The organism is Ruegeria sp. HKCCA0235A, from assembly GCF_013033235.1.
Taxonomy (GTDB): Bacteria; Pseudomonadota; Alphaproteobacteria; order Rhodobacterales; family Rhodobacteraceae; genus Ruegeria.
Genome location: NZ_WQDQ01000001.1, coordinates 395486 through 452544, shown reverse-complemented (window position 1 = coordinate 452544; position 57059 = coordinate 395486). Strand labels below are relative to the sequence as shown.

At 58.2% G+C, this 57059-nt stretch carries 51 protein-coding genes and 2 tRNA genes (1 of these 53 cut by a window edge); 32 read left to right on the top strand and 21 right to left on the bottom strand.

Translation table 11 applies throughout. From position 1 onward, the window contains the following. The first annotated feature begins 136 nt into the window (after positions 1-136). Complete coding sequence (locus GOW56_RS02235; RefSeq protein WP_152458073.1) at positions 137-724, top strand: HNH endonuclease; 588 nt, start codon at positions 137-139, stop codon at positions 722-724. Here the strand turns inward: GOW56_RS02235 and GOW56_RS02230 are convergent. Together GOW56_RS02230 and GOW56_RS02225 are read right to left on the bottom strand one after the other, a co-directional pair. Then, the gene (locus tag GOW56_RS02230; RefSeq protein ID WP_171204809.1) at positions 721-1191 is read right to left on the bottom strand and encodes a disulfide bond formation protein B; all 471 of its coding nucleotides are present in this window, start codon (positions 1189-1191) and stop codon (positions 721-723) included. The two genes, GOW56_RS02235 and GOW56_RS02230, sit on opposite strands and share 4 nt — an antisense overlap. Beyond that, on the bottom strand, positions 1188-1766 hold the full coding sequence (locus GOW56_RS02225) for a YqaA family protein (protein WP_152458071.1): 579 nt from the start codon (positions 1764-1766) through the stop codon (positions 1188-1190). The genes GOW56_RS02230 and GOW56_RS02225 overlap by 4 nt, the downstream gene beginning before the upstream one ends. Before the next feature lie 147 nt (positions 1767-1913). Here GOW56_RS02225 and GOW56_RS02220 point away from each other — a divergent pair. The 4 genes from GOW56_RS02220 (at position 1914) to GOW56_RS02205 (ending at position 6695) form a co-directional block, all read left to right on the top strand. Next, positions 1914-1999, top strand: a tRNA-Leu gene (locus GOW56_RS02220). 590 nt (positions 2000-2589) lie between these two features. Beyond that, a complete protein-coding gene (locus GOW56_RS02215; protein WP_171167993.1) occupies positions 2590-3558 on the top strand; it encodes a TAXI family TRAP transporter solute-binding subunit in 969 nt (322 codons plus the stop codon). Positions 3559-3657: 99 nt separating this feature from the next. Further along, entirely contained in the window at positions 3658-6267 is a 2610-nt protein-coding gene (locus GOW56_RS02210) for a TRAP transporter permease (protein ID WP_171204808.1), read from the top strand. Then, positions 6264-6695, top strand: a complete 432-nt coding sequence (locus tag GOW56_RS02205) for a universal stress protein (protein WP_171204807.1) — start codon at positions 6264-6266, stop codon at positions 6693-6695. Before GOW56_RS02210 ends, GOW56_RS02205 begins: the two co-directional genes overlap by 4 nt. Positions 6696-6773: 78 nt before the next feature. Here the strand turns inward: GOW56_RS02205 and GOW56_RS02200 are convergent, their stop codons facing one another. The 3 genes from GOW56_RS02200 to GOW56_RS02190 are packed head-to-tail and all read right to left on the bottom strand — an operon-like array spanning position 6774 to position 10862. Further along, positions 6774-7814: a lipocalin-like domain-containing protein gene (locus tag GOW56_RS02200; protein ID WP_171204806.1), complete on the bottom strand. Its 1041-nt coding sequence runs from the start codon at positions 7812-7814 to the stop codon at positions 6774-6776. Then, positions 7804-10218 carry an FtsX-like permease family protein gene (locus GOW56_RS02195; RefSeq protein ID WP_171204805.1) on the bottom strand — a complete coding sequence of 805 codons (2415 nt, stop codon included), beginning with the start codon at positions 10216-10218 and terminating at the stop codon, positions 7804-7806. Before GOW56_RS02195 ends, GOW56_RS02200 begins: the two co-directional genes overlap by 11 nt. Further along, positions 10215-10862, bottom strand: coding sequence for an ABC transporter ATP-binding protein (locus GOW56_RS02190; protein WP_170344178.1), 648 nt, complete (start codon positions 10860-10862; stop codon positions 10215-10217). Before GOW56_RS02190 ends, GOW56_RS02195 begins: the two co-directional genes overlap by 4 nt. A 173-nt stretch (positions 10863-11035) precedes the next feature. Here GOW56_RS02190 and GOW56_RS02185 point away from each other — a divergent pair, with 173 nt between their 5' ends. Continuing rightward, positions 11036-11470 (top strand): ion channel, encoded by a 435-nt coding sequence (locus tag GOW56_RS02185; RefSeq protein ID WP_171168004.1) that lies wholly within the window; start codon positions 11036-11038, stop codon positions 11468-11470. Here the strand turns inward: GOW56_RS02185 and cls are convergent. The 3 genes from cls to GOW56_RS02170 all read right to left on the bottom strand — a co-directional run bounded on the left by cls (position 11467) and on the right by GOW56_RS02170 (position 15562). After that, the gene (gene cls / locus GOW56_RS02180) at positions 11467-12879 is read right to left on the bottom strand and encodes a cardiolipin synthase (RefSeq protein WP_171204804.1); all 1413 of its coding nucleotides are present in this window, start codon (positions 12877-12879) and stop codon (positions 11467-11469) included. The two genes, GOW56_RS02185 and cls, sit on opposite strands and share 4 nt — an antisense overlap. A 23-nt stretch (positions 12880-12902) precedes the next feature. Beyond that, on the bottom strand, positions 12903-13877 hold the full coding sequence (locus GOW56_RS02175; protein ID WP_171168007.1) for an HAD family phosphatase: 975 nt from the start codon (positions 13875-13877) through the stop codon (positions 12903-12905). Positions 13878-13951: 74 nt separating this feature from the next. Then, complete coding sequence (locus GOW56_RS02170; protein ID WP_254441632.1) at positions 13952-15562, bottom strand: arylsulfatase; 1611 nt, start codon at positions 15560-15562, stop codon at positions 13952-13954. Between the two features lie 198 nt (positions 15563-15760). Here GOW56_RS02170 and GOW56_RS02165 point away from each other — a divergent pair, with 198 nt between their 5' ends. Further along, the gene (locus GOW56_RS02165; RefSeq protein ID WP_171204803.1) at positions 15761-16441 is read left to right on the top strand and encodes a Crp/Fnr family transcriptional regulator; all 681 of its coding nucleotides are present in this window, start codon (positions 15761-15763) and stop codon (positions 16439-16441) included. A gap of 3 nt (positions 16442-16444) precedes the next feature. Here GOW56_RS02165 and GOW56_RS02160 read toward each other — a convergent pair whose 3' ends face one another. The 8 genes from GOW56_RS02160 to GOW56_RS02125 form a co-directional block, all read right to left on the bottom strand. Further along, positions 16445-17674, bottom strand: a complete 1230-nt coding sequence (locus GOW56_RS02160) for a BatD family protein (protein WP_171115805.1) — start codon at positions 17672-17674, stop codon at positions 16445-16447. Further along, positions 17671-19167: a VWA domain-containing protein gene (locus tag GOW56_RS02155; RefSeq protein WP_171204802.1), complete on the bottom strand. Its 1497-nt coding sequence runs from the start codon at positions 19165-19167 to the stop codon at positions 17671-17673. The genes GOW56_RS02160 and GOW56_RS02155 overlap by 4 nt, the downstream gene beginning before the upstream one ends. Positions 19168-19169: 2 nt before the next feature. Continuing rightward, positions 19170-20153 carry a VWA domain-containing protein gene (locus GOW56_RS02150; RefSeq protein WP_171204801.1) on the bottom strand — a complete coding sequence of 328 codons (984 nt, stop codon included), beginning with the start codon at positions 20151-20153 and terminating at the stop codon, positions 19170-19172. Then, entirely contained in the window at positions 20153-20626 is a 474-nt protein-coding gene (locus GOW56_RS02145; protein WP_171204800.1) for a DUF4381 domain-containing protein, read from the bottom strand. Before GOW56_RS02145 ends, GOW56_RS02150 begins: the two co-directional genes overlap by 1 nt. After that, positions 20623-21570: a DUF58 domain-containing protein gene (locus GOW56_RS02140; protein ID WP_171204799.1), complete on the bottom strand. Its 948-nt coding sequence runs from the start codon at positions 21568-21570 to the stop codon at positions 20623-20625. Before GOW56_RS02140 ends, GOW56_RS02145 begins: the two co-directional genes overlap by 4 nt. 17 nt (positions 21571-21587) lie before the next feature. Next, on the bottom strand, positions 21588-22565 hold the full coding sequence (locus GOW56_RS02135; protein ID WP_171204798.1) for a MoxR family ATPase: 978 nt from the start codon (positions 22563-22565) through the stop codon (positions 21588-21590). 116 nt (positions 22566-22681) lie between these two features. Next, positions 22682-23794, bottom strand: a complete 1113-nt coding sequence (locus tag GOW56_RS02130) for an acetoin utilization protein AcuC (protein WP_171204797.1) — start codon at positions 23792-23794, stop codon at positions 22682-22684. Positions 23795-23797: 3 nt separating this feature from the next. After that, the gene (locus tag GOW56_RS02125) at positions 23798-24883 is read right to left on the bottom strand and encodes an AI-2E family transporter (RefSeq protein ID WP_171205024.1); all 1086 of its coding nucleotides are present in this window, start codon (positions 24881-24883) and stop codon (positions 23798-23800) included. 170 nt (positions 24884-25053) lie between these two features. Between GOW56_RS02125 and GOW56_RS02120 the strand changes: the two genes are divergently transcribed. The 3 genes from GOW56_RS02120 (at position 25054) to GOW56_RS02110 (ending at position 28097) form a co-directional block, all read left to right on the top strand. After that, positions 25054-25920 carry a YihY/virulence factor BrkB family protein gene (locus GOW56_RS02120; protein WP_170344192.1) on the top strand — a complete coding sequence of 289 codons (867 nt, stop codon included), beginning with the start codon at positions 25054-25056 and terminating at the stop codon, positions 25918-25920. Beyond that, positions 25917-27818, top strand: a complete 1902-nt coding sequence (locus tag GOW56_RS02115) for a cytochrome c3 family protein (RefSeq protein ID WP_171204796.1) — start codon at positions 25917-25919, stop codon at positions 27816-27818. Before GOW56_RS02120 ends, GOW56_RS02115 begins: the two co-directional genes overlap by 4 nt. A gap of 87 nt (positions 27819-27905) precedes the next feature. After that, positions 27906-28097, top strand: a complete 192-nt coding sequence (locus GOW56_RS02110) for a hypothetical protein (RefSeq protein ID WP_171204795.1) — start codon at positions 27906-27908, stop codon at positions 28095-28097. Here the strand turns inward: GOW56_RS02110 and GOW56_RS02105 are convergent. Further along, entirely contained in the window at positions 28094-28816 is a 723-nt protein-coding gene (locus GOW56_RS02105; protein ID WP_171204794.1) for an RlmE family RNA methyltransferase, read from the bottom strand. The two genes, GOW56_RS02110 and GOW56_RS02105, sit on opposite strands and share 4 nt — an antisense overlap. Beyond that, positions 28816-29928, bottom strand: coding sequence for a Ppx/GppA phosphatase family protein (locus GOW56_RS02100; RefSeq protein WP_171115826.1), 1113 nt, complete (start codon positions 29926-29928; stop codon positions 28816-28818). Before GOW56_RS02100 ends, GOW56_RS02105 begins: the two co-directional genes overlap by 1 nt. Before the next feature lie 180 nt (positions 29929-30108). On the opposite strand from GOW56_RS02100, the gene GOW56_RS02095 reads away from it, so the two are divergent. The 6 genes from GOW56_RS02095 (at position 30109) to GOW56_RS02070 (ending at position 35660) form a co-directional block, all read left to right on the top strand. Continuing rightward, entirely contained in the window at positions 30109-31995 is a 1887-nt protein-coding gene (locus GOW56_RS02095; protein ID WP_171204793.1) for a PhoX family phosphatase, read from the top strand. Between the two features lie 247 nt (positions 31996-32242). Continuing rightward, entirely contained in the window at positions 32243-32539 is a 297-nt protein-coding gene (locus GOW56_RS02090) for a virulence factor (RefSeq protein ID WP_117868895.1), read from the top strand. A 25-nt stretch (positions 32540-32564) separates the two neighbouring features. Further along, complete coding sequence (locus tag GOW56_RS02085; protein ID WP_171204792.1) at positions 32565-33491, top strand: methylenetetrahydrofolate reductase; 927 nt, start codon at positions 32565-32567, stop codon at positions 33489-33491. Between the two features lie 9 nt (positions 33492-33500). Next, positions 33501-34562 (top strand): methyltetrahydrofolate cobalamin methyltransferase, encoded by a 1062-nt coding sequence (locus GOW56_RS02080; protein ID WP_171204791.1) that lies wholly within the window; start codon positions 33501-33503, stop codon positions 34560-34562. Between the two features lie 126 nt (positions 34563-34688). Beyond that, positions 34689-35516, top strand: coding sequence for a polyphosphate kinase 2 family protein (locus GOW56_RS02075; RefSeq protein WP_171115832.1), 828 nt, complete (start codon positions 34689-34691; stop codon positions 35514-35516). 70 nt (positions 35517-35586) lie between these two features. Further along, positions 35587-35660: transfer RNA gene (locus tag GOW56_RS02070), tRNA-Gly, on the top strand. A gap of 126 nt (positions 35661-35786) precedes the next feature. Here GOW56_RS02070 and GOW56_RS02065 read toward each other — a convergent pair. Then, positions 35787-36809 carry a LacI family DNA-binding transcriptional regulator gene (locus GOW56_RS02065; RefSeq protein WP_171204790.1) on the bottom strand — a complete coding sequence of 341 codons (1023 nt, stop codon included), beginning with the start codon at positions 36807-36809 and terminating at the stop codon, positions 35787-35789. Between the two features lie 134 nt (positions 36810-36943). On the opposite strand from GOW56_RS02065, the gene GOW56_RS02060 reads away from it, so the two are divergent. From GOW56_RS02060 to GOW56_RS02010, 11 genes are all read left to right on the top strand, one after another. After that, positions 36944-37129 (top strand): hypothetical protein, encoded by a 186-nt coding sequence (locus GOW56_RS02060; protein ID WP_171115836.1) that lies wholly within the window; start codon positions 36944-36946, stop codon positions 37127-37129. 23 nt (positions 37130-37152) lie between these two features. Then, positions 37153-38298 (top strand): TRAP transporter substrate-binding protein, encoded by a 1146-nt coding sequence (locus GOW56_RS02055; protein ID WP_171168041.1) that lies wholly within the window; start codon positions 37153-37155, stop codon positions 38296-38298. 110 nt (positions 38299-38408) lie between these two features. Then, a complete protein-coding gene (locus GOW56_RS02050; RefSeq protein WP_171115839.1) occupies positions 38409-38921 on the top strand; it encodes a TRAP transporter small permease in 513 nt (170 codons plus the stop codon). Positions 38922-38932: 11 nt separating this feature from the next. Continuing rightward, a complete protein-coding gene (locus GOW56_RS02045) occupies positions 38933-40261 on the top strand; it encodes a TRAP transporter large permease (protein ID WP_171204789.1) in 1329 nt (442 codons plus the stop codon). A 12-nt stretch (positions 40262-40273) separates the two neighbouring features. Next, a complete protein-coding gene (gene hisD / locus GOW56_RS02040; RefSeq protein ID WP_171204788.1) occupies positions 40274-41581 on the top strand; it encodes a histidinol dehydrogenase in 1308 nt (435 codons plus the stop codon). Further along, positions 41574-42335 carry an SDR family NAD(P)-dependent oxidoreductase gene (locus tag GOW56_RS02035; protein WP_171204787.1) on the top strand — a complete coding sequence of 254 codons (762 nt, stop codon included), beginning with the start codon at positions 41574-41576 and terminating at the stop codon, positions 42333-42335. Before hisD ends, GOW56_RS02035 begins: the two co-directional genes overlap by 8 nt. Continuing rightward, entirely contained in the window at positions 42332-43312 is a 981-nt protein-coding gene (locus tag GOW56_RS02030; RefSeq protein WP_171204786.1) for a zinc-binding dehydrogenase, read from the top strand. The genes GOW56_RS02035 and GOW56_RS02030 overlap by 4 nt, the downstream gene beginning before the upstream one ends. Positions 43313-43335: 23 nt before the next feature. After that, positions 43336-43746 (top strand): universal stress protein, encoded by a 411-nt coding sequence (locus GOW56_RS02025; protein WP_171115849.1) that lies wholly within the window; start codon positions 43336-43338, stop codon positions 43744-43746. A gap of 49 nt (positions 43747-43795) precedes the next feature. Further along, positions 43796-44302: a sulfopyruvate decarboxylase subunit alpha gene (comD, locus tag GOW56_RS02020; RefSeq protein WP_152458032.1), complete on the top strand. Its 507-nt coding sequence runs from the start codon at positions 43796-43798 to the stop codon at positions 44300-44302. Continuing rightward, entirely contained in the window at positions 44299-44853 is a 555-nt protein-coding gene (gene comE, locus GOW56_RS02015) for a sulfopyruvate decarboxylase subunit beta (protein WP_171204785.1), read from the top strand. Before comD ends, comE begins: the two co-directional genes overlap by 4 nt. Then, positions 44853-45959, top strand: a complete 1107-nt coding sequence (locus GOW56_RS02010) for an alpha-hydroxy acid oxidase (RefSeq protein WP_171204784.1) — start codon at positions 44853-44855, stop codon at positions 45957-45959. The genes comE and GOW56_RS02010 overlap by 1 nt, the downstream gene beginning before the upstream one ends. Positions 45960-46011: 52 nt before the next feature. Here GOW56_RS02010 and GOW56_RS02005 read toward each other — a convergent pair whose 3' ends face one another. Continuing rightward, positions 46012-48057, bottom strand: coding sequence for an ASKHA domain-containing protein (locus tag GOW56_RS02005; RefSeq protein WP_171204783.1), 2046 nt, complete (start codon positions 48055-48057; stop codon positions 46012-46014). Positions 48058-48273: 216 nt separating this feature from the next. Here GOW56_RS02005 and guaB point away from each other — a divergent pair, with 216 nt between their 5' ends. The 3 genes from guaB to GOW56_RS01990 all read left to right on the top strand — a co-directional run bounded on the left by guaB (position 48274) and on the right by GOW56_RS01990 (position 53373). Beyond that, positions 48274-49722: an IMP dehydrogenase gene (guaB, locus tag GOW56_RS02000; protein ID WP_170344221.1), complete on the top strand. Its 1449-nt coding sequence runs from the start codon at positions 48274-48276 to the stop codon at positions 49720-49722. A 92-nt stretch (positions 49723-49814) separates the two neighbouring features. Continuing rightward, positions 49815-50972 (top strand): RsmB/NOP family class I SAM-dependent RNA methyltransferase, encoded by a 1158-nt coding sequence (locus tag GOW56_RS01995; protein ID WP_171204782.1) that lies wholly within the window; start codon positions 49815-49817, stop codon positions 50970-50972. 109 nt (positions 50973-51081) lie between these two features. After that, a complete protein-coding gene (locus GOW56_RS01990; RefSeq protein WP_171204781.1) occupies positions 51082-53373 on the top strand; it encodes an ATP-binding protein in 2292 nt (763 codons plus the stop codon). Positions 53374-53378: 5 nt separating this feature from the next. On the opposite strand, the gene GOW56_RS01985 is transcribed toward GOW56_RS01990, so the two are convergent. Beyond that, the gene (locus GOW56_RS01985; RefSeq protein WP_171204780.1) at positions 53379-53972 is read right to left on the bottom strand and encodes a sulfotransferase family 2 domain-containing protein; all 594 of its coding nucleotides are present in this window, start codon (positions 53970-53972) and stop codon (positions 53379-53381) included. A 192-nt stretch (positions 53973-54164) separates the two neighbouring features. Here GOW56_RS01985 and recA point away from each other — a divergent pair, with 192 nt between their 5' ends. Continuing rightward, positions 54165-55232, top strand: a complete 1068-nt coding sequence (gene recA / locus GOW56_RS01980; RefSeq protein WP_152458025.1) for a recombinase RecA — start codon at positions 54165-54167, stop codon at positions 55230-55232. Between the two features lie 175 nt (positions 55233-55407). Beyond that, positions 55408-57059, top strand: partial view of an alanine--tRNA ligase gene (alaS, locus tag GOW56_RS01975; RefSeq protein ID WP_171204779.1) — the 5' portion only. The gene runs 1021 nt beyond the window's last position; only the first 1652 of its 2673 coding nucleotides appear in the window; the start codon lies at positions 55408-55410; its stop codon lies beyond the right edge, outside the window.

Below are 57059 nucleotides of genomic sequence, written 5' to 3'. Positions count from 1 at the left end.
CCCCGTCTGCGACATATTGTGGAAAATCAGGGCTTGTCAGAGTTTTAACACGATATATAGTTACAAAAAGACCGGGGCGGGTGCTCCCCGCTCTGGTGTCACAAACGGGCAGCTGAGAGCGAGGAGCGATTCTGTGATGGACGGAGACTTCAGGACCGAATTTGTAAGGGAGCCGGGTGCGCTCAAACAACACCCGGCCCTGGTTTTGAACGCCGATTATCGCCCCTTATCCTATTACCCGCTGTCACTGTGGCCCTGGCAAGAAGCGATCAAGGCGGCTTGGCTGGATCGGGTCGATATCGTGGCTGAATATGACGAGGTCGTCCGCAGCCCGAGCACCGAGATCCGAATACCCTCGGTCGTTGTTTTGAAAGACTATGTAAAACCCAGAAAGCGCGTGGCCTTCACGCGCTTTAATTTATTTTTGCGGGATGAATTCCGCTGCCAGTACTGCGGCAGCCGGGACAACCTGACCTTTGACCATGTGGTGCCACGGGCCGCCGGTGGTGTGACCAGTTGGCAGAACGTGGTGGCGGCGTGCAGCCCGTGCAATCTGCGCAAAGGGTCGAAATCGCTGCGCCAGGCTCGGATGACCTTGCGCAAGCCGCCACGTCAGCCCGATGCCGAAGCGTTGCGCAATATTGGACGGAAGTTTCCGCCGAACCACCTGCATGAAAGCTGGATCGATTTCCTGTACTGGGATGCCGAGCTGGACGAGTTCTAAGCCGCGCGGGATTTCCATGCGGCCAGCCAGATCAGGACCAGCACAGCAGAAGCATTAGCGTTCCAGCCAGCCATCGAGATGCCGAACATCTCCCAAGGGATATCATCGCACCGCACCAAAGGCGCGGACATGATTTGATCGAACAGATCGTCTGCGGACAGACCGCTGATGCTGCCGGATGTGCAGCTGCTTGGGCCTTCCCACCAGCCTTGTTCAACGCCGGCGTGAAATGCACCCACCGCCGATGTCGTCGCGGCCGCCGCTGCGCCCAGCAAAGGAAGAAAGGTCAGCCTCGGTAAAGCCAGAGCCACGGCGCCGATCGCGATGGCCACTGCATGTGGATAGCGCTGCCAGATGCACATCTTGCATGGCGCAAGCCCGCCGAGATGCTGAAAGCCAAAAGCGGCCAGAAGAAGCGCCAGTGATCCAAGACTTGCCACCGCGACAAGTTGCGAACGTCTCGTCATAAGTATTTCACCACCAGGAATCCGCCAAACAGGAGGATGATGAACAAAGTGAACATTAGCCCCAGGCGCTTTTCGATGAAGTCGCGGATCGGCTCACCGAATCCCCAGAGCAGGCCTGCCACCAGGAAGAACCTCAAGGCGCGAGCCAGAATCGAGGTGGCAATGAAGGTTCCAAGCGGCATGCCGGTCCAGCCGGACATAATAGTGATGACCTTGTAAGGGAAGGGGGTCACACCAGCGGCCAGAACGGCCCAGAATCCGAAGTCGTTGAAACGGGTATTGAACTCTTCCATGGCATGGGCTTTCCCCATGGATTCTAGAATGGGCTGCCCGATGCTTTCATAGAAAAACGCACCAATCGCATAGCCCAGCATGCCCCCCAGAACCGAAGCCACCAGTGCCACGGTTGCGATCAGCCATGCGCGAGACGGGCGGGCCAGAATCATCGGAATCATCAACACATCGGGGGGAATCGGGAAGAACGAACTTTCGATGAAAGCCACGATGGCCAGCGCCCACAGCGCGTGAGGGTGTTCGGCCAGACGAATGGTCCAGTCATAAAGCGATCGTAACATAAAGCACTCAAATCCCGTTTTCGGTCTGAAGCCCAGCCAAACCATGCGCCCGACGGACCGTCAACAGTCGAGGGCGAAACAAATGGATTATTGGATGGTTTTTGCCTCTGGACCTTCGCTCGGATGGGCGCTAATCCAGTGTTCGTGGCCCAAGTGGCGGAATGGTAGACGCAGGGGATTCAAAATCCCCCGCCTTCACGGGCGTGAGAGTTCGAGTCTCTCCTTGGGCACCACAATTCCGACAAACTCAGAACACCGTCCGTCCTCTTGGCGGGGTGCCGTGATCAAGGTGATGATCCGCAACCTAGATCTTCATGTCCTGTTTGAGGTCCTCTGTAACGGGCCGTGAATGCCACAACGTTCCGGGCCTGCTTCAACGACAGATCATCAGGCCCCCGGCCGGGGGGATCTTGAACCGGGTTGGTGTTGAAGGGCCTTTGCCAGATTCGTCGGAACGTACGACCGTGACTTGCCCTGCCTCCTTATCCGAAACGCGGTTCGCTCTGTTTCACGGTGATTAGCGCCGGGAATGAGGGTAGGTTTTGGATTTGGAGTGACCGCATGAACCCAGACGGCTCGCTGTGAACTGAAGGGGAAAGTTCGGGATTTATGCTCATATATGCGAATTGGCGCAGGTCAGACCGGTGCCGGCCTTGACATTGCGGGTATCTGAATGAAACCTCGAAAGGGTTGGGAGAAATTGGGAAATTCAAAGATTTGTAGCCGTTGCGATGCGGGCCGGTTTGTATTATCGGCACGCTTCCCTGAGCAGGTGATCAAACTTGATTTCCAACTGCCAGACAAAAAAAGTGGGAGTTAACAGATGAAAAACAGCAGCAAATTGAGCGTCGGCGCCTTCGTCACCGCAGCCCTTCTGGCTCCGGCGGCATATGCCGAAGAGTTCATTACAATCGGTACCGGCGGTGTAACCGGCGTTTACTATCCGACCGGCGGCGCGATCTGTCGTCTGGTCAACAAGGGCCGGAAAGAGCACGGCGTGCGCTGCTCGGTCGAATCGACCGGTGGTTCAGTTTACAACATCAACACCATTCGCGAAGGCGAGCTGGAGTTTGGTGTGGCCCAGTCCGACTGGCAGTACCACGCCTACAACGGCACCTCGAAATTCGAAGAAGCCGGCCCGTTCGAAGGCCTGCGCGCCGTGTTCTCGGTGCACCCCGAACCCTTCACCGTTGTGGCCCGCGCCGATTCCGGCATCACCAACTTCGAAGACCTGAAGGGTAAGCGCGTCAACATCGGCAACCCGGGTTCCGGTCAGCGCGGCACCATGGAAGTCCTGCTGGGCGAAATGGGCTGGACCACCGACGATTTCGAACTGGCGACCGAGCTGAAGGCGGCCGAACAGTCGGCGGCTCTGTGCGACAACCAGATCGACGCGATGGTCTATACCGTTGGTCACCCGTCTGGTTCGATCCAGGAAGCCACCACAGCCTGTGACTCGGTTCTGGTGAACGTAAGCGGCGACGCGGTTGACAAGCTGGTCGGCGACAACTCGTTCTACCGTACCGCAACCATCCCCGGTGGCATGTACCGTGGATCTGATGAAGACACCTCGACCTTTGGTGTGGGCGCGACCTTCGTGACCTCGGCAGATGTATCGGATGATGCTGTCTATGCGGTCGTCAGTTCGGTCTTTGAAAACTTTGATGATTTCAAAAAGCTGCACCCGGCGTTTGCGAACCTGAAGCCCGAAGAGATGATTGCGGATGGCCTGTCGGCTCCGCTGCATCCGGGTGCCGAGAAGTACTACAAAGAAAAAGGCTGGATCCAGTAAACCAGACCTGACGCAGGGTGCCCACGGGCGCCCTGCACAAAACCCGTGTGAAACGGGATTTCAGAAGGCCGAACAATGGCCGCGACGGGGAGACATTTGATGAATTCCGACACTCAATCCAATCGTCCGCTTTCCGAAGAAGAGCTTCAGGATCTGGTTGCATCTTCTGACGCAGGAGGGCGCAATCCGGTCGGGAACGTGGGCGTTTTCCTTGCGGTCGTGGCCGCGACCTGGTCGATATTTCAAGTTGTTCTGGCCTCGCCCCTGGCGAATTATGTCTTGCCCGGAAGCGTCGTGAACAATGCTCGGCAATTCCATCTGGCTTTTGCTTTGTTTCTGGCCTTTGCCGCTTATCCGGCGCTCAAATCCAGCCCCCGGAACTATATTCCGGTTCAGGATTGGATCATGGGATTGGTGGGCGCGTTCGTCGCGCTGTACGGCTATTTCTTCTATGACAAGATCGTTAATGCGGGCGGTTTGGCCGACGACACCGACAAATGGGTTGCGTTGCTTGGCCTGGTGCTGTTGTTCGAGGCCGCGCGCCGTGCGCTTGGCCCGGCCATGGCAATTATCGCGACCATATTTTTGGCCTATGTCTTCTTCGGTGCCTCGGAATGGGTGCCCGAAGTTATCCGCTGGAAGGGCGCGAGCCTGAAAAAGGCGATGAGCCACATGTGGATCACGTCCGAGGGCGTGTTTGGTATCGCACTGGGTGTTTCCACGAAATTCGTCTTCCTGTTCGTGCTGTTTGGCGCATTGCTGGATAAAGCCGGGGCAGGGAACTACTTTATCAAGATGGCCTTTGGGGCCCTGGGCCACCTGCGTGGTGGTCCGGCCAAGGCGGCGGTTGTGGGCTCGGCTGCGACCGGCCTGATCTCGGGCTCGTCGATTGCCAATGTTGTCACCACCGGTACCTTCACCATCCCGCTGATGAAGCGCGTCGGGTTCAGCAGCGAACAAGCTGGCTCGGTCGAGGTCGCCAGTTCGGTCAACGGGCAGATCATGCCGCCGGTGATGGGGGCCGCTGCCTTCCTGATGGTGGAATATGTGGGCATCTCATATGTCGAGGTGATCACCCATGCCTTCCTGCCAGCAGCGATTTCCTACATCGCACTGGTTTACATCGTGCACCTCGAGGCGGTGAAGCGGAACATGCCCACGCTGGGCGACCGCGATGTGCATCTGGCGCGGACCGTAGTGGGGATGCTGGGCTTCTTCCTGGTGTTTGCAGGTCTTTGCTATGGGTCACAATTCCCGGTGGATGCCGTGACAAGCTGGGTGCCGTCGGCCGCTGGGATCGTGCTCAGCCTGATTATCTGCGCGGTTTATGTCGCACTGCTCTATCTGGCGGCACAGGTTCCGGATCTGGAACCCGACGACCCTAACGCAAAAGAGGTTACGCTTCCGGTCATCGCCGATATCTACAAAGCTGGCCTGCATTACCTACTGCCGATCATCGTTCTGGTCTATTTCCTGATGATCGAACAGAAGTCACCGGGCCTGTCCGCCTTCTGGGCCACATCGCTGCTGTTTGTCATCCTGCTGACGCAGAAGCCGCTGAAAGCGATGTTCCGGGGGCAGAGCAACCTGTACAACACTTTCATCGATGGTGTTGCCGACCTGTGGCAAGGTCTGATCGACGGGGCACGCAATATGATCGGCATCGCGCTTGCCACGGCAACCGCGGGCGTGATCGTGGGAACCGTCACGTTGACGGGTGTTGGTCAGGTGATGGCCGATCTGGTCGAGTTCCTGTCGGGCGGCAATCTGATCCTGATGCTGGTCATGGTCGGGCTGCTCAGCCTGATCCTGGGCATGGGTCTGCCGACAACCGCGAACTATATCGTTGTCAGCTCGTTGATGGCCGGGGTGGTTGTTGAGTTGGGCGCCCAAAGCGGGCTGATCGTTCCATTGATCGCTGTCCACCTGTTCGTGTTCTATTTCGGGATCATGGCCGACGTGACACCTCCGGTCGGGCTGGCCAGTTTTGCTGCTGCGGCTGTGTCGGGCGGTGATGCGATCAAAACCGGTTTCACGGCGTTCTTCTACAGCCTGCGTACCGTGGCGCTGCCCTTCGTGTTCATTTTCAACACCGATCTTCTGCTGATCGATGTGACATGGGTCGAAGGGATCATAGTGGCGATTTTTGCGACGATAGCGATCCTTGTCTTCACGGCAGGCACCATGGGGTACTTCCTGACCCACAGCCGCATCTACGAAAGTATCGCTCTGATCGCCGTTGCCTTCGCCCTGTTCAGGCCGGATTTCTTCATGGATCGCATCGCACCTCCATACACTTCGGTCGAGCCTGCGGCGTTTGTCGAAACCATCGGCCAAACTTCACCCGGAACCGAGGTTCGCATGGTGATCAGCGGGCCGGATTTTGATACCGGCAAGATGGTGGACACCACGGTTGTCGTGCCAGTCGGATCAGAAGAGGGCGGTGACGCGCGCGTCGATGCCATGGGGCTGCTGTTGCTCGAAGAGGATGGTCTTGTGAAACTAGATGAGCCGATGTTTGGATCACCGGTTGCCGATGATCTGGCCAACTTTGACTATTACGGTGACGAGGCTGTGCGCCTGAGCTCGGTCAGCCTGCCGTCCAGCCAGCCTCCGAAGCAACTGGTCTATATCCCGGCGATGATCCTTCTCGGCCTTATCGCTTTCCTGCAACGCGGTCGTGCCGCAAGACAAGGAGTGCCCGCATGACACGCTCTGTTCTGTGTGCCGTTGATATCAGCAACGGCGAGATTGATGCACCGGTTCTGAAAAAAGCAGCCGCGCTGGCGGATATGGAAGGGGCGCAACTTGACGTGGTGACGGTGCTGCCCGATTTCGGGGAAAGCTGGGTGTCGGGGTTTTTCGAATCCGGTTTTCACGACAAGGCGTTGGAGGAAGCGCAGGCCAAGCTGACGGCGCTGTGCGTATCGGCCCTGGGGGCCGAGCGCAATGAAACCATCCGCCATGTGGTTGCGACAGGAACAGCTTATCAGGAGATTTTGAAGACGGCCGAAAGTGCCGGCTCTGATTTGATCGTAATCGGAGCCCACAAGCCGGATTTGAAGGATTACCTGCTGGGCCCGAATGCGGCACGCGTGGTGCGACATTCCAACGTCTCGGTTTACGTGGTGCGCTGACTCGAAAAGCAGATGCAGTGCACAGAGGTGCCGGAGCCCCGACGGTCGCCTGCCGCCGTTCGGGCTCCCGCAGCCAGGTCAGTAGCCCGTCATCTCGAGATACCCGACGCCCTCGTGGCTGCCGGTGACCGTGACCGGACCTTCCCAATATTCAAAACGTGTCCCCATCCAGGCATCCGGCGTCAGGGCGGATACCTTGACGTCGATGCCTCGGTCCGCAAGCACGACGCGCCATTGCGTCGGGACGTCGCGCCCTGCCACCTGATCGGTCGCAAGCGGCTCAAGCCTGACGGATCCGTCGGGGATGGCATCGGTGCTGCCGTCTGAATTGATCCATGTGGCCGAAGTGAAATCGCCGCGACCACCGCGCAGGCGAAAGGCCATCAGCTTGTCCCCGCCCTCGAAGCTGAGCGAAAACCAATCCCAGCCGGTTTGATCCTCGGCCAGGGGTTGCGAAGACCATTCCCGGTCCAGCCAGCCCTGACCGGTGACGCGCATATCGCCATCCGGCAGGCGCAGTACGCCTTCGACTGAATAGAAGGGTTGCGAATAGTAATAGCTGGCTTGTCCGTCGGCGGATTTGACGGAATAGCCCGCTTGGCCATGAAACACCAACGGGCCTTGTGCGCTCAGCGCAAGATCGTACCCGAAATCAGCCCCGTTTGCCGTCAGAGTCAGGGTGTCCATATCCGGCCCGGCCATGCGCCATTCGTCGATCCAGGCCTCGAACGGTTGCACCGCAACACCTGCCTGCCCAATCCCCCCACGCGACAGGCGTTCGGCAAAATAGTGGGTGTCAGGCGTGGTGACAGCCGCATGGCCCATCCAGATCTGCGGGCTTTGCCATCCATCTGTTTCAAACGGTTTCAGGGCCGACCGGAAAAGGGTCCATTGGATGCCATAGTCACGCCCGTCCTCGCCTTTGAGGTTGGCCGTCAGATACCACCATTCGATCCGATAGGCGGGGTGAGGTCCGTGGTCTTTGGGAAAGTCGAATTCAATCCCCGCCTGCGGAACCTCGAAGCCTTCCGCCGACCCTCCAAGACCTGCAAAACCCTGCGCCCAAAGAGGCGATGGGCACAAAAACACGAGAACGGCCAAAAGGGTTTTAACGTTCATTGGCGAACACCTTTAGCAAATCGGCAGGGGGCAGACGCAACATGCGCAGCGCGGGCAGGGCCGCTGCAACCAGGGCGGCCAGCAGGGTCAGCAGGAACAGCCACAACCAATCCCAGGGAAACACGAACATCGGCAACCGCCAGCCAAAGGCCTGCACATTGATCACTGCCAACAGAACCCAGGCGAGGATCAGACCAAGCGGCAACGCCAGACACGCGGTCAGAGCCGCGAGCAGCACGCTGCGCAAAAGCTCCAGCCGCGCCAGTTGCGCCCGATTCAGTCCCAGCGCCCATACCGGAGCAATCTGAGGCAAGCGCTGGGTCCACAGGGTCAGCAGGCTGGTGAGTATGGCAAATCCCGCCACGCCGAGGGTCAGAACATTGAGCGCCGATGTCACGACAAAGGTCTTTTCGAAGATTGCCAATGATTGCGCCTTCATGGCGGCCTGCTGGACCACGGCCTGACGCGGCAGGGCAAACCGCTCGCGCAAGGCTTGCGCCATTTCAGTCGCCTGTTCGGGGTTCAAACGGACGCCAAACCGTCGGGTTTCGGCCCCTGGTGCGATCCGGTCAAGTTGGCTCATCGACACAATGGCTTGCCCGGTTGGATTTCCATAATCCGAATAAACCCCGGCGATGGTCAGCGTTCGATCCTGGGACAGCGTCAGCGTATCTCCGGGCCAGAGGTTCGCGCGCCGTGCCAGTTGTTCGTTGATCAGCACCGCGTCTCCGGCCATGACGTCGTCCCATACGGTCGAGTTTGCCGATATCAACGGCCAGTGCTGCCGATAGACCGGATCGTCAATGACCCCGTACAGAAACAGGGGGCCCGTCTCGTGCGACAGTTCCATGTTGCGAATTGGAAGGATGGCGTCGACCTGTGGCCGCAGCCAATCCGTGATCTCGCGCCTCTGTTCTTCGTCACGGACGGTCAGATATAGCTCTGAAGTCAGGCGCTGGTCGAGCCAGCCCACAAATGTCAGCCGGAAACTTGAAACCATTGTGCCCACACCGATATTTGCCGCAAGCGCAAGCAACAGGGCCATCAGGGCAAGCGACAGCCCGGGCAATTGGGCGCGCATGTCGGCCCAGACCCACTGCGCGATGGCGCCACGGGACCTGTTGCCAAAGACGGAAAGCGCAAAGGTCAGAAGCGCCGGCAACAAAAGCGCGGCACCCGTCAGCAATCCGGCCAACAGCACGAAACCGGCAACCAGACCACCGATGCCGAGATAGGCGATGACACCGCCGACGATCAGGGACAAGCCGAGCAAACCTGTCACAAGACGTGTGCCGGCATTGCCCTGCCAGGCTTGCACACCGGGCCCCGCCAGCAGGGGCATACGAGACAGTCGCCACAGCGCATGGCCACTGGCAAACAAGGTGCCGCAGACAGCCATCGCCATCCCGGCAAACACCCAATGGGGGTGCAGTGTCAGCTGTCCGGTCACGGGTGCACCATACAGGCCGCGAAGGGTTGCTGCGACATCGGGCAACAACGCTCCGGCCAGAAAGAACCCAAGAAGCAGACCCAAGGTTCCACCGATCATGGCCAGCCCCGTCAGTTCGGTCAGGATCAGGAAGACCAGCCGCCGCATCGAAACGCCCAGTGCACGCAGGGTGCGGATCATGCCTCGGCGTTGGGCGAAAGCCAGCCCGACGGTGCCGTTCACGATGAACAGGCCAACGGCAAAGGACAGCAGGCCAAAAGCCGACAGGTTCAGGTGAAAACTGTCAGTCAGCCGAGCAGTATCGACTTGCGAGGATGGGCTGGCGCGCTCCAGTTCGGGCGCGACTTCGGCCAAAGGTGGCCGATCACGCGGCTGATCCGGCAATACAATGAGGCGCGAGATGAAACCGGTTTGGTTCAGCAGGGCTTCGGCTGTGCCGATATCCGTCAGAATTACGTCCGGTGGCAGCGCCGTGGTGATTGAAAACGGCGGAAGGTTGTTCTGGTCGCGCAACAGCGGCTCCAACTCTGCCGCGATCAGAAGCCGCCCCGGAGCGGTCAGCATGTCCGCCGGCTCAGTCGGCGCGGTGCTTTGGTCGGCTTCGGTGACGGCGGGCAGGGCCGGGTAGGCGACCATGTCCACACCCATCAGGCGCAATGTGCGGCCCTGGATTCGATAGGGGCCCTCCAGGACGGCCGCCACCTGCCAGCCAGCACGACGCAGATCGACGTAACGAGAAACCGGGATCAGACCGGAAGGATCGCGCAGCTCGTCGAACTGCCCAAGGGCAAGCTGCGCGTTGGCCCGGGCATAGCTGGCGCGTGCTTCGGCATTGATGGCCTGAACCGCGGACCAGAGACCGGTGGCCAATGCGATGCCGGTCAAAAGCGTCGCCAGTTGCAACCAGTGCACCCGCCAGTGTGACGTCAAAGCCTGAATGACGGCGCGTGTCATTGGATACGACCACCGCAGAGCTGGACGGTTCGATCCAGGCGGGCCGCAATCTGTTGGGAATGCGTGACCAACAGAAGCGCTGCGCCGGTATCAGCCACCAAGGCCAACATCAGATCCAGAACCCTTGCGCTGGCGGTTTCATCCAGATTGCCCGTGGGCTCATCCGCCAGCAGCAGTTTCGGACGCGCTGCCATGGCACGACCAATCGCCACCCGCTGCTGTTGCCCGCCGGACAGGTTTTCGGGATATCGGTCCAAAAGATCGGACAGGCCCAAGCGTTCCGTCAGATGCGCGGTCCAATCGGCATCCTCGGCGTCGGCAAGGCGGGCGTGAAAGGAAAGGTTCTGCGCAACGGTCAGCGAAGGGATCAGATTGAACTGCTGAAAAACCAACGAAAGCTGACTGCGCCGCAATTCGGCCCGCCCGGAATCGTCCAGATGGGACAGGGGCGTACGGTTCAAGATGATTTCACCGCTGTCGAAACAATCAAGCGCTGCGGCAAGATTCAACAGAGTGCTTTTGCCACTGCCGCTTTCGCCGGTCAGGGCCAGTGTCCGCCCTTCATCCAACGTCAGCGACACGTCGCGCAGAACCGGGCGCCCGCCGGGATAGGTTTTCTGAACACGGTCGATGGTCAACAGCATGATCTGGCCTTTTTTCTTCCAAGGATGTGCGACGGAATTCCAAACTGTCCAGTGCGGACCGGTACCCGGTTCCATTCGCCGCAGGCTTTTGGCGCGATCGCCGGGGTTGTGCCTCGCACCTCAAAGGGCCATTCTGCCCGGACGGTCCACTGTCGTAAATCAGGATGAAAAACATGACGTTGCTGCATCAGATCGTTTGGGGCAGTACATTTCTGGCGCTCTGCTTCTTGGTCGAGATTCTTTTGTTGACCTGGTGTACCGTCACGATCATCAAGTGGGATGAAAAATGGTCGGCCAAGGGGGTGTTCTTTGGCACGGCAACACCAATCGCGGTATCTTTGGCCTTTATTGTCGCGACGCACACGATTCAGGTCTGGATTTGGGCCATCGTCTGGGTGTTGCTTGAGGTTCTGCCGGATTGGAACTCGGCCATCTATTTCTCATTGGTGACGTTCACGACCCTGGGATATGGCGATATCGTTTTGGGCGAAGGGTTGCGCATCTTTGGGTCTTTTGCCGCGGTTGCTGGTCTTCTGGCCTTTGGTCTGTCGACCGCTTATCTGGTGGCGATGATGACGCGCGTCTTTCAGGAGAAATTCTTTTCCTAGAGGATAGGCGCAAACAGTCGCGCCAAGGGGGCGCCAAACCGGATATGCGCGGGTTGCTGGGCCAGACGGCGCGTCAACTCATAGCTCGCCTCGAAATCCGCGCGCAGCATCTGATCAACAGCCAAGGCTGCGCGGGCATCGAAAAACAGGGCCATCGCCTCGAAGTTCAGCCGGAAGGACCGGTTGTCCAGATTGGTCGTGCCGACCGCGGCCAGCGTGTCGTCTACCACGAAAACCTTCTGGTGCATGAATCCATCCGTATATCGGAACACACGCACGCCGCAGTCGCGGATTTCGTCGAAATAGGCAAAAGCGGCCAGCCAGGGCAGCCGATGGTCGATCACATCCGGGACAAGGATGCGCACGTCCACCCCGCGCATCGCTGCATGTTGCAGGGCGGTCATGACGTCGATGTCGGGCACGAAATAGGGCGATGCGATCCACAGTCTTTCTTTCGCCTCGGCGATTGCCGAAAAGAACATCATGGCGCCGGTTTCGGTTTCATCTCCGGGTCCGGTGGCCACCAACAGGGCATTCATGTCTTGCTCGGCCTCGCTGCCTGCCCAGTCGAGGTCGTCAATCAGGTCTTCATCGCGGGCCCAGTGCCAGTCTTCGGTGAAGATGAGCTGCAATTGCCGGACGATGTGGCCGGTCATCTTGATATGCGTGTCGCGCCAATGGCCGAAATGCGGGTCTTCGCCCAGATATTCAACACCCACGTTGTGACCGCCGATAAAGCCTGTTTCACCGTCGATGATGACGGTTTTGCGATGGTTCCGGTAATTCAGCTGAAACCTGAAATTCGGCCCGCGTTGCTCACGCGGGTCGGCCACGTCAATTCCCGCGTCGCGCATTGTGTCCAGATAGGTGTTTGCCAATCCATAGCTGCCGACGGCATCGGTCATGAAACGGACATGCACCCCGCGTTTCGCAGCCTCTATCAGCTTGGTCTGAAGCTGTCGGCCCAAGGCATCGTCTCTGACGATGTAGAATTGGATCAGGATGTAATTCCTGGCCTCGTCTATCGCCTGGAAAATGGCGTCAAACGTTGCCTGGCCATCGATCAGAAGCTGAGCGCCATTGCCACTGGATACCGGAAGATGAGCCAGAAATTCGAATGGTCGTGGATTGACCGACATCGTGGATGGGTCAGGTCTGGAGTAGTCAGCAAAGGTCTTGATGCCTTCGACGACCCGTTCGCTTTGTTGGCGCGAGATGCGGTAGCCGCGAAACCTGTGGTGCCCCAGAAACAGGTACATCGGCACCGCAAAGATTGGCGCCGATACCAAAAAGACAACCCAGCCAACGGCTCCTTGCGGTGTGCGCGCGGTTTGTGCCGCGCGCACCGAAAACACAACTGCAGTTGCGTACAACGCAAAAACAAAGATGGATACAAGCAATGTCCACATGGGCGTTAAGTCTTTCGGGTCGTTCAGTTTCCTCCAGTGTAGACCCGCGACCAGTCTTTCGCCATATCGACGATAACCCAGCCTTTGTCCGGCCCCTGATCCAGACCGTCAACCAACCGCCCAATCGGACTTTCCCGATCATAGGCCCATTCACGTTCGGCATCCGTATGGTGGATCAGAACACCCAGCCGTGATCCGCTACCCGAGGTTGTCCAATCCAGCATTGCGAAATCGCCGTCTGAGTTTCCTCCGGCCAGAATGGGGCGTTTGCCGATCGTGCGTTCGATGTTGATGGGTTTGCCTTCCTTGTCGTCGATGAAGGCAATCCCGGGGGCCTTGATGACAGTCGGAACGCCATCGACATCTTCGAATGTCGAGTTTCCATATGTGCCCAGAACCTGTTCCGGCGGAATGCCATAGGCCTGTTCCGCGAAGACCCGCATGAAGTGAATGCCGCCGCCCGAGACAATATAGGTCTTGAACCCTTCGTCCCGAAGATAGCGCAACAGCTCGACCATGGGCTGATAGGTCATCTGGTCATAGGGCAATCCGGTGTCCGGGTGTCGGGCCTCGGCCAGCCACTGCGCAACTTGGGCTTGAAACGCCTCTACGCTGGTTCCGGAATGTGACTCGTTGACAACTTCGATCAACGCATCGTGGCCCCCTTGAAGAACCGTCGCAAGATCACCTTCGGCAGCGGCTTTCAAAGCGGGTGTGGACAGGATCGAAGGATCTTGTTCAGCCAGTTCAGAAAGCCGATCCATGGCAAAGATTAACTGGAAATAAACCGGCTGTTCGGCCCAGAGTGTGCCGTCATTGTCAAATACCGCGATCCGATCTGAAGGCGTCACATAATCAGGTCCTTCCGCGTCGGTAACACTGGACACGAATTCAAGGATCGCTTCTTTTGCCGCTGTGGCGTTCCAACTGGGCAGCGGATCAGCGAGCAGGGATACGGGAACACAGGTCAGAAAGGCACCCAAAAGAACGTGTTTCATGAAGCTCTCGATATCTGTTGTATTGAAGAAAGGCCGCCCTGCGCAGGGCGGCCTACAGCGTGGGGCCGCCTGGCCTAGTTGTTGGTCGGCGTTGTAAGCTTCTCCATGACCTGATCCAGGTTGAAGCTGGCTGCTTTCTGACGTGGCGGGAACTCCTGGAACGTGCTGAGGAAATTGCCAACGTATTGCTGGGCGGGCACAAGGAAATAGGCCCGGTCCAACAGCCAATCGTAATAGGTGTTGGACGTGCGGTACGCGCGTTCATACGGATCGCGGCGCAGGTTGACGATCAGCGGGATGCGCAGTTCGGTCCATGGCTCGATCCAGGCACGCAACGTGGCCCAGGCTTTCTGCTCCAGGAAGATGAGCTTCCAGTCTTCGAAACGCAGCGCCGTGAGGTCACCATCATCCGAGAAATAGAAGATTTCTTTCCGGGGGCTTGCCGCAGTCTCACCAGTCAGCAGCGGCAGAATATTGTAGCCATCAAGGTGCACCTTATAGTCGCGACCCATGCCCGATGAGCTGTAGCCGGTCTTCAGTTTTTCCTTGATGTCCGGATCGCCGGCCACAGCGAGGTAAGTGGGCAGCCAGTCCATGTGATGCACGATCTCGTTGGTGACTGATCCGGCCTCGATCTTGCCCGGCCAGCGTACCATTGACGGAACACGCCAACCACCTTCCCAGTTGGTATTCTTCTCGCCCCAGAACGGCGTCGCAGCTGCATCCGGCCAGGTGTTCATGTGCGGACCATTGTCAGTGGAATAGTGCACGATCGTGTTGTCAGCGATGCCAAGCTCATCCAGCAGATCCAGCAGCTGACCTACATGCATGTCGTGTTCGATCATACCGGCGGTGTATTCATCAGCGACCCGCCCCGACAACTCATTGGCCTTGGCGCGCATCTCGTCTTTGACGTGGGTGCGGAAGTGCATGCGGGTACCGTTCCACCAGACATAGAAGGGCTGACCTTGCTCATGCGCCCGCTTGATGAAGTCGATGGCCGCGGCCACGGTTTCGTCATCTACCGTTTCCATGCGCTTGCGGGTCAACGGTCCGGTGTCTTCGATCGTGCCATCCGCTTTGGACTTGATGACGCCGCGCGGGCCATAGGCTTCGCGGAAGGTTCGCCCATCCGCCAGAACGCGATCACCCGGATAGTCTTCGTTTTCCGGCTCTTCTTCGGCATTCAGGTGGTAAAGATTGCCAAAAAACTCATCAAAACCGTGGTTTGTCGGAAGATGTTCGTCTTTGTCACCAAGGTGGTTTTTGCCGAATTGACCGGTCACATAGCCGTGGTCTTTAAGAAGCCCCGGGATAGTTGGGTCTTCAACCTGCATTCCAAGATCTGCCCCAGGCAGGCCGACTTTGGAAAGACCGGTGCGGAACACGGATTGCCCCATGATGTATGACGAACGGCCGGCGGTACAGGATTGTTCACCGTAGTAATCGGTAAAGATCATGCCTTCTTTGGCAACCCTGTCGATATTGGGTGTTTGATATCCCATGAGACCCATTGTATAGGCCGAGATGTTGGATTGACCGATATCGTCGCCCCATATCACAAGAATATTGGGCTTTTGATCTTGCGCCCAGGCGGGCACGGCAAGGGCGACAGTTACGGTCGCCACCGCGAACCGGCGCAGTGTTCTACGCCAATTATCTGCAATCATTCGTGGAGAAGACATGAAGTGCTCCTGATCAGTCGAGCCTTAATGACCCGGAAAATTGAAATTTAATTTAAGCCGCTAGCTCATAACTTGAAGCTGCAAGCAAGTTCTTGATTGCCCGAATAAAAACAACTTCTTGTTCGAGCAGTGAACACAGCTATTTTACGCGATGAAACGTATCGAAAACTTATCATATGATCACTTTGAAAGATACAAATGTTTGATTCTGATGACGATATGCGGATTCTGGCCAAGACCGACTGGTTTGGCACGCGCGATTCAAAGTTTCAGAGCGATCTTATGACGTGCGCAATTCAAAGAACCTTCGATTCCGGAGAAACCCTGTACCACCACGGTGACCGCGCCAACGGTATTCATGCGGTGCTCGCAGGCGCGCTTCAGATCACGGCACCTGCCGATGATGGACAGGAATTCGTATTGCATCAGGATGGATCAGGATTCTGGATCGGGGATCTCGCGCTGTTTGCCGAAGCCAAACGCCTGGTCAGCGTCGTGGCAACGCAAAAGACCCGCACCTTGTATTTTCCCGGCTCGCGGGTAGAACGCCTGGTTCAGAAGAACCCGGAATACATCCGTGATTTCTATGCGTTGACGCATGAAAACATGAAGACTGCTCTGCGCATCATGGCCAATCTTGCGGTTACGGGGTCTGAAAAGCGCCTTGTGCTGCGTCTGCTGCATCTTGACGAAGGCGCCTTGAGTTCGGACGGATGGATTGTTGTGTCTCAGGAAGAACTTGCTGAAATGGTTGCGGTATCTCAGCCGACCTTGCATCGACATCTGCATCATCTGGCGGATCTGGGCCTTGTGGAATTGGGGTATGGCCGGCTGCGGTTGATCGACCGGCGCAAGCTGATCAGCAACTGTCAAAGTTGAAGTCTAAGGGTTGAGCGGGGGCAAAGACCCGCTCTTTCGTTCTGTTGCGCTTTTCAGTGCGCCTAGGTGTTGCACGGCCGCTTCCCAGTCTTCCGGGCTGTTGCAAGCCGTCGCTGAATACCGCGCCGCACCGATATTCATAAGGCTCTTCTCAAGATCCAAAGAACGCTCTGGATGCGCGCTTCGCGATTTCCAAAGACCCAATGCCTGATAAACCGCGGGCAAATCCCGTGATATTAAAGCGGATCGCAAGGCATCGACGGCATATTTCTCGGATGCCAGATATCTGCGGCGCCGTTCCGTTTTCCAGGTTGAGTAGCGCGGGCGCAGAAACCTTCCCAATGTCCACAATGCGAATACAACAATGACAAGGTAAAGAACTGATTTGATGATGGTTTGCGCGTCAGGCGGCTGTCGCCTGGGTGGTGCCAGTGTCAGCTTGGTCGAGGGAAGTGATGCCGTTTCGATCTGACCGGTGTCCAGATTGAACCAGTCGATGGAAACGGCCGACAACTGTGTTTCGCCACCATCTTGGGCGATGTACACGGTTTCTTCGACCCGCTGCCCGGACAAGATGCCTCGTTCCTCTGTTTCCGAAAAGCGGGGCTCCTTTGGATAGGCGCGAAGCAGTTGGCTTTGATCCTGCGGCGTCAGCGCCGGGATTGTCAGGGCCGTGGTGCCAGCGATCTGCGCGCTTATCTCGCGCGTGATGGAATCACCGGCCTGCATATCGGTCGGACCGTCCAGATTCTGATCAAGAGAGAAACCACTTGCGATGATCAGCGGGTCAAGACCTTGAGCGCCCTCTGGGATCTCTGCGTTCAGCTGTATGGAAGGAAGCGTCACCGAAACCTGAACCGGGTCATTGGACTGCGGGTCGGCAAATGTCACGACAACCTCTTGCGCATCATACGCGACCGGCCCTGATGTCAGCGGATACAGGCGATAACTGCGCTGTACTCCGGACCACGTTTCTCCGTCTACCGTTTCGCTTATCGGACCAGAAGCCCTCTCAGGCAGGCGAACAAGGACATTTTGTTGCTCCAATGATGGGAATACGGGCGGCTGCGGCATGAAGGTCGGTACCAGAACCTTGATGCGGACGATGGCGGGTTGGCCGACGATGACGGCCTCGTTCGGGACGTCCACTGACACCCGAGGTTGATAGGCTGAGTTTTCCTGTGCGGACACGGATAACGGCAACAACAGGATGAAGACAGCAAGGTATCTCATTCTGTTTGCTCCTGAATTTCCAAAAGGAAACGGTTTCTCAGAAAATCCTGCATATCGGTGTCGATCATGCTGATCCACTGGTCGGCGGACAGTGACTGTGGCCCGTCTTTGGGGGCTTGAACCGTGGTGTCACTGCCACGTGCTGCATCGTTGTCAAACACCGTATCATCGGCACCGATGCCAGCCTCCTCCCCTGTGTCAGACTGTTCACGCGTCGTTTCGACATAGTCCAGGATGGCCTTGGACAGGTCGAGATTATGCTGGGCTTCGGGCCAGTCGGGGCGACGTTCCAAGGCGGTCTCGAACGCCGATATGGCTGGGCGATACTCGCGGTTTTTTATGCGGGCCATACCTTCGGCAAACGCAGCTTCCGGTGTGTCCAGTGTGGAAAACACGGACGACGCCTTTTCATATTGACCATCCCTGAGATAGGCATATCCCTTGTGATATGGGTCTTCGAACATCTCGGCCGCGTCGCCAAATCGTTTTTGGTTCATCGCGATCTGGCCATGTTGGTCGGGGGTGAAAAACCAGTCTCGCCATCCTTCTGCCCGCGCGCCGGATGAAGGCAACGCAATCAAAACCAGAACCGCCCAACGAATTACCCAGCCCTTGCGGAACCACAGCAGAGACAACACCGCAGCAGGCCAGGCCAGGATCCAGCCCTTGTCCTGCCAGTCCAGACGATCATCGTCATCCAGGGCGGCAGTATAGGCCGATTGAATGCGGCGCATCAGTTGATTGATGTCCCGGTCGTCGTCCGAAAACGCGACCACTGAGGCGTTTGGGATGTTGTCCAGCTGCGCGATACGACCACCATCCGGCAGCATGGTGAGAAAGAAAATATCAGAAGAAGAGGAGCTTAGCCCCATTACCTGAGATGGATCAAGGTCGTCCAATACAAACAGAATCGCCCCCGGGCTGTCGCTGTCGTCCAGAATGGACTGAGCCAACGCAAGCGCATCGGCTGCCGCATCGCCATCCTTCGGCATCACCGCAGGCGTCAACCCCTCAAGCAACGGACGAAGTATGTTCGCGTCTTCGGTCAAAGGCGCAACTCGGTGCGGCGTTCCTGCATAGGCGATCAAAGCGGTTCGTGCGCCGGCACGTTCGGTGATCAGGTCGGAAATCTTGAACCGTGCCCGATCCAGCCGCGATGGCGCAAGATCCGAGCTTTCCATGCTGTCGGTGACTTTGAGAGCGATCACCAACGGGGCCGTGTCTGCGATCAACGGGTTGGGCGCGCGCGACCATGTCGGACCCGAGGCCGCCAATGTGACAAGCGCCGCAATGATCAGCGCAACATCAATGGGCTGGATGCGCCTGTTTTCTTCCTTGCCCAGCAGCAAGGCCTCTGCAAGGTGCGGGGCGATCCCTGATGGCAGTTTGGTGTCTGCCATCGGTCTGGGTCTGATCCGCCACCACAACACAAGGATGGGAATGAGAAGCAGCAGGTAATAGCCTCGGATAAAATGGAAATCAGCCAGATCCATTGTCAGACGGCCCCCTGGTGTCGCAGTGAAAAATGGAACCAGGTCATGCTGACCAAAATGACGATCAACGCGATGAGTAACGGAATATGGGCAAGGCTTTGCTTGGGGCGATAGCTTTGCGTTTCCACCATTCTGGGGTTCAGTGAATCAATGCGTGCATAGGTCTGTTCAAGGGCCGTTGCATCGTCGGCAAAGAAATATTCTCCGCCCGTGCGATCGGCTATGTCCTTTAGTGCCTGAAGATCGACACGGTCTTCGCCCGTGGCATTCGGGTCTCCAACACCAATCGTATAGACAACCACGTTCTTTTCCGCAGCAATGGCCGAGGCATTGACGGGTGTCATGCGACTGGACGTATCGGCGCCATCGCTGAGAACGATCATCAGGCGCTGGTCAACCTCGCTGGATTCAAAAGTTCGAATGCCAAGCCCGATCGCATCGCCCAAAGCCGTGTTCGGACCCGCCATGCCAACTTGAGTTTGGTCCAGGAACCCATTCAAACTGTTCAGATCTTCCGTGAAGGGCGCTTGAATGAACGCGCGTGTTCCAAAGATGATCAGCGCCATCCTGTCACCATCTCTTTCAGAGATGAACTGCTTGAGAACCTCTTTGACCGCCTCCAACCGTTGCATCGGGGCACCGGATCCGGTCTGGAAGTCGCGCTGATCCATCGAGCCAGAGATATCCAGCGCCAAAACCACATCGCGTGCAGATTTTTCCATCACCACGGGGTCGCCCAGACGTTCCGGACGCGCCAGCGCCAGAACCAGAAGTATCCAGATCAAGCCGGCGCTGGCCGTTTGCAGCCGGGCCCGGGTTCGGATCATTGACCCGGATTGCGGCTCGACACCCGCCGCCTGGGCCACGCGGCGAAAAAACGGAATGCGAATGGACACGGTTGTTTCCCGCCGAGGCGGAGCAATGGCGTAAACCAGCAGCGGCAGCGGCAAAAGCAGAAATACCCAGGGGGCAGAGAAGGAAAACATCACCTTCCCCGATGCCGTTTATGGGACTTGACCCAATGCCGAGAAAGCTGGGTCAAGGCGCGGTTTGGCGGCAGGTCCTTGTACGGCGCGTCGATCAGCGTTTGCCCAATGTCTGATAAAAAAGACTTGTCATCCGAGGTTTGTGAAAGGAAATTCAACCAGTCATCCCCGTGGATCCCTGCAACCTGCTTGCGCGGATATGCGACCAACGCGGTGCGGCGAAGGATTTCGGCAACTTTTGCCGATGTGATATCCGGGTCTGCCAGCTCTGCCAGCGCATGGCGGCGATACGCGCTTGCCCGCCTTCGCCGGACGAAAAGAACACTGACCAGTACGGCAAGGCCAAGCAGTATGACGGCCAGCGCCAACCACCCCCATGTCTGCGGAAACATCGAAACAGGCGTGGGTTCCGGTGCCGGCTCGAGCATATTCAGCAGATCAACCAGAGATTTCCCTGTCGTGTCGATGCTCATTTCTGCCCCCTGCGATGTCCGAACAGATACAGCAACTGATCCAGGGCAGGTTCCGCGGTCGTCAATGGAACAACTGGAAAACCGTATCGACGAGACCATGAGTGCAGGTGGTTCAACCTATCTTCCATGGATTTGCGAATTTTGCCGGACAATTTGGGGTCGGCGCTGTCGATTTCGATCTGGTCGCGCCCGTCCGAGACCGTGAGTTTCAGATCGGGCGCCAGCCCCTTGGCTGTCTTGTCAGCAATATTGAACACGATCAGATCGTTTGAGACCGCAATGCGGCGCAGCACGGATTCCGATTTTTCGTCAAGCCCGTCGCAGTCGGAAAACAGGCAAACCAGCCCGTTGGTTTGGGGCATACGCGCGGCTTCCGACAACATGTCATTCAAAGTCACGGTTGGTTGCGGGTTCAAGGCAGCATGCAAGGCCGAATTGGCAGCCCCGATGGAAGACAGAAACCGCATGAGCGCCGCCGCGCGGCGCTGCGGCCTGTGTTCAGCAACGCTTGTGTCGTTGAATACCAGACCACCGACACGATCGCCCTGACCAAGAACGCGATGCGCGGTGATTGCGGCAGCTTCGGCTGCGATGACCGATTTCATGTAGACTTCGGTTCCGAAAAACATCGAAACGCGCTGATCGACCAGCAACAGGGCAGGGCGGTCTCGTTCCTCGGTATAGACCCTAACATGGGGCTCACCGGTTCGCGCCGTGACTTTCCAGTCAATTGTTCGGATGTCGTCGCCCGGTTGGTAGTTGCGCAATTCCTCGAAATTCAGGCCGCGTCCGCGCAGGCGTGATGCGTGTCTGCCATTCAGGATCGAGCGGGCAGGCTGACGTGGTAAAAAGCTCAGGGCACGGGAATGCAGTTCCAGACGCAACAGGTGATCCGCATCGACGTGAATGCGGGGATCATCGGGATATGCTGAGGATCGCTGCACCCGGCCAACCCTAACAGTCAGGGCAGCGCGACGAGACGCAGGATTTCCGCGATCACGTCATCTGCCGTTTTGGCGTTCCCCTGCGCCTCGAAGCTCAGCGTGATGCGGTGACGGAACACGTCATGTGCAATGGCTCGAATATCCGCAGGGTCCACATAGTCACGCTGGTTCATCCACGCATGCGCCCGACCGCATTTGTCCAATGCCAATGAGGCACGCGGGCTGGCGCCGATTTCGATCCAGCTGGCCAGTTCTTCGCTGAGCGCCGCAGGCGTCCGGGTCGCCTGAACCAGATCGGCCATATAGCGATCCATTGCATCCGAAACATGGATCTGCCCAATTTCCGAACGCGCTACAAAAACGGCGTCCTGCGGGATTGTCGGTGGTGGCTCGCTTGACGCGCCTTTCCCGGCGGCGATCTCTTCGCCCCGCACCAGCCGGATCACTTCAACCTCGTCCTCGACCGGCGGATAGGTGATCTGAACATGCATCAGGAACCGGTCCATCTGCGCTTCGGGCAGGGGATAGGTGCCTTCTTGTTCAATGGGGTTCTGGGTTGCCATCACGATGAACAGCGGTTCCATCTTGTGGGTGGTCCCGGAAGCCGTGACCTGCCGTTCTTCCATCGCTTCCAGCAAAGCGGCCTGCACCTTGGCCGGTGCCCTGTTGATTTCGTCAGCGAGGACGATATTGGCAAAGATCGGCCCGGGTTCGAACCGAAAGGTGCCGCCTTCGTCAGTTTGTTGAAACACCTCGGTTCCCGTCACGTCTGAAGGCAGCAGGTCAGGTGTGAACTGGATCCTGCTGAAGTCTGCATCCAGATTGCGCGCCATCGCCTTGACTGCACGTGTTTTGGCCAATCCGGGCAGACCTTCGATCAGAAGGTTTCCGTTGGCCAGCATCCCGATCAGCAGTCGGTCGATGACCTCGGTTTGCCCGATGATGGACTGGCCCATGCGGGTTTTGAGATCAATTATCTGATTAAGTGCATTCATGGGTAGTGGTCCAATCGGTGCCAAGCTGGAAGAAACGAATTGATAACGGAACAGGGGGTAGGCCGGTCAGGAATATCCCGAAATATCGGAATGCTAACAGGCTTTGGCGGACCGATCTACCGTGAATGCCTGGCGGTGAGGTGGCGTAAATCGTTCCTCAGTTCCTGTCGTATGGGCCCGGTGTTTGGCGCGTCGCGCAAACTGTCCAGCCAGTGAGGGTGAGGCGCCTGTCCTGCGGCCCTGTTCCAGGTCAGATTCCGCAGGATTTTCTGGGCACCGACGTCAAGTGTGTCAGGAATTTCGAAATCATTCAGGGTGGCCCAGACGCCGCTCCACAAGCGTCCTACGGACCAGGGATTGTATCCGCCGCCACCCAGAACCAGAAAACGAGGCGAAAGAGGCTTCAGCGCCGCGACCGTTCGCCAATGCGCGTTGTTGGACAGGTTCAAACGCGAAAGCGGGTCTTCGGCCACGGCGTCTGCCCCGCATTGCAGGACAATCGCTTGCGGTTTGAACGCTTCGGTCGCTGGCAGGATCAATTGATCCAGAATGGCGGCGAATTCGTCGTCGTTCAGATGCCTTGGAACAGGCAGGTTGAAGGCCGCGCCACCGGCGTCTTCCTCAAGTTGGCCCGTGAACGGCCATCGACGCGTTTCATGGACCGAGATCATCCGAACTCTGTCCGACCCGTGAAACGCAAGTTCAACCCCGTCGCAATGATGGGCGTCGATGTCGACATAGACCACGCGATCCATGCCAGCGTTCAAAAGGGTCTGTATCGCCAGAACCGGATCGTTCAGATAACAAAACCCGTTCGCCCGGTCCGCAAGGCCATGGTGGGTGCCGCCCGCAGGGTTGAAAACGATCCCTCCATGCCGGATCAGTTCGGCGGCCAGCATGGAACCACCGGAGGCGGTTGCCGGCCGCCGGTACATCTCGGCGAAGACCGGGTTCGACAGAGTCCCCAAACCGTATTTATCCCGTATTTCGTCCGTGACGTGCTGGTCCGCTTCTGCCTTTTGCAGGGCGGCGATATAGTCCGGCGTATGAAACCTTTCCAATACACTTGGCTTTGCGCAGGGGCTGACGCGGTAGTTCTCGGGTGTCAACCATCCCAGTTCGCGACACAGATCGATGACGGTTGAAACCCGTGGGATGGCCAGCGGGTGTTTTGAACCGTAGGTCGAGTTGCGGTAGATATCGGATCCGATGAACAGGGGGCGCTTCATGACCTAGCTTGCTGCGGCCCGACTGTTATCCTCGCCCAACCTGCCATCCAATGACATCAGTACGGCGACCGGCCGAAGGGCCGGGATGTGGCTGAACACGATCAGGATGCATACGGTCAGAGGTACGCTCAGAAACGCACCGATCAGACCCCAGACCGTTGTCCAGAAGGTCAGGGCCAGAATGACAAGAAAGGTCGACATGTTCAGGGATCGGCCAAGCATGGCCGGATCCAGGAAATTGCCGATCAGGAATTGGATCGTTCCACATCCCAGCACGATCACCAGGAAGGGAATGATCGTTTCGAATTGAACAAGCGCGATCATGGCCGGAAAAAACACCGCTATGATCGAACCGATCGAAGGGATGAAGTTCAGGGCAAAGGTCAATACGGCCCAGGTTTCCGCGTATTCCAGACCAAGCGAGCGGAAAACCGTATAGCTGATCGTTGCCGTTATCAGGCTGATCAGGGTTTTGACGCCGACATAGCGCTGCAAGCTGACCGAAATCGAATCGAGCATGGCGGAAAACTCGGCTGCGGCGACAGGATCTCCGGCGGCCAGTTGGATCTTTTTCCGAAAGGCCAGTCGTTCGGCCATCAGAAAGGCGACATAAAGGCTGATCAGGAAGAACTGGTTCAACAATGAAGTGGCGCTGCCCAGCAACACGCGTGCGACATAGGACATGTCGATACTGACCAGATTGTCACGAATGAAGGTGGTCACGTCGTTGCCGACCAGCCCCGTTACACGCTCGACCGCACCGTCAAACTGGTTTTCATAGGTGCTGATGGAGCGTGCAAACTGCGTCGCCTGACTGCCCAGCACGTACATGATCATGAACAAACCCGCCAGTACGACTGTCACACCGGCGACATTGGCCAGCCAGACCGGAGCGCGGGTCAGGGCGACGACGCGATCGCTCAGCGCGATGATCAGAACATTGACCAGCAGCGCCATGGCAAGCGGGATCAGGAAGTTTGCCCCGGCATAGAGACCTAGCACGATCAGGGTCGCGATGATGCATGTATCCCGGACAACGGACAGTCGAAGCCTGGGTCTAACCGTGATGTCTTTTTGATCCGGAGTCATTCGGTATCCTGTGTCCGGCACAAGCAGTGCCCATTTCCCATCCTGCGTGACCCAATCCTGCACGCGAGGTCTTGTTTATGCAATGCGTTCAGGCATTTGTTGGCCCTCATTCTCGCAATAGATATCCATGACGGGTTCTGTGTTCTATTTCGGCAGGTTAGGGTTGCAGCATGACCACTGCCGCGAATCCCCTGTTTGGCCGACCTGTTCAGGCACTTTGGCTGTCGATCCGCCGGTTCAGCAGAAAGAACGGTTTCGTCATGAGCAGCCACGTGGCCATGTCGCTGATGATGGCGCTGTTTCCCTTTGTGCTGTTCACCGTGGCGCTGGCAGGGGCGTTATCTCAAGGCTATGTCACCGATGAGTTGATTGACCTGATTTTCGGAGCGTGGCCCAAGGACGTCGCAGATCCGATCGTGGCCGAACTGCGGGCCGTTCTGGCCGGATCCGGCTCGGGTGTCATCACCTTGGGCGGGCTTCTGGCGATTTACTTTGCCTCCAACGGCGTTGCCGCCGTACGTGCAGCCATGAACCAGGCCTACCATGACGAAGACAGTTGGCCGTTCTGGAAAACCCGGCTGCTCTGCCTGGTGCTGGTCATTCTGGGTGGGTCGGCCATTCTGATCATCGCCGCGGTCGAGGTGGTTTTGCCGGTCTATACGAAACTGGTGGCTGAACACACGGAAGTTGCCGTAGCCAACTGGTTTTCCGTGGATCGCCTGCGCTGGACGTTCACGGTGGCGGTTCCTGCGGGCACCGTTCTTCTGGCACATCTCGTGCTGCCGACCCGCAGGCACAGCCTGATGCAAATTCTGCCCGGCGTCCTGCTGACTTTGGCCTTGTGGGCGGCTGGTGGATGGGCGTTTTCAATTTATATCAGTCAGTTCGCCACCTACAGCGCCACCTATGCAGGATTGGCGGGGGCCATGGCGGCATTGATTTTCCTGTATCTCTATTCCGCGATCCTGATTCTGGGGGCCGAATACAACGGTGCGTTGATTGATCTGCAAAATGCCTCAGAAGGAGATACGGCATGAGATTTGCCCTGATACTGGCCTGCCTTGCAATCGCTGGCGAAGCTCAGGCGCAGACCCCAGAATATGTGGGCTCAGATCAGTGTACCGACTGTCATCAGCAAGAAGCCGAAGCCTGGGCTGGGTCACATCATGCGCTGGCGTGGACAGATACCACTGACGGCGCTGTTGCGGCCGATTTTGATGGAACCCGGTTCGATCATGACGGTATGTCCGTCCAGTTCAAACGTGAGGCAGGCAGGTACTCGGCCCGCGTAACGGAAAAAGACGGTGCAACGACGGAATATGACGTACATTCCGTCGTTGGAATCGAACCCTTGCAGCAATACCTTTTCGAGACCGAACCGGGCCGGTTGCAAAGTTTCGATGTGGTTTGGGACACAGAACAAAAGCGCTGGTATCACCTGTACCCTGATCAGGACCTGCCGCCTGATGACGGGTTGCATTGGACCGGTCCTTACAAGAATTGGAACGCGCGCTGCGCCGAATGTCATGCCACGGGTTTTGAGAAGAACTACAACCCTCAAACCAGAAGCTACACGTCACAACAGGTCGAAATCGGGGTCGGGTGCGAGGCCTGCCATGGGCCGGGGTCCGCGCATATCGACTGGGTCCGGGAAAAGCGTTCTTCAGATGGCCTGGCCAATGCCGGCTTTCTGTTGAGTTGGGGCAAGGGGCGGACCGAACAAGAAATACAGCAATGCGCCGGATGTCATTCCCGGCGCGAGGCGCATGGCAACGGAAACCCGGTTCCGGGAACCCCGTACCATGATGCCTATAATCTGGCCGTGCTGCGCCCCGGTTCCTATCATCCCGACGGGCAAATTCTGGATGAGGTCTACGTCTACGGCTCGTTCCTGCAATCCCGGATGTATGCACAGGGCGTCGGATGCATGAACTGCCACGAACCGCACAGCGCAGAATTGAAAGCCGAAGGAAACGGGGTTTGCACACAGTGCCATTCGCCTGCCGGAAATCCGGAATTCGCAACCCTTTCCGCAAAGGACTATGACACGCCTGCTCATCACAATCACCCGGAAGACAGCGAAGGCGCCCAGTGCAAAAGCTGCCACATGATCGAGCGGACCTACATGGGTGTTGACGGTCGACGCGATCACAGTTTTCGCATACCGCGACCGGATCTTGGGCTGGGCGTTGATGCCTGCACGGACTGCCATCAAGACCAGGATCAGGCCTGGGCCGCAAGCCAGATAGAGGGCTGGTTTCCGGGATCGCCAAATCGACGCCCGCATTATGGGACAGTTTTCAAAGCCGCGGCCGAAGGGCAGCTCGACACGCCCGAAGGTTTGCTTGCGGTCGCAATGGATGCGTCGCAGCCGGGCATCGTCAGAGCGACCGCCGCGTATCTGTTGCAACCATTTGGGTCGCCGCAGATCGCCGCCGACACAGCGCCGCTTTTGCAGGACGTTGACCCGCTGATACGAGCAAATGCAGCGGCGCTGCAACGTCAGGCCAGCCCGGCAGATCAGGTGCGCAGGCTCGAGCCGTTGCTGTCTGATCCTCTGCGAAACGTGCGCATCGCCGCCGCCAAAGAGTTCCTGAGCATACCGCCGCAGGGCTTGACGGCTGAGCAGCGGGCCAAGCTTGGGCAGGGCATGTCGGAATGGCAGCAGGTCATTTCGAACAGGTTGGACGCCCCGGAAACGCATCTTGTTCTAGGGGGCATGGCTTTGACGCTTCGCAACGCGCAGGCGGCGGAACAGGCGTTCAGAGAGGTCGTGACGCTGGACCCGCAGAGGGCAGAGGCGTGGCCGATGCTGGTGCAATTGGCGCAGATCAATCGTGGCCCGGAAGCCGCGCGCGTAGTGCTGCAAGAGGCGCTGGACAGGTTGCCTGATGATCCGAACCTGCTGCAATTGTCGCAACAGTTCGGGCGTTGATCCGGCACATCCGTGCCCGAATTCTTTCATTTTGACGGCAGAATTCCTTGTTACAGCCAAGAACAAAGTGCTGATCCGAGGTGAGCCATGTCCAGAGAAGCAACAATGCGGAAGATGCCGGGTTCAAGCCCGGTTTCACTTGCCCAGCGCATCGAAGACCTGCGCAACCGGGAACCATCATACGTGACGCACGGAGATACGCTGATGTTGCAGGGAATGGCTGCCACGTCCTTGCGTGAACAGCGTCTGAGCGGAAATCTTATCCGGCTGGATGATTAAGAGCCGCCTCGAAACCCCGTTGCGACAACGAATTTTTCTGAACTGTCCGAGCGTGACGCCGGCGGTTTGACATTGGCGACTTTCTGGAATTTCTGCTTGAGCAACTTTTGCAGATCGCCCTCAGCCCCCCCAGCCAGAACCTTGGCAACAAAAGTGCCGCCTTCTTCCAGAACGTCAAAGGCGAAATAGGCGGCAGTTTCGCACAGCGCCATGATGCGCAGGTGATCGGTCTGCTTGTGCCCCGAGGATGCCGCCGCCATATCCGACATCACGACGTCTGCCTTGCCGCCCAGCCAGTCTTTGACCTTCTGATCGGCGTCATCTTCCATGAAGTCCAGAACGTGGATTTCGGCTCCGGCAATTGGTTCGACCTCTTGCAGGTCGATGCCCAGCACGGTTCCGATCCGTTTGCCTGACTTTTCGCCCAGCGCGTTCACGCGTTTGACCGCCACCTGACACCAGCCGCCGGGCGCACAGCCCAGATCCACAACCCGCGCCCCGGGCACGAGAAAGCGGAATTTGTCGTCCAGTTCCAAAATCTTGTAAGCTGCGCGCCCCCGATAGCCTTCGGATTGCGCACGCTTGACATAGGGATCGTTCAGTTGCCGCTCGAGCCAGCGGGTCGAGCTGAGCTTGCGCCCGCGTGCTGTCTTGACCTTGACCTTCAGGTCGCGTTGCCCGCGGCCCGAGTTGTTTTTTCCACTTGGTGTTTTCGCCATCAGAACGGTCCGTCTTCCAATACACCGTCCGCGCTCATCTGTGCGTAAAGCAGACCTTCGCGCAGCCCCCGGTCCGCCACCGAAAGGCGGTCAGTGGGCCAGCAACGGAGCAATGCCTGCAATATAGCCGAGCCGGACATGATCAGGGCTTGCCGGTCTTCACCAATGCGAGGGTCCCGGCGCCGCCCATGAGGGCCGAGTTCTAAATACCCGCGTATGACTTTGTCAATCTGATCGCTGGTCATGCGCAGCCCGTCCACTTTGGTCCGGTCATAGCGCTTGAGGCCCAGGTGCGAGGCCGCAACAGTGGTGACCGTGCCGCTGGTGCCGACGATCTGAAACCCTTCGCGCGCCTGTTCGTCCTTGTAGGGGGCAAAGTCGGCAAGGTTTTCCTCGAAAAACCAACTCATCAACGCAAAACGGGCCGCGTCATCCTCGACATCATTGAACTGGTCCCGCAGCGTGGCGACGCCCAAGGGTACGCTGATCCAGTCAACGACCTTGGCCGCTGGAAAAGGGCTGTCGACAGTGTGAAACCCGTGATGCAGCCGCATGATGGCCGCGGGTCGGTCGCGGCGTGGAACGGACGAGATGTCGATCCAGACCAATTCGGTCGAGCCGCCTCCGATATCGACGACCAGCAACTGCTCGGTCTTGGTCGAAACCAGTGGGGCACAGGAAATCACCGCCAGACGGGCTTCTTCCTCGGGCTGAATGATCTCGAGCGTAAGGCCGGTTTCGCGCTTCACCTGCCGGATGAATTCGCGCGAGTTCTTGGCGCGGCGGCACGCCTCGGTCGCGATCAGACGCATCCGTTTGACCTTGTTGCGTTTCAGCTTTTGCTGACAGATTCGCAATGCCTGAACGGTACGCGACATCGACGCCCGCGACAGTCGTCCGGTGCGTTCCAGACCCGCGCCCAACTGCACGGATTTGGAGAAGCTGTCGACCACATGGAACCCACTTCCCTTGGGTTGGGCTATCAACATGCGGCAACTATTTGTCCCCAGATCCAGTGCCGCGTAAAGAGCATCCGGATCGGGTCTTGCCGGCGCGGGGCTTTCGACCGCTTTCGGGAACGCGCCCGCACCTTTGGGACGCTTGGGCGCCATCTTTACGCCCTCCGATTTTCGAGTTACCCCGACCCTAGGCGGGGGATTGCCGACGTGCAAGTGATTTCAATTTTGAAATTAACGCGCGTGTCACATGCCGTTCACAAAATGATGCGATCTCCATGGGCGAACCCACGTTCGGGTTTATCTATTAGCTCTCAGCCAGATACGGAGACCGCAATGAAAGATGAGCGCATCCTTTCCTTCGACGAATTCGATGAAGTCGTAAATCCGCGCCCAGAAGAATGTGAATTTGATCGCGTTGTCGAACGCGCATTGTCCCGTCGCGGTTTTTTGGGCGGCGTTTTGGCGATGGGTAGTTTCACAGCTGTTGGTGGCTCGCTGATTCCTTCAGGGGCTCACGCGGTTTCCAACCGTTTCGCGTTTGAGGCGATTCCCGTGTCGACTGCGGACGAGGTCATTGTTCCAGCTGGATACAAGGCGGATGTTATGGTGCGCTGGGGCGATCCGCTTTGGTCGGACGCGCCAGAGTTCGATCACGCGACCCGTGGTACGGCTGCCAGCCAGGAACGCGCCTTTGGTGACAATACCGATGGTCAGGACATTTTCTTGCATGACGGTCACGTTCTGCTGGTTGTAAACAACGAATATACCAATCGTGACATCCTGTGGGGCAACAATCCGGACGCCAAGCCAGCATCCGATGACGACATCGCAAAGGGCATGATGGCGCATGGTGTCACGATCGTGGAAATCGCGAGCACCGATGGCAAGTGGGGCATTGTGAAGGACAGCCCCTATAACCGCCGCGTTACACCGCAGACCGAAATGTCCATTACGGGTCCGGCCGCCGGTCATGACTTGATGAAAACGGCCGCCGATCCGTCCGGCACGACGTGCAAGGGAACATGGAACAATTGCGGAAATGGCGTGACGCCGTGGGGCACTTACCTGGCTTGTGAAGAAAACTTCAATGGCTACTTCTCGGCCGAAGACGAAAACCACGAGGTCAATGCTGATCTGAAACGTTATGGCGTATCGTCACAAGACTGGGGTTACGGTTGGGCCAAAATTGATGACCGGTTCGACGTCTCGAAAAACCCAAACGAACCGAACCGTGCTGGTTTTGTGGTTGAGATCGATCCGACTGACCCAACCTCGACTCCGCGAAAACTGACCGCTCTGGGACGCTTCAAGCACGAAAACGCCGAAGTCATAGTAAACAATGACGGTCGCGTCGTCGTTTACATGGGCGATGATGAACGCGGCGAGTTTCTTTACCGCTTTGTCTCGGAAGGTGTTTATGCCGCTGGTGTGGACACAAACGCGCTGTTGGAACAAGGCACACTTTCGGTTGCCAAGTTCAACGACGATGGAACCGGCGAGTGGCTTGATCTGACGCCGGAAAGCACTGGCATGGCCTCGCAGGCCGAGATCAGCATCCACACCCGTCAGGCTGGTTCGGCAGTTGGAGCAACCACCATGGATCGTCCCGAGTGGGTTGCGGCTAATCCAAACGCGCCCGAGGTTTACTGTTGCTTGACCAACAACAAGAACCGTGGCGTGAAGCCGAATGCAGGGGGCGACGGTACCTCGGCCAACGGCCCGAACCCGCGGGACAAGAACAACTACGGTCAGATCGTTCGCTGGCGCCCGGATGGCGGCGATCATGCTGCGGCTGGCTTTGGCTGGGATCTGTACGTTCTGGCAGGCAATCCCACTGTCCACCAAGACGCCTATGCCGGATCCGAGAACGTGAACGCCGACAATATGTTCAACTCACCCGATGGATTGAAGTTCGACAGCAACGGCTTGCTGTGGATTCAGACCGATGGCAATTATGGCAACGAAGGTGACTTCGCCGGGCAGGGCAACAACCAGATGCTGGCAGGCGACCCTGTCACCGGCGAAATCCGCCGTTTTCTGGTTGGCCCCAACGAATGCGAGGTCACCGGTCTCAGCTGGTCGCCGGACCGTCGTACGATGTTTGTCGGCATTCAGCACCCGGGCGAAGATGGCAACAGCCATTGGCCTGAAGGCGGGGACTCGGTGCCACGCTCGGCCATTATCGCCATTACGCGCGAAGATGGCGGTTTGGTCGGCTAAGGCCATTTGCCCCATCAATTCTTGCCTCGGACGGTTTTTCCCGTCCGGGGTTTTTCTTTTTCATGCAGCGCTTTCATAGAGACGATGAGAATTATGATATGCGCGTTTTCCCGGAAACTGGGTAAAAGCCACTACACAGCAGTGGGCGCAAAACGTCGTTTGGAAAGCGTCGTGTGTCGAAAATCGACCGACCCAGGCCTACATTGAAGTTTAGAACCGGCCCATCGGGTTAGGAGGAATCACAGCAATGCCTGACGTCACCATCGTATATTGGCGCGACATTCCCGCTCAGGTCATCGTCGGCAAAGGCCGTCGTGGCGCAAAGCGGCAGTTGGAAGAACGGTTTGAACAAGCAATCGACCGTGCCGCAATGAAGGTGAACGCCAAGGACAGTGATGCCTATCTGGCCGAATGGCGCAAAGCCGAACCTTTCGCGGTTGAAGGCGATCCTGCCGAGATTGCCGAAGCCGAGGCTGTGCGTCTGGAAACGGAATACGATCAGGACCGCGTCAAAGCGCTGATCGCAAATGACGGTTGGGCATGAGCCCCAGACTTTATGGGAGGCCGAAATGGCTTTGCTGAACTTCAAGAAACGTGATGCGGTCGAAAGCGGCCCAGTAAATCCGACCGTCGAAGCCTTTTTGCAAGGCTATTCGATCGAGGTCATGCCGCGTACCGCCGAAAAGGTAGACGATTTCCGCGCGCTGCTGCCCGAGGGGACACGCGTTTACATCGCCCATATCGAGGGCACGCCCATCGAAGACATGGTCAAGACGGCCAAGCGAATTGCGGCGGAAGGTTACCCTGTCATGCCGCATTTTCCGGCACGTATCATCAAGGATGCGGCGACGTTGGAAAACTGGATCGCCATGTATCAGGGCGAAGCAGGCGTTGAACAGGCGTTGTTGCTGGCGGGCGGTGTCGCCAACCCGCACGGCGAGTTCGACAGCTCGATGCAGCTGCTGGAAAGTGGTCTGTTTGACAAGGCGGGCTTCAAGCGCCTGCACGTGGCGGGCCACCCCGAAGGCAACAAGGACATCGACCCCGACGGTTCGACCAAGAACGTCGATGACGCGTTGCGCTGGAAGCAGAAGTTCAACGAGACCACGGATGCCGAAATGGCGCTGGCAACACAGTTCGCTTTTGACGCCAAGCCGATCATCGCCTGGGCCGACAGCCTGAAGGAAGCGGGCATCGATCTGCCGATCCATATCGGAATCGCGGGTCCGGCCAAGCTGCAAACCCTGATCAAATTCGCCATCGCGTGTGGCGTTGGGCCGTCTCTGAAGGTTCTGCAAAAGCGCGCCATGGATGTCTCCAAGCTGTTGCTGCCCTACGAGCCGACCGATGTCGTGACCGAACTGGCCAACCACAAGGCGGCCAACCCGGATTTCAACATCACCAACGTGCACTTCTTCCCGCTGGGCGGGATCAAGACCAACGCCAACTGGGCGATCAATAACGGCGGCGCTTCGGCAAAGCCTGTAAACTCCTAAGGAACGGACATGACCCGAACAGTCGTAGAATCAAAAACAAAAACAGCCGTCCTGGGCTTTGACAAACCGTTCTGCGTGATCGGTGAGCGGATCAACCCGACCGGCCGTAAGAAACTGGCCGCCGAGCTGGAAGCGGGCGACTTTTCGACCGTTGAAAAGGACGCCTTGGCTCAGGTGGCGGCTGGCGCGACCGTTCTGGATATCAATGCGGGCGTTGTCTACAACTCGAACCCCAACCCGAACGAGACCGAACCACCGCTGATGCGAAAGATCGTCGAGCTGGTGCAGGGTCTGGTTGACGTGCCGCTGTGTATCGACTCGTCGGTTCCGGGCGCGCTGGAAGCCGGCCTTGAGGCCGCAGAAGGCCGCCCACTGCTGAACTCGGTCACCGGCGAAGAAGAACGTCTGGAACTGGTTCTGCCGCTGGTCAAAAAGTACAACGTACCGGTCGTGGCTATCTCGAACGATGACACTGGCATTTCGGAAGACCCCGATGTGCGCTTTGACGTCGCCAAGAAGATCGTCGAGCGCGCTGCCGATTTCGGCATCCCTGCACATGACATCGTGGTTGACCCTTTGGTCATGCCCATCGGTGCGATGGCGACCGCCGGTCAGCAAGTGTTCGCGCTGGTCCGTCGTCTGCGCGAAGAACTGGGTGTGAACACCACCTGCGGTGCGTCCAACATCTCGTTCGGTCTGCCGAACCGTCACGGCATCAACAACGCGTTCCTGCCGATGGCGATGGGTGCGGGCATGACCTCGGCCATCATGAACCCGGTGGCGTTGCCCGTGACGCAGAAGAAGATCGCCGAGAAAAAAGAGGCCGTGGCGGCAGCCGGTATCATCCTGCCTGAAGGCATGGACGATGAAACCTTCGTGCAGATGTTCGGTCTGGGATCGACCAAGCCGCGCGCCGGCAAGGAAATGGAAGCCATCCGCGCGGCAAACCTGCTGACCAACAACGACCCACATGGCGGTGAGTGGATCCGGTTCAACAAAGCACCGGACGAAGCGGGTGCCGCAGGACCCGTAGGTGGCCGTCGCGGTGGTGGCCGTCGGCGCCGCGCCTGATCTGAACGACACAGACTGCAAAGGCCGGGCTCAGCGACCGGCCTTTTGCATTTGACCCTGATCAATGTCAAATTTGCAGAAGGTTTCAGAATAACCCGATCCAGGATGCATTGATCAGGTGGCAGCATGAGTAAACATCACCCCCCAAAACTCTCGGATGCGGATCTGACCAGGAAACTGAACAAAAAGGTCTACTTCGATCAGCTGATCGAATTGCAGACACGATTGGCCGGAATTCAGCAAGCTTATCTGTTTCACGGGCTCAAGGGCGTGTTGGTTTTCGAAGGGTGGGACGCTGCCGGAAAAGGGGGGACCATTCGCCGGATCAGTCAGGCCCTGGACCCGCGCAGCTTCAAGGTCTGGCCGATCGGTGCGCCCCGGAACTACTATCTCAACCGGCATTATCTGTTGCGTTTCTGGGAACGCCTGCCGCCTTCGGGTGCGATCTCCGCCTTCGACCGCAGCTGGTACGGCCGGGTTTTGGTTGAGCGGATCGAAAAACTGACTCCGGAAACACGCTGGCGGGCCGCGTATCAGGAAATCAATGATTTCGAACGAATGCTGGTCGATGACGGGACTCGAATCGTGAAACTGTTCTTCCACATTTCACAGGAAGAGCAGATGCGCCGATTTACTGAGCGGCTGACCAACCCGATGAAACGCTGGAAGCTGACTTATGAAGATTTCAGAAACCGCGAAAAATGGGATGTCGCAGAGGTGGCCGTGGATGAAATGCTGGCACGGACGTCTACAGAAGTTGCCCCTTGGCACGTGATCCCGTCCAACAACAAGAAATATGCGAGGATCACGGCCATGAAGGCCATTGTCGAGGCGTTTTCGGAAGGGGTTGATCTGAACCCCCAGCATCTGGATCGCCGTACCTTGGAAGCGGCAGGCAAGACCTTGGCAGTCGACCAGTCCCTGATCGACAGCCTGCGAGCCCGAACCGAGTAAGAACCCGAAAAAGGTTGGTTGCGATCCGGGTTGAACGTCTGGATGTTCTGGTGTTATTTCATCTGACAAGGCGGGTATGATGTAATGGTAGCCTGTCAGCTTCCCAAGCTGAACGCGCGGGTTCGATTCCCGCTACCCGCTCCAAAACCGGACTGCAAGGCGCTGTTATTTCATCGAAAAAAGTGACGCTGCGTGGCTTTGCCACCACCTTCGCGGATCTAATCGGCACGTGTTTCCACGGATTTGATCAAAGGGCTTGTATAGCCGGTTCTAGCTGTTGAGGCCAAGCAAGGACTCTCTGCCAACGATGTGCGTCGGCAGTTCAACAGATTTGCCCGGTGCATTGGATTCGATCATCTGAATCAACGCCTGGGCAGCCTTGCGTCCCATGTCACGATGAGGAACATGGACAGTTGTCAGGGCAGGGGCGACAATGCGCGCAAGCTCGATATCATCAAATCCGGTGATCGATACATCTTCGGGCACCCGCAGTCCCATCTGCTGAGCTTGGCGTACCGCACCGACGGCCAGAACGTCGTTGCCGCACAACACCGCGGTCGGCGGGTTGTCATTCGACATGAGATGCTTGAACGCATCGGCGCCGTTTTCAATCTCGTACGAGGTTTCGATCACCGAAAGGTCGTCTTGCGACAGTCCATGTCGGGACATCGCGTCTTTTATCCCTTGGATCCTCAAACGCGCACGGTCGTTGCCCTTGCTGATGCCTGAAATCGTTGCCAACCGCGTATGGTCTAATTCGATGATCTTGCTTGTCAAAGCCTCCATCGCCCGTCTGTTGTCAAACCCGACGGACGGTATCGGTTCGTCTGGCAGGAAGGACCACGCGACCAGAGCCGGCACTTTACGCCTTTCGAGATAGTCGTAGATTTGCACGTCCCGGTCATGCCCGATCAGCAACAGCCCGTCGGCGCCCCGCGCAACCAGAGTTCGGATCTGTTCTTCTTCTGCGGCCGGCTGGTAAGCCGAGCTGGAGACCAGCAAGGTGTAGCCCTGTTTGTGAATCTCCTCTTGGAACGCCTGCAACCCCCTTGCAAAGATTGCATTTTCCATCGTCGGAATTATCGCGCCGATCGTGAAAGAACGCCGTGCAGCCATCACTCGGGCTGCAAAGTTCGGCGTGTAGCCAAGGGTCTCTACGGCACAAAGAACACGTTTCCGCGTTGACTCGACCACCTGTTGCGGGGTGTTCAGGCACCGTGACACGGTGGCAGTTGAAACGCCTGCTGCCTTGGCAACGTCATCCAGCGTCGGTGCGGACCGATGTTTTGACATTCTCGAACTCTCAATTCCGGTTCACCTAAGTTAGTCGCATTTTTCCAAGGATGAAAGCGTTTATGTAAGCGCTTGCATTTATGATGTAAGCGCTTACAAATGTATTTGAGCCGATTCTGAAGGGAGTCCCGGAAATGTATCTCGCTGCATCAGTCATCGTTTTTGCGATCTATTTCGCAAATGTCGCTTTGGGTGCTTTTGCGAGCAGCGCGTTTCTTGGCGACGTTGGAGAGATGTTGGTTCTGTTCGCGGCTTCGATCCTGTTCGTTGTCGCAATTCTGAAAAAGGAAGCTGACCGGGACGCACAAGACGGCAGCTGAACTTTTGCTTGGGAGGGCAATTGATGAAAACCGACAAGACCGAACTGGCATCGGCCGAGCGCCGCAATTTTCTGAAACTGAGCGCCAGTGGCGCGTTTACGGCCGCATTGGTCGCTGGGGCAGGGGGCGTTTTGTGGTCTTCCGAGGCCGCCGCGCAGACCGCGAAGGAAGAAAGCGAGCGTGAAAAGGCCGCTGACCATGTAATGACAGTAGCCACAGCTTACGTGCTGGGCGCATCGCGCAGCTACCCCATCATGCAACTGGATCTGAAAGAGAACATCCAGAACGCCACAAACGGCAAGGTCTATGTCAAACTGGCCCCCGGCGGTCAGCTTGGTGCGGGTGGCGCACTGGTCCAGAAGGTGCAGGGCGGCACCATTCAGGCGGCGCAGCATTCGCTGTCGAATTTCGCGCCGTTCGCGTCGACAGTCGACCTGATCAACATGCCGTACTTGTGCGGCTCGAACCAGCGTTTCACGAACCTTGTCCATTCGGACACGTGGAAAAGTGAGGTTCACCCCAAGGTCGAAGCGGCAGGGTTCAAGGCTCTGTTCTATGTGAACATCGACCCGCGCGTCGTTGCGGTTCGTCAGGGCGGCAATGCCGTGCTCACACCCGGTGATATGAGCGGGATCAAGTTCCGCGTGCCGGGATCCAAGATGCTGCAACAATACTACCGGATGGTCGGCGCCAACCCGACGCCCGTTGCCTGGGGCGAGACCCCCTCGGCCATCAAGCAGGGCGTTGCGGATGCGCTCGATCCTTCGGTTGGCGCACTCTATGTCTTCGGCTTCAAGGACATCCTCAGCCATGTGACCTTCACGCAGGCGGTGCCGGACAGCCAAGTTTATTCCTGTAATCTGGAATGGTTCAACTCGATGCCGGCTGATGTGCAGGAAGGCATCATGTGGGGGTCGGAAATGACCAGCCATCAGAACCTGTCCAAGGTTCCGTCGGCCCGCGCCTATGCCATGGCCGAGCTGAACAAGGCCGGGGTGCAGTTCCACTCGCTCAGTGACGACCAACTAGCGGAATGGCAGGATGCCGGCGGGTATCAAAACGCCGATTGGGATCCGTTCAAGATGGAACTGGCTGGATCGATGGAAAACTTCGAAAAGCTGGTCGAAGCCGCCGGTACTCAGGGCAAATACTACGTCCACGACGCGTAAGCCCAAGCCGTGGACGCCTGACGGGCGTCCACGAACCTTACTTTCAGTCAGCCCGACAACAACCCGCCACATCAGGCGCGGGTCAGGCTGTCCCTGCGCCGGAGGATCAGATGACCATTCTTCAAAACATAGACCGAAACGCAGAGCGTTGGTTGCTGCTGGTGTTCTACGTGATGCTGGTGATTACCATGGCCATCGAAGTGCTGCGGCGCGAGATTTTTGCTTATTCGTCGATCTGGGGCGAGGAAATCGTCCGGTATTCCTTCATCTATCTGGCCTGGATCGGTGCCGCGGCTGCGGTGAAAGAGCGGGCGCATATCCGGATCGATGTGATCATGCATTACATCGGACCACGCCCCAAGGCGGTGCTGTATATTTTCGGCGATCTCGTGATGTTCGGCGTGGCGATCATCGCGCTCTACTGGTCGTATGAGGCGGTTCACGTCTCGGCCAAGTTCGGCTCGGTCACGGATGGGCTTCGGGTCTCGAAAGTCTGGTTCCTTATGGCGGTGCCCGCCGGATTCGCCTTGATGATATGGCGGCTGATCCAATCTTTCCTGCGTGACGTGAAATCACTTCGTGACGGCACCCCCGTCTTCGAAGGCGACAAGCTGTTTGACTGAGGAGAACACGAATGCTTTGGAATTCCCTCAATCAAACCGTTGAACTGGGCTGGGATTTTTACCTGCCGGTGATCCTGTTCGTAGGCCTGATCGCCTTGGCCGTGCCCGTTTGGGCCGCCATTGGCACAGCGGCGATCGTGATGCTGATCATGTCCGGTGATCTGCCTCTCAGCCTGGTCGGAGAAAGCCTGTTCACAGGTATCGACGCATTCGCCCTGACCGCTGTTCCGTTGTTCATTCTGACCGGAGACGTTCTGGTGCGGACCGGTCTGTCGCGCAAATTCCTGGACGTAGCCGAGGCGCTGACATGCTTTGCCAAGGGCGGGTTCGGGTCGGCCACGGTTCTGGTCTGCGGTATGTTTGCCGCGATTTCAGGGTCGGATGCCGCCGGGGCGGCTGCGGTGGGACGCATGACGATCAACCGCCTGGTGGAAAGCGGCTATCCGCGCCCCTATGCCTGTGCTCTGGTTGCGGCTGGTGCCTGTACCGGCATCCTGATCCCGCCCTCGATCGCCTATATCATCATCGGCCTCGTGCTGGGTATTTCCGCCTCGACCCTGTTTCTTGCAGCCTTGATCCCGGGTCTGGCCATCCTGGTGTCGATCCTGATCACAAACATCATCATGAACCGCCTTTATGCCTATGAGGGTGGCGGCATGATGACCATGGGGGAATGGCTGGCCAATCTGGGCAAGGCGCTGAAATCGGGCTGGTACGCGTTTATCGTGCCGGGGATCATCTTCTACGGCATCTTCTCAGGTCGCCTGACCCCGACCGAAGCCGGCGCAACGGCCGTTGTCGTCACCATAATCATGGGTTTCATCCTGCGCACACTGACGCTGGCAGACTTTCCATCGATGCTTGTCAGTTCGGCCAAGGTAAACGGAGTCATCCTGCCGATCATCGCATTCTCGGCACCTTTGGCCGAAGCACTTGCGATCATGGGTGTCCCGCAGGGTTTCGTAGCCTCGGTCACGTCGCTGACCGATGATCCCTATCTGTTGATCTTGCTGATGATCAGCATCCTGATCGCAGCGGGCTGCGTGATGGAGACAACGCCGAACATCGTAATCCTGGCACCAATCCTGAAACCGCTGGCCGACAATATCGGCATGAACGAGATTCAGTTCTGCATCATGATGATCACCGCGTTGGGTGTGGGCTTCATCACGCCGCCGCTGGGACTGAACCTGTTCGTCGTATCTGGCATTACCGGTGAGTCCATTCTGAAGATTGCCGTCCGGGCCGTTCCTTTCGTACTGACCATGCTTATCGTGGTGATCCTGATCGCCTACGTGCCTGCTGTGTCGACCACCCTGCTTCCTGAAATCTACCAATAGGACCTGCTGAACATGCCTCGTGAATATTTGAAAAAGGCGACTCTAACCGCTCAATCGCATGCCTCTGAGGTGCATGATACGGTCAAGACCATCCTTGCCGACATCGAGGCGGGTGGCGACGACAAAGCACTGGAATATGCCCTTAAGTTCGACAAGTTCGAAGGAAATGTCCTGATGACGCAGGACGAGATTGATGCGGCCATCGCACAGGTGCCAGAAAAACTGAAGGCCGATATCCGCTTTGCCCACGACAATGTCCGTCGCTTTGCCGAGACGCAGAAGGCCACCGTGTCGGACGTACAGATGGAGATCGTTCCCGGTTTTGTTGCGGGGCAAAAGGCGATCCCGGTGGATGCGGCAGGATGCTATGTTCCCGGTGGGCGCTACAGCCATATCGCCAGCGCGATCATGACGGTGACAACGGCCAAGGTTGCCGGGTGCCGTCATATCACGGCCTGTTCTCCTCCGCGACCGGGCGAGGGCGTGGCGCCAGCGATTGTCTATGCCGCGCATATCTGCGGAGCCGACAGCATTCTGGCCATGGGCGGTGTGCAGGGCGTGGCCGCCATGACCTATGGTTTGTTCGGTTTGCCGCGCGCCAATATCCTTGTGGGGCCGGGCAACCAGTTCGTGGCCGAGGCCAAACGCATCCTGTACGGCAAGGTTGGTATCGACATGATCGCGGGTCCGACCGACAGCCTGATTCTTGCCGACAGTTCCGCAGACGCCCACGTGGTGGCAACCGATCTGGTCAGTCAGGCCGAGCACGGGTACAATTCGCCCGTCTGGCTGGTGACGGATGATCGCGACCTTGCGCAGAAAGTCATGGAACTGGTTCCGGTTTTGATCGACGATCTGCCAGAGCTGAACCGGGAAAACGCCTCGGCCGCGTGGCGCGACTATGCCGAAGTCATTGTTTGTTCCGACCGCGAAGAGATGGCCGCCTGTTCCGATGAATATGCGCCCGAGCACCTGACGGTTCAGGCCGAGGATCTGGATTGGTGGCTGGATCGCCTGACCTGCTATGGTTCGCTGTTCCTGGGTGAGGAAACCACCGTGTCCTACGGGGACAAGGCGACTGGGACGAACCATGTTCTGCCGACTTCGGGTGCGGCCAGTTACACCGGCGGTTTGAGTGTACACAAATACATGAAGATCGTCACCTGGCAGCGGGCCACACGTGAAGGATCGAAATCGATCGCCGAAGCCACCGCACGGATTTCCCGACTGGAAGGTATGGAAGGTCACGCTCGCGCAGCGGATGTGCGTCTGGCCAAGTATTTCCCGGATGAGCAGTTCGATCTGACCGCTGATGGATGACCCGCGCACATTGTTTGACCTGACGGGCCGGGTGGCCTGCATCACCGGCGCCAGTTCGGGGCTGGGGCGGCAGGTGGCGCGGACACTTGCCGCGGCCGGCGCGCGCGTTGTCGGCGTGGCGCGGCGCAGCGACGCGTTGGCGCAGATGCAGGCCGAAATCGGCGAACACGCAGAAGCCGTCGTTGCTGATGTTGCCGATCGCGCCGGAATCGGCGGGCTGGTGCAGGTGATCAATTCCAAGTTCGGCGCACCGGATATTCTGGTGCATGCGGCCGGGGTCAACACGCGTGAGGCCGCCGACGAGGTGACACCTGATGGCTGGGATGCCACGCTTGCCCTGAACCTGAGCGCGCCGTTTTTCCTGAGTCAGTCGATGGTGCCCGAAATGAAAAAAAAGGGGTGGGGGCGCATCGTCAATTTCGCCTCGCTGCAAACGACGCGGGCCTTTCCGGGCGGCATTGCCTATGGCGCGACCAAGGCCGGGATCGCGCAATTGACCCGTGCCATGGCCGAAGCCTGGTCGCCCTTTGGCATTACCGCCAACGCAATCGGTCCGGGGTTCTTTCCGACCGAGCTGACTCAGGCCGTGTTTGACGACCCCCAGCGCGCGGAACGCAACGCCGCTCAAACCTGCATTGGGCGCAATGGGCAGATGCAGGATATCGACGGGCCGATCCTGTTTTTGTGCTCGAACGCGTCCGGCTATGTCACGGGGCAGGTTCTTATGGTTGATGGAGGGTTCACAGCCAAATGAAGGCACTGGTTTACCAAGGTGTGGAGCAGATGGTGTTCGGCGATGTGCCGGATGCCGAGGCCGGTCCGTCCGAGCATTTGATCCGGATCGAGGCGGTTGGCATCTGCGGGTCGGACATGCACGCCTACCTGGGCCATGATGCCCGCCGTCCGGCTCCGCTGATTCTGGGGCACGAGGCGGCCGGTGTGATTGTCGACGGGATACGAGCCGGTGATCGTGTCACGATCAATCCGCTGGTAAGCTGCGGGAAATGCGCGGCCTGCCTTGCTGGTCGTGAAAACCTGTGCCCGGATCGCCAGATCATCTCGATGCCGCCGCGCGAAGGGGCGTTTGCTCAATACGTCACCATGCCTGCCAGCAATCTTGTTGAGGTCCCGGAGGATGTTTCGTTTGCCAAAGCCGCGCTGGCGGAACCGCTTGCCGTCAGCTGGCATGCGGTCCGGTTGGGGATCGAGGTTCTGCATCCTGCGATGGACCGTCGCGCACTGGTGATCGGCGGCGGGGCCATCGGCCTTGCGGCGGCATTGGCCTTGCGGGCAATGGGCGTTGACGATGTGACCATCGCGGAACCAAACCAGCTGCGTCGCAACTACCTGGCGAAAATCGAAAGCTTTGCGCTGGTGGAGTCAGCCAAGGAGACTTACCCGTTGGTCATAGATGCCGTGGGGTATGCCGCAACGCGGTCGGTTGCCTCGGCCATGGCCGAACCGGGCGGCGTGATCGCGCATGTGGGTTTGGGTGAGGATACCGGTGGTCTGGATGTTCGCCGGATGACCTTGCAGGAAATCACATTCATAGGGACTTACACATACACCGCCAAAGACTTTCGCCAGACGGCTCAGGCGATCTTTGACGGGCGGCTGGGGGCTCTGGACTGGATAGAAGAACGCGCTCTGGCCGACGGCGCGCAAGCGTTTTGCGATATCCGATCTGGCGCCGTGGCCGCACCGAAGATTATCCTGAGACCCTGGGGATAGAACTGACAGAACTGGAGACCTTCATGTACACAAAAATACTGGTCCCGTTAGCTTTGGATCACGGCATATCGCAACACACACTGGAAATCGCACGGGCCTTGTCAGGAGAGGGCGCAGAAATAATTGCGCTGCATGTCTACGAGATGCCTCAGGGATCGGTCAGCGCCTATCTGGACAAATCGGTTGTCGCCGAAGGGTTCGAACGGGCCCGTTTGCAACTGTTGCAAAAAGTCGAAGGGCTTGAAGGAGTGACGGCCGAAATCGTCAAAGGCCATACCGCGCGGTCCATCATCGACTATGCCAGCAGCAAGGATGTCGACTGTATCGTAATCGGCTCGCACAAGCCGGACCTGAGCGACTACTTCCTGGGATCGACCGCTTCGCGCGTCGTCCGCCATGCCCCCTGTGCCGTACACGTGCACCGAAGGGCCTGAATTCCTCAATCGCGCATCTAGCGCCCCAAACAGGACCAAAAGCTGGATCATGAACATAGACAAAAAGATCACCGACGATCTGGTGGCCAACGATATCTCGTTTGTCACCACTGTCCCGTGCAAGCAATTGGCAGGTGTCATCGCGGAAATCGACGAGCGCGAAGGCATCTATCACATCCCGTCCAACAAGGAAGACGAAGGGATGGGCCTGTGTGCAGGGGCGTGGATGGGCGGCAAGCGGCCCGCGATCATCATGCAGAACACGGCCATTGGCGTAACGATCAATACGCTGGCCACGCTGATCCAGTATTACCGGATGCCGCTGCCGATGCTGATATCGTACCGGGGGGAATTGCGCGAACCCATTGCCTGCCAGGTTGAAATGGCGGTTCACACCAAGGCGCTGCTGGCTCAGCTGAACATCCCCACCTACCACTTCCACCATCAGGCCGATGTCGAAGAGCTCGACGCGATCCTGAAATACACATTCATGTGCAACAAGCCGGTCGCCATCCTGACCGACGCCAATTTCTGGGGAGGCTATGGCGACCAATGATCCGTTCTGAAATTCTGAAGGAAATCGCCCCGATCCTGCGTGATCAACTGGTTGTCTGCAACATCGGCATCCCCAGCCAGGAACTGCATGCCATCGACGACCAGCCCACCAGCTTCTACATGCTTGGCACCATGGGGCTTGCGTCCTCGATCGGTCTGGGGCTGGCGCTGTCGCAGCCGAAGCCGGTGATCGTGATCGACGGCGACGGCTCGATCCTGACCAATCTGGGCACCCTGCCAACGATCGCCAACAACGTGGCGGACAATTACATCCTGCTGATCGTGGACAACGGCTCGTACGGTTCGACCGGCGATCAGCCGACCTATGCGGGGCAAAAGACCTCGCTGGCCAAAATGGCCGAGGCCGCCGGGTGTGAGCGCGTGATCGAATGTGCCGCCGAAGGCACCGGGCGTGTGCTGCAAGAGGCGCTGGATGCCAAACAGATGACCATCATCGTCAGCAAGTGCGAAAGCGGCAATGCCAAGATGCCGCCGATCACGATGGATCCGGTGGTCATCCGCGACCGCTTCATGAAGGCCGTTCAGGCCTGATGGGTGCAAGCGCCATCCACAGCGCCGAGGACGCCCGCCGCCTGGCGCGGCGGCGTCTTCCGTGGATGGTGTTCGACTATATTGATGGTGCAGCCGGGGCCGAGATGGGTGCCGGTCGCAATCGATCCGCTTTGGATGCAATGACCTTGCGCCCGCGCATCCTGCGCGACGTCAGTGAAAGATCTCTGGCAAGTTCGCTGTTCGACCGGCCCGCGAAACGCCCGTTTGGTATCGCGCCGATGGGCATGTGCAATTTGTCCGCGCCGGGTGCCGACATGATGCTGGCCCGCATTGCGGCACGCCACGAGGTGCCGCTTGGGGTTTCGACTGTGGCCTCGACCGCGATGGAGGATCTGATCGTCGAAGCGGAAGGCCATGCCTGGTTCCAGCTGTATTTCAGCGGCGATGGCAGCGGCACGTTCAAGCTGGTCGATCGCGCCAAGGCAGCGGGGTACGAGACACTGGTGCTGACCGTGGATGTGCCCGAGGTTGGCCGACGCCCGCGCGAGTTGCGTCATGGGTTCAAAATGCCCTTCAAAATGGGGCCAAAGCAGGTGATGGATTTTGCCCTGCACCCCCAGTGGTCCTTACCGGTCCTGCTGAAAGGCAAGCCGGAAATGGCGAATTTCCGGATGGATGGCTACGATTTCGACCGCACCGAAAGCCGCGCCAAAGCCACGTGGGAGACATTGGCCCGTCTGCGCGACCAGTGGGCCGGCAATCTGGTGGTCAAAGGCGTATTGGACGCAGACGACGCGCAAAGGCTCAAGTCAGCGGGCGTGGACGCAATTCAGGTCTCAAGCCATGGTGCACGCCAGTTGGAAAGTGCGCCCGCGCCAATCACGGTGCTGCCCGAGATACGCAAGGCCGTCGGTCCGGATTTTTCGCTTTTCTACGACAGCGGGCTGCGTTCTGGTGAAGACGTCCTCAAGGCACTTGCGAACGGGGCGGACTTTGCCTTTTTCGGTCGCATACTTCAATTTGCAATAGCGGCCGAAGGCGAAGCGGGCCTTGAACAGCTATGGTCGGTACTCAGCGAAGAAATGAGCATCGCCATGGCCCAACTAGGCGTCACGTCGCTGGACGAGGTCCGACGCAACGCCTGATATGGGTGAGGACAATGACCCGAGGTTTCCCACGGGTCACTGAACTGTCGGTTTAACCGCGGCGCCTGCGACGACGTCCGCCACCTGCTTCGGTCTCGCCGCCGGTGTTGAAGCTTGGGTTGGGCAGCGTGACAACCTGGGCCAGTTCCGGGAACGGGTCGGTCTTGTGCGGGATCGCATTGGCGGCCACGAAATGATCCTGAAACTTCGGCTCAATGGCGGTTTCGATCTTGGTGATTTCGCGCACGACGCGCTCGATCTCGGCGCGCGATCCGATATTGCACAGCGCGATACGCGCGCCGGTGCCTGCGGCGTTGCCCGCACTCGAGACTTTCTCCAGTGGCGCGTCGGGTATCATTCCCAGCACCATGGCGTGTTTGGTCGAGATATGCGCGCCGAACGCACCGGCCAGAACCACGCGATCCACCTTTTCGACATTCATTTCGTCCATCAGCAGGCGTGCACCTGCGTACAATGCGGATTTCGCAAGCTGGATGGCACGGATGTCACCCTGCGTGACCGTGATGCGGGGGCCACCTTCGGCGCTGGCATCGTGGATCAGATAGGCGTGCGTGCGACCTTCGGGCACGCAGCGTGCAGTGCCAGTCTGTTCCGCCGATCCGATCAGGCCGCCTTCGTCCAGCAGGCCTGCGATACGCATCTCGGCCACTGCCTCGATGATACCGGATCCGCAGATGCCTGTGATCCCGGTCGTGGCGATTTCCTGATCAAAGCCGTCTTCGTCGGACCATTTATCCGACCCGATGACGCGGAACCGGGGTTCCTTGGTGACAGGGTCGATCTCGATTCTCTCGATCGCCCCGGGTGCGGCGCGCTGGCCTGAACTGATCTGAGCGCCTTCAAAGGCAGGCCCGGTGGGCGAGGAGCAGGCGAGCACGCGGCTGGTATTGCCCAGCAGGATTTCGGCGTTGGTGCCCACGTCGACGATCAGAACCAGATCCCGCGACTTTCCGGGTTCTTCGGACAGGGCCACCGCCGCGCAATCCGCGCCCACATGGCCCGCGATACAGGGCAGGATATAGACATGCGCGCGTGGGTTCATGGTTGTCAGATCCATCTCGCGGGCGGGCAGGGACATGCTTTCCGACGTTGCCAGCGCAAACGGGGCCTGACCCAGTTCCACCGGGTCCAGCCCCAGCAGCAAGTGATGCATGACCGGGTTGCAGACGAACACCGTTTCCACGATCAGAGAGGCATCGATGCCTGCCTCTTCGGCAATCGACGTGACCAGGTCATTGATTGCCTCGCGCACTGCCTTAGTCATCTCCTGATCACCGCCGGGGTTCATCATGGAATACGAAACACGGCTCATCAGGTCTTCGCCGAACCGGATCTGGGGATTCATGAGGCCAGAGGATGCCTTGACCTCGCCGGTTTCCAGATCGGTCAGATGCGCGGCGATGGTGGTCGAGCCGAGGTCGATGGCCAGACCATACAGCCCGCCTTCATGCAGGCCGGGCCAGATTTCGACGATACGCGCCACGCTGTCCTTGTGACCTTTGTGGAGCGCCACGGTGACTTCCCATTTGCCCTTGCGCAGAACCGGTTGAAGTTTGGACATCAGCGTCAGGTCCGCCGTGACGGCTTCGATGTCCCACTGTTCGCGCAACGCGCGCTCGAGCCGTTCCAGATCACCGGTGGGCGAATGCATGTCGGGTTCTTCCACCACAACGAAGTAAAGGCGCGTGGCCGGGTCCATCGTGATGGCACGCGCGGCTGCCGCCTTGCGCACGACCTGCCGGTGCACCTGGCTTTCGGGCGGTACGTCGATCACCACGTCGCCCTGAACCGAGGCCTGGCAGCCCAGACGGCGGCCCGGTTTCAACCCGCGCTTGTCGTCATAACGCTGTTCGACGGCGTTCCATTCGCTCAGCGCGCCCTCGGACACCGTGACGCCGTGCTTGGGAAATTCGCCATAGCTGGGTGTGATCTGGCACTTTGAACAGATGCCGCGGCCCCCGCAGACCGAATCCAGATCCACCCCCAATTGACGGGCCGCCGTCAGAATTGGGGTGCCGACGGGGAAGTGCCCGCGTTTGCCGGACGGGGTAAAGACGACAAGAGGGTCGGTGGTCATCAGTGACTTACCTTTTCATATTCGCGCGTATGTTGGGCAAGATATGGGTTTGCGCGAAAAGGGAAAGGCCATCAGCGGCACGATCTGCACAACGAGCGTCGTTTTCTTCCACTGCATCGACAACCAGAGCCAAAGAGTTGCCCCCAAGGGCTTTTCCTTTGGTTCAATCCATGTAATAGGGTCACCGCCAAACGGGCTTTTGCATGGGGTATTCAGATGCAGATTCGTGAGGCACTTACCTTTGACGACGTTCTCCTGGTTCCGGGCGCATCTTCCGTGCTGCCGGCAACGGCAGATACGACCACGCGTGTGACGCGCGAAATCACCATGAACATCCCATTGTTGAGTTCGGCCATGGACACCGTGACCGAGGCGCGCATGGCCATTGCCATGGCTCAGGCGGGCGGCATCGGTGTGGTACACAAGAACCTTTCGGTGGAAGAACAGGCCCGCGAGGTCCGCCGGGTCAAGCGGTTCGAATCCGGTATTGTCTATAACCCCGTGACGTTGCGGGTGGATCAGACATTGGCCGACGCCAACGCGCTGGTACAGCGCTACAACTTCACCGGTTTTCCAGTCGTCGACGAGCAGGGCCGCGTGGTGGGTATCCTGACCAACCGCGACATGCGCTTTGCGAACTCGGACGATACGCCGGTACACGCGATGATGACTTCGGAAAACCTGGCGATGCTACAGGAACCGGCCGATCTGGAAGAAGCCAAAAGCCTGATGCGGGCGCGCCGTATCGAAAAGCTGCTGGTTGTCGATGGCGAAGGCAAGCTGACCGGTCTTCTGACGCTGAAGGATACGGAACAGGCCGTTTTGAACCCAACCGCCTGCAAGGACCGTCTGGGTCGCCTGCGGGTCGCTGCGGCGACGTCGGTCGGGGATGCCGGGTTCGAACGGTCCGAACAATTGGTGGATTCGGGTGTCGACATCATCGTCGTCGATACGGCGCATGGTCATTCGCAGGGCGTGCTGGACGCTGTGAGGCGGGTCAAGACCCTGTCGAACGAGGTTCAGATCATTGCCGGGAACGTTGCAACCGGCGAGGCGACCAAAGCGCTGATCGATGCTGGTGCCGACGCGATCAAGGTGGGCATCGGCCCGGGGTCGATCTGTACCACACGGATGGTGGCAGGGGTTGGTGTTCCTCAGTTGACCGCGATCAGCGATTGTGCGGCAGCAGCGGGCGACGTTCCGGTCATCGCGGATGGTGGTATCAAGTTCTCGGGTGACTTTGCAAAGGCGATTGCCGCCGGGGCATCCTGTGCCATGGTCGGGTCGATGATTGCAGGCACCGACGAAAGCCCGGGCGAGGTGATCCTGTATCAGGGTCGTTCGTTCAAATCTTATCGCGGGATGGGCAGCCTGGGCGCAATGGCGCGTGGATCAGCCGACCGCTATTTCCAGAAAGATGCAGCCAATGACAAGCTGGTGCCCGAAGGCATCGAAGGTCAGGTGCCCTACAAAGGCTCGGCCAGTGCCGTGATCCACCAGCTGGTTGGTGGTTTGCGCGCGGCGATGGGATACACCGGCTGCGCCACCATCGAAGAAATGCGCAAGAACTGCAATTTCGTGAAAATTACCGGCGCCGGTCTGAAGGAAAGCCACGTGCATGATGTGCAGATCACCCGCGAAAGCCCGAACTACCGGGTCATGTAAGCCATCCAGCAAGACACAAGGCACCCGGGAACGGGTGCCTATTTGCCACTTGGATCGGCCAGCCGGGCCCATTTTCGCCAAGGTATTCCACAATGACACCCGCCGCCCGTGTTCAGGCCTCGATCGAAATTCTGGATGATATTCTGGCTGGCGCGCCGGTTGAAAAAGCACTAACCGGCTGGGCGCGGCGCAGTCGCTTCGCCGGATCCAAGGATCGGGCAGCCATTCGCGATCACGTATTCGACGCGCTGCGACGCAAGCGCTCGTATGCAGCGTTGGGAGGGTCCGACACCGGGCGCGGTTTGATGATCGGTGCGACCCGTGCGTCAGGCGGTGATCTGGCCGACCTGTTCACCGGCGACCGTCACGCTCCGATGCCGGTTGAGGAAACGGAAACGGCGCGGGATTTCGCGTCCGAGGCCGAGAGATATGACATTCCGGAGTGGCTGTGGCCTCGGTTCGTTGACTCTCTGAAGGATGCCATGGTTCCTTGCGCGATGTCTTTGCAGAACCGGGCGCCCGTTCATCTGCGGGTCAACTTCCTTAAAACCGATCTGGGCGAGGCCATCGACGCCTTGAAGTCCGAGGGTATTGTCTCCCATCCGGTTCAGGTATGCCAAACCGCCCTTGAAGTGACAGAGGGGGCCCGGCGCATTGCCCAAAGTCAGGCCTATGCCCGGGGCCTGGTCGAGCTTCAGGACGCTGCAAGCCAGGCGGTTGTGGCCGCGCTGGATCTGCGGCCGGGAATGCGCGTTCTGGATTATTGCGCGGGTGGTGGCGGCAAGGCGCTGGCACTTGCAGCGCACGAGGGCGTCGAAGTGTACGCACATGATGTGAATGCCGGTCGCATGAAGGATATTCCGACCCGGGCGGAACGAGCAGGTGCAAAGATAACCATCCTCAACTCCGATGACCTTACAGGTGTTGATCCGTTTGATGTGGTTTTGGTTGATGCGCCGTGCTCTGGCAGCGGATCGTGGCGAAGGGCGCCTGCCGGGAAATGGGCCTTGACCGAGGATCGCTTGCGGGACCTCACCGCCATTCAGGCCGGTATTCTATCGGACATTGCGCCTTTGGTGCATCCGGGCGGCCTGCTGGCTTACGCAACCTGTTCGGTTCTGAACGATGAAAACGGCAAGATCATAGACGATTTTCTGGATCAGTTTTCCCAGTGGCGGGAAACCTTCCGGAAAACGTGGCACGTTACACACGAATCTGACGGGTTCTTTACGTCGCACTTGACGCGCTGAGCTTTTGGCAAATAACAACCCTGGGTAGATCGCTGCTTTCCGAACGCCGTTAAGCGGGAATTAACCAATTTTGGCCGTTATAGCCGATACCTTTGCGCCCGAGCCGTTTATGTCTGACACAGCAGAATTTTTCATCGACCCATCTCTTGTCCACACGCCTTCCGCATCTCGTCTATGGTCGTTGGTGGCGGTGGCATTGTTGATCAGCATAGCCCCCATGGTCGGGTTGCTGCCACCGAATTGGACCATGGGCATGATGGTCGCGGGAACTTCGCTTTTGATCGTTGCACTATGCGTCGTGATCAAGGGCCAGGTCCACGCCAGACATGCGCAACAAACCACTGCCGTCATGGCCGCGTTTGCAGAACAGGAAGAGTCACCTTTCCTGATCGCAAACACCTATGGCGACGTTCTGGCGTCCAACGCATCAGCGCGGGAACAGTTCGGCGCGGCGAAAGGAGCCAGCCTTGAAAGCTGCCTCGGTTCGACGTTCTCGACCCCTCAGGTGATTATGTTGAGGTTGCAATCTCAGGCCCGATCCTTCGGTCGGGCCCGCGAAGACTGCGTGATCAGGGGAAACACAAACAGTGTAACCGTGTTTCTATTGGCTCCCGACATTTTTTGCTGGCGGTTTCAACAGTCAGAACAGGAAAGCTGGCAGTCTCTCAACCTGCCGGTTCTGACCATCGGATGCGCGGATGATGTGGTGCGCCCGAATCCGGCGGCTAAAAAGTTGCTTGGGCCGCGTCCCGGTAGGGTTCGCGACATCTTCGGTGATGCTGACGCCCGGATCGGAGCCTCAAACATTATCAAGTCACAGGACGGAATGATACCGGTCGCTGTGACGGAGCTTTCCCGATCCAGCAAGGAACGAAGCCTTGGTTTGGTGCCGCTCATTGAAACTCCGGCGCCCGGGGCCAGCACGTCTTTTGCAGATCTTCCAGTTCCGGTCCTCACCCTGTCTCCGGCGGGGGCCATTCTGAATGCCAACAGGCTGGCGAATAAGCTGCTGGGAAATGAAAACCTGGAAGGCACGAACATAGCCGACATCATGCGGGGTATGGGGCACCCCATTCTGGATTGGCTGGCGCGGACGGCCGCGCAAGAAGACGCGCAACGATCCGAGTTTCTTCAGTTGACCCGAAAAGACAAGGAAGTCTTCGTACAGGTCACGCTGAGCCGTGTCGTTGTCGATGGCAAGATCTGTCTGATCGCGGTTCTGAATGATGCGACAGAGTTGAAGACCCTGGAGGCACAATTCGTCCAAGGGCAGAAAATGCAAGCTGTGGGTCAATTGGCCGGCGGAGTCGCACATGATTTCAACAACCTGCTGACGGCCATTTCCGGGCACTGCGATCTGCTGTTGTTGCGTCACGATCAGAATGACCCGGATTATGGGGATCTGGTTCAGATCAATCAGAACGCCAACCGGGCCGCTGCGCTGGTCAGCCAACTTCTGGCATTCTCGCGCAAACAGACGCTCAGGCCCGAAGTTCTGGATTTGCGCGACACGATCTCGGACCTCATTCACTTGTTGAACCGCCTTGTGGGCGAGAAAGTTCTGCTGACCCTCAGCCATGATCCGGTGTTAAAGCCGGTTCGGGCGGACAAACGGCAGTTGGAACAGGTGTTGATGAACTTGGTCGTCAACGCGCGCGATGCCATGCCTGACGGGGGCGAGATCCGCATCGAGACCGAGGTATTGAACCTGTCGCAACCGCTCAGCAGGGACAGGGCGACCGTCCAACCCGGCGAATACGTTACGGTCAGGGTCATGGACAGCGGCGTGGGAATACCTGCCGACAAACTGCAAAAGGTTTTCGAGCCGTTCTATACGACAAAGCGTACGGGCGAGGGGACAGGGCTTGGGCTTTCAACAGCGTATGGTATCGTCAAGCAGACGGGCGGTTTCATCTTTGTCGACAGTACGGTGGGTCGAGGCACCGAATTCACCGTCTTTCTACCGGTTTGCGCCACGGTGGCAGAGGCTGAACAGGACACTCCGGCCCAGCCCGAAGCTCAAAGCGCCCGGCAAGGAGAGGGCATCGTGCTTTTGGTTGAAGACGAAGCGCCGGTCCGCGCCTTTGCAACCCGGGCCCTGCGGCTCAAGGGCTATACCGTGCTGGAAGCGGATTCGGCCGAGGAAGCCCTGCGGCTTCTGGAGGATCCGTCTTTGAACGTGGACGTATTCGTAACGGATGTGGTCATGCCCGGTATGGATGGGCCGACCTGGGTGCGCAAAGCTCGGGAAACACGTCCGGATGCCCGCGTGGTCTTCGTATCGGGTTACACGGAAGGTGCCTTTGGCGATTCAGAACCCGAGATCGCCAATTCGACCTTCCTGCCCAAGCCGTTTTCCCTCACCCAGTTGACCGAGGCGGTTTTCCAACAGCTGAACTGAGCACCCTACAAGGCTGCATCGTGGAGCGCGAATTCCTCTGCGTGTCTTTTGCAAAATTTCTGCCGTGTCTCGGGCGTCAGCGTCAGATCTCCCGGTGGTGATACATTCTCTTGCGGCAGGTCGATCTGCATATTCAGTCGCGCTTGCAGGAAGTCGAGAATTTTGTCCTGGTTTTCGTATTTGAAAATATGCGTGGCGCCGCGACCATTGCTGCGGGTACGGAAAAACTGGCTTTGGCTGCCAACATCGGCAAAATCCGGGCGCGGGTTTGTCATATAGGCCTGCGCAAACGTGTCGAAGCTCATGTCTCGGGTCGAATGGACGTGACCGATCAGGTCGGCGCGGCTGCGAAATCGATACCAGCTGCCCAGCCAGTCAACGGGCTCGCGAACAACTGCCAGGATCTCCATCTCGGTATTGTACATCTTCCGAAAAACGTTCTGGAAAAACCGATCATACCTGCGCACCGGAGCATGTTTGAGCTCGGGCGGATGAGTGACAACGATATCAGCGCGATCCCGCAACGCCGTGTGATAAGCCGTGCTGCCGGTTTTCGGAACGGCAAGGAAGGCAAGGCGTTCCTCATAGAAAACAAGCATTTAATTGCTCCAATTGTCATCCGGCTATGCGCGCAGATTGTCGTAAAGGACTTCTTAATACAATTGCTGAAGACTAAATCCCGTAAGTTTTTATTGAAATGTTCTTCTTTTGGTCCCATAAGGAACAAGAGGCGAACAAAGCAGCGATTGCCGCCCGATCAAGGGTGTGACAAAAGGGAAGGCGACAGGACAATGGCGGATCTTCTGACAATGAGCGACAAGAAAAACGCAGACAAGCAAAAGGCGCTCGACAGCGCGCTGGCCCAGATCGAACGGCAGTTCGGCAAAGGCTCCATCATGAAGCTTGGCGAAGGAGCCAAACAGGACATCGACGCAAGTTCGACAGGCTCGCTCGGGCTGGACATAGCGCTGGGAATTGGTGGTCTGCCGATGGGGCGGATTGTTGAGATTTACGGCCCCGAAAGCTCGGGGAAGACGACGCTGACGCTGCATTGCATTGCGGAACAGCAGAAACGCGGCGGCGTCTGCGCCTTTGTCGACGCCGAGCACGCGCTGGACCCGCAATATGCGCGAAAGCTGGGTGTTGATCTGGACGAGCTTCTGATCTCGCAGCCCGATACCGGAGAACAGGCGCTGGAAATCACCGATACACTGGTGCGCTCGGGCGCGGTCAACATGGTCGTGGTCGATTCGGTTGCGGCGCTGACGCCGAAATCCGAACTGGAAGGCGACATGGGTGATAGCAATGTCGGCGTTCAGGCCCGTCTGATGAGCCAGGCGATGCGGAAACTGACGGGCTCGATCAGCCGCTCGAACTGCATGGTGATCTTCATCAACCAGATCAGGATGAAAATCGGCGTGATGTTCGGCAGCCCCGAAACCACCACCGGCGGTAATGCACTGAAATTCTACAGCTCGGTCCGTCTGGATATCCGGCGCATCGGCGCGATCAAGGACCGGGACGAAGTTGTTGGCAACCAGACGCGCGTCAAGGTCGTCAAAAACAAGGTTGCACCCCCCTTCAAGCAGGTGGAATTCGACATCATGTACGGCGAAGGCATCAGCAAGATGGGCGAACTGCTGGATCTGGGTGTCAAAGCCGGTGTGGTCGAAAAGTCAGGGTCATGGTTCAGCTATGGCGACGAACGGATCGGGCAGGGGCGTGAGAATGCCAAACAATATCTGCGCGACAACAGCCGCATTGCCTTTGAGATCGAAGACAAGATTCGGGCGGCTCACGGGCTGGATTTCGACATGCCTCCGGGCGCAGCCGAGGATGATGACATCCTTGAAGCCTGACGATCGCTGACGGGGTGCGGTACGTTCCCGACCCGACATGTTGTGTTGAAAACACCATGAACAAGGCGGTCCCCGGGCCGCCTTGTTTCGTTCGGACACGCCTCTGCTGTGGACACTCGTTTGACAGGGGGATAAACCTGCGGGGACCAAGTTTTTTGTGCGCCGAGAGAGCCCTATGCCAACCCTGAACGACATCCGATCGACCTTTCTGAACTACTTTGAAAAACAGGGGCATGAGGTCGTGGCGTCCAGCCCGCTGGTGCCGCGCAACGACCCGACGCTGATGTTCGTCAATTCGGGCATGGTGCAGTTCAAGAACCTGTTCACCGGATTGGAAACACGTGACTACAAGCGCGCCACCACGGCGCAGAAATGCGTGCGTGCCGGCGGCAAGCACAACGATCTCGACAATGTGGGTTACACGGCGCGCCACCATACATTCTTCGAGATGTTGGGGAACTTCTCGTTTGGTGATTACTTCAAACACGAAGCGATCCCATTCGCGTGGGAGCTGATCACCAGGGAATTTGGGATCGACAAGAACCGCCTGCTGACAACGGTCTATCATACCGATGACGAAGCGTTTGAAATCTGGAAAAAGGTCGGTGTACCCGAAGACCGGATCATCCGCATCGCCACCAGCGACAATTTCTGGCAGATGGGCCCGACCGGCCCCTGCGGCCCGTGTACCGAGATCTTCTACGACCACGGAGACCACATCTGGGGTGGTCCTCCGGGCTCTGCCGAAGAGGACGGCGATCGGTTCATTGAAATCTGGAACGTCGTCTTCATGCAAAACGAGCAGTTCGAAGACGGCTCGATGGTCGAGCTCGACATGCAGTCGATTGATACGGGCATGGGGCTCGAGCGGATCGGTGCATTGTTGCAGGGCAGCCATGACAATTATGACACCGATCTGTTCAAGGCACTGATCGAGGCATCGGCCGATGCAACTGGCGTGGATCCTTACGGGGATCAGAACGTGCACCACCGCGTGATCGCGGACCACCTGCGTTCGACTTCGTTCCTGATTGCTGATGGCGTGATGCCCAGCAATGACGGCCGCGGCTATGTTCTTCGCCGCATCATGCGTCGTGCTATGCGTCATGCGCATCTGTTGGGTGCCAAGGATCCGGTCATGCACCGGCTTGTCCCGGCATTGGTCCAACAGATGGGCGGTCACTATGCCGAGTTGACCCAGGCACAGCCATTGATCGAAGAGACCTTGTTGCTTGAAGAAACGCGTTTCAAGCAGACGCTGGACCGGGGGTTGAGGCTGCTGGACGATGAGGTGTCCGGCCTTTCCGAGGGGGCGCCTTTGTCCGGTGAAGCGGCATTCAAACTGTATGACACCTACGGTTTCCCACTGGACCTGACACAGGATGCTCTGCGTGAAAAAGGCCGGACAGTTGACACCGAAGGCTTTGAAACGGCGATGGCCGAACAAAAGGCCAAAGCGCGGGCTGCCTGGGCCGGGTCAGGTGAAGCCGCGGATCAGGCGGTATGGTTCGATGTTCTGGACAGCGCCGGGGCGACCGACTTCCTTGGCTATGACACCGAGAAAGCCGAAGCTCAGGTTGTGGCACTGGTTGTCGACGGTGCCTTGGTTGACAAGATCGAAGCGGGCAACAGCGGCTGGGTCGTGGTGAACCAGACGCCGTTCTATGGCGAAGCTGGTGGCCAGGTGGGCGACACTGGCGAGTTGCGGCGTCTTGAAGATCGCGATCACCTCAGCCGGGTGGAGGACACCAGAAAATTCGCGGATGGGAAGGTCTATGCACATAAGGTGACGGTCGTCAGCGGTGCCGTGTCAAAAGGCGATTCTGT

Excerpts from the sequence above, each read along its gene's own strand:
- GOW56_RS02195 (WP_171204805.1), bottom strand. The coding sequence starts at position 10,218 with ATGACACGCGCCGTCATTCAGGCTTTGACGTCACACTGGCGGGTGCAC.
- GOW56_RS02080 (WP_171204791.1), top strand. The coding sequence starts at position 33,501 with ATGACCCGAACAGTCGTAGAATCAAAAACAAAAACAGCCGTCCTGGGC.
- GOW56_RS02065 (WP_171204790.1), bottom strand. The coding sequence starts at position 36,809 with ATGTCAAAACATCGGTCCGCACCGACGCTGGATGACGTTGCCAAGGCA.
- hisD (WP_171204788.1), top strand. The coding sequence starts at position 40,274 with ATGCCTCGTGAATATTTGAAAAAGGCGACTCTAACCGCTCAATCGCAT.
- GOW56_RS02025 (WP_171115849.1), top strand. The coding sequence starts at position 43,336 with ATGTACACAAAAATACTGGTCCCGTTAGCTTTGGATCACGGCATATCG.
- GOW56_RS02210 (WP_171204808.1), top strand. The coding sequence starts at position 3,658 with ATGAATTCCGACACTCAATCCAATCGTCCGCTTTCCGAAGAAGAGCTT.
- GOW56_RS02005 (WP_171204783.1), bottom strand. The coding sequence starts at position 48,057 with ATGACCACCGACCCTCTTGTCGTCTTTACCCCGTCCGGCAAACGCGGG.
- GOW56_RS02130 (WP_171204797.1), bottom strand. The coding sequence starts at position 23,794 with ATGAAGCGCCCCCTGTTCATCGGATCCGATATCTACCGCAACTCGACC.
- GOW56_RS01995 (WP_171204782.1), top strand. The coding sequence starts at position 49,815 with ATGACACCCGCCGCCCGTGTTCAGGCCTCGATCGAAATTCTGGATGAT.
- GOW56_RS02050 (WP_171115839.1), top strand. The coding sequence starts at position 38,409 with ATGACCATTCTTCAAAACATAGACCGAAACGCAGAGCGTTGGTTGCTG.
- GOW56_RS02125 (WP_171205024.1), bottom strand. The coding sequence starts at position 24,883 with ATGACTCCGGATCAAAAAGACATCACGGTTAGACCCAGGCTTCGACTG.
- GOW56_RS02095 (WP_171204793.1), top strand. The coding sequence starts at position 30,109 with ATGAAAGATGAGCGCATCCTTTCCTTCGACGAATTCGATGAAGTCGTA.
- GOW56_RS01990 (WP_171204781.1), top strand. The coding sequence starts at position 51,082 with ATGTCTGACACAGCAGAATTTTTCATCGACCCATCTCTTGTCCACACG.
- GOW56_RS02235 (WP_152458073.1), top strand. The coding sequence starts at position 137 with ATGGACGGAGACTTCAGGACCGAATTTGTAAGGGAGCCGGGTGCGCTC.
- GOW56_RS02135 (WP_171204798.1), bottom strand. The coding sequence starts at position 22,565 with ATGAATGCACTTAATCAGATAATTGATCTCAAAACCCGCATGGGCCAG.
- GOW56_RS02155 (WP_171204802.1), bottom strand. The coding sequence starts at position 19,167 with ATGGATCTGGCTGATTTCCATTTTATCCGAGGCTATTACCTGCTGCTT.
- GOW56_RS02205 (WP_171204807.1), top strand. The coding sequence starts at position 6,264 with ATGACACGCTCTGTTCTGTGTGCCGTTGATATCAGCAACGGCGAGATT.
- GOW56_RS02060 (WP_171115836.1), top strand. The coding sequence starts at position 36,944 with ATGTATCTCGCTGCATCAGTCATCGTTTTTGCGATCTATTTCGCAAAT.
- GOW56_RS01985 (WP_171204780.1), bottom strand. The coding sequence starts at position 53,972 with ATGCTTGTTTTCTATGAGGAACGCCTTGCCTTCCTTGCCGTTCCGAAA.
- GOW56_RS02170 (WP_254441632.1), bottom strand. The coding sequence starts at position 15,562 with ATGTCTTCTCCACGAATGATTGCAGATAATTGGCGTAGAACACTGCGC.
- recA (WP_152458025.1), top strand. The coding sequence starts at position 54,165 with ATGGCGGATCTTCTGACAATGAGCGACAAGAAAAACGCAGACAAGCAA.
- GOW56_RS02085 (WP_171204792.1), top strand. The coding sequence starts at position 32,565 with ATGGCTTTGCTGAACTTCAAGAAACGTGATGCGGTCGAAAGCGGCCCA.
- GOW56_RS02175 (WP_171168007.1), bottom strand. The coding sequence starts at position 13,877 with ATGAAACACGTTCTTTTGGGTGCCTTTCTGACCTGTGTTCCCGTATCC.
- GOW56_RS02010 (WP_171204784.1), top strand. The coding sequence starts at position 44,853 with ATGGGTGCAAGCGCCATCCACAGCGCCGAGGACGCCCGCCGCCTGGCG.
- cls (WP_171204804.1), bottom strand. The coding sequence starts at position 12,879 with ATGTGGACATTGCTTGTATCCATCTTTGTTTTTGCGTTGTACGCAACT.
- GOW56_RS02145 (WP_171204800.1), bottom strand. The coding sequence starts at position 20,626 with ATGAGCATCGACACGACAGGGAAATCTCTGGTTGATCTGCTGAATATG.
- GOW56_RS02200 (WP_171204806.1), bottom strand. The coding sequence starts at position 7,814 with ATGAACGTTAAAACCCTTTTGGCCGTTCTCGTGTTTTTGTGCCCATCG.
- GOW56_RS02035 (WP_171204787.1), top strand. The coding sequence starts at position 41,574 with ATGGATGACCCGCGCACATTGTTTGACCTGACGGGCCGGGTGGCCTGC.
- GOW56_RS02160 (WP_171115805.1), bottom strand. The coding sequence starts at position 17,674 with ATGAGATACCTTGCTGTCTTCATCCTGTTGTTGCCGTTATCCGTGTCC.
- GOW56_RS02185 (WP_171168004.1), top strand. The coding sequence starts at position 11,036 with ATGACGTTGCTGCATCAGATCGTTTGGGGCAGTACATTTCTGGCGCTC.
- GOW56_RS02100 (WP_171115826.1), bottom strand. The coding sequence starts at position 29,928 with ATGGCGCCCAAGCGTCCCAAAGGTGCGGGCGCGTTCCCGAAAGCGGTC.
- GOW56_RS02120 (WP_170344192.1), top strand. The coding sequence starts at position 25,054 with ATGACCACTGCCGCGAATCCCCTGTTTGGCCGACCTGTTCAGGCACTT.
- GOW56_RS02225 (WP_152458071.1), bottom strand. The coding sequence starts at position 1,766 with ATGTTACGATCGCTTTATGACTGGACCATTCGTCTGGCCGAACACCCT.
- comE (WP_171204785.1), top strand. The coding sequence starts at position 44,299 with ATGATCCGTTCTGAAATTCTGAAGGAAATCGCCCCGATCCTGCGTGAT.
- GOW56_RS02115 (WP_171204796.1), top strand. The coding sequence starts at position 25,917 with ATGAGATTTGCCCTGATACTGGCCTGCCTTGCAATCGCTGGCGAAGCT.
- GOW56_RS02165 (WP_171204803.1), top strand. The coding sequence starts at position 15,761 with ATGTTTGATTCTGATGACGATATGCGGATTCTGGCCAAGACCGACTGG.
- GOW56_RS02215 (WP_171167993.1), top strand. The coding sequence starts at position 2,590 with ATGAAAAACAGCAGCAAATTGAGCGTCGGCGCCTTCGTCACCGCAGCC.
- GOW56_RS02110 (WP_171204795.1), top strand. The coding sequence starts at position 27,906 with ATGTCCAGAGAAGCAACAATGCGGAAGATGCCGGGTTCAAGCCCGGTT.
- GOW56_RS02090 (WP_117868895.1), top strand. The coding sequence starts at position 32,243 with ATGCCTGACGTCACCATCGTATATTGGCGCGACATTCCCGCTCAGGTC.
- GOW56_RS02030 (WP_171204786.1), top strand. The coding sequence starts at position 42,332 with ATGAAGGCACTGGTTTACCAAGGTGTGGAGCAGATGGTGTTCGGCGAT.
- GOW56_RS02230 (WP_171204809.1), bottom strand. The coding sequence starts at position 1,191 with ATGACGAGACGTTCGCAACTTGTCGCGGTGGCAAGTCTTGGATCACTG.
- GOW56_RS02075 (WP_171115832.1), top strand. The coding sequence starts at position 34,689 with ATGAGTAAACATCACCCCCCAAAACTCTCGGATGCGGATCTGACCAGG.
- GOW56_RS02055 (WP_171168041.1), top strand. The coding sequence starts at position 37,153 with ATGAAAACCGACAAGACCGAACTGGCATCGGCCGAGCGCCGCAATTTT.
- GOW56_RS02045 (WP_171204789.1), top strand. The coding sequence starts at position 38,933 with ATGCTTTGGAATTCCCTCAATCAAACCGTTGAACTGGGCTGGGATTTT.
- comD (WP_152458032.1), top strand. The coding sequence starts at position 43,796 with ATGAACATAGACAAAAAGATCACCGACGATCTGGTGGCCAACGATATC.
- GOW56_RS02150 (WP_171204801.1), bottom strand. The coding sequence starts at position 20,153 with ATGTTTTCCTTCTCTGCCCCCTGGGTATTTCTGCTTTTGCCGCTGCCG.
- GOW56_RS02105 (WP_171204794.1), bottom strand. The coding sequence starts at position 28,816 with ATGGCGAAAACACCAAGTGGAAAAAACAACTCGGGCCGCGGGCAACGC.
- GOW56_RS02190 (WP_170344178.1), bottom strand. The coding sequence starts at position 10,862 with ATGCTGTTGACCATCGACCGTGTTCAGAAAACCTATCCCGGCGGGCGC.
- guaB (WP_170344221.1), top strand. The coding sequence starts at position 48,274 with ATGCAGATTCGTGAGGCACTTACCTTTGACGACGTTCTCCTGGTTCCG.